Below are 51748 nucleotides of genomic sequence, written 5' to 3' on the forward strand. Positions count from 1 at the left end.
CGACCGCCGTCACCGGGTGGTCGCCGGTGATCATCCGCACGCTGATCCCGTTGTCCTGCAACGCCCGCACCAGCGGCACCGTCTGCGGCCGCGGCGTGTCGGCGAGCCCGACGAAGCCGAGCAGCGTGAGCTCGCCGATCGCCCCCTCCACGTCGTCCGGCCGGTCCGCCAGGTCGCGCCTGGCCACCACCAGCACCCGCAGCCCCCGCTCGGCGAGCTCGTGCACCGCGCGCTGCGCCCGCTCGCGCACCTCGTCGGTGAGCTCGGCGGCGCCGTCGGCGGTGCGCAGCTTCGCGCAGCGCGGCAGCACCACCTCGGGTGCGCCCTTCACCACCAGCCGCAGCCGGCGCGAGGTCTTGCCGAGCGCGGCGGCGTAGCCGCGGTTGGATTCGAAGGGGATCTCGTCGATCGGGTCCCAGCGGTGCGCCTCGTCGCCGAGCACTTCGGCGGCAGCGTCCAGCACCGCGCGGTCGGTGGCGTGCAGCACCGGGCCGTCGGCCGGGTCGGGGCAGGCCCGCGCGGCCGCGCGCAGCAGCCGCCGCGCGTCGTCGGTATCGGCGTCGGAGTCCCACCGCCCCTCCAGGTCGGCCAGCATGACCAGCCGAAGCCTGCCCTCGGTGAGCGTGCCGGTCTTGTCGAAGCAGAGCGTGTCCACCCGGCCGAGCGCCTCCACCGTCCGGCTGGCCCGGACGAGCACGCCGTAGCGGGAGAGCCGCCGCGCCGCCGCCAGCTGCGCCACCGTCGCGACCAGCGGCAGCCCCTCCGGCACCGCCGAGACCGCCACCGCGACCCCGTCCGAGACCGCCGCGCGCAGCGTGTTGCCGCGCACCCCGCCGAGCAGCGCGACCAGCCCGCCGCCCGCGAGGGTGAACGGCAGCGCCCGGTCGGTGAGCTTGCGCAGCTGCGCCTGCACCCCGGCCTTCTCCGGCGGCACCGCGCCCGCGGTGGCCCGGCCGGCCTGGGTGTCGTCGCCGGTCGCGACCACGACGGCCAGCGCGGAGCCGTTCACCACCGTTGTCCCCTCGAAGACCATGCAGGAGCGGTCGGCGGGGGCGGCGCCGGGCGTCGGCTCGACCCGCTTCTCCACCGTCACCGACTCCCCGGTCAGCCCGGACTCGTCGAGCTCGAGGTCGTCGGTCCACAGCAGCCTGGCGTCCGCTGGCACCACCTCGCCCGCGCGCACCAGGATCAGATCGCCGACGGTGAGCAGCTCGGCGCGCACCTCGTCGGTCGCCGGGTCACGTTCCGCGCGCTCCGCGCGCGCCACCAGGTAGCCGGTGAGCTGCTCGTTCTCCATCAGGTGGTGTAGCGCGCGCTCGGCCCGCTGCCGCTGCCGCGCGGAGATCACCGCGTTCACCCCGAGCACCGAGGAGAGCAGCACCGCGTCGCCGGGTGAGCCGAGGATGGCGGTGGCGATGGCGCCGACGCCGAGGATCGGGGTCAGTGGGTCGTCCAGTTCGCGGCGCAGGTGCCCGGCGAAGGCGAAGGCGGGCGCGAGCCGGGCCCGCACCGGGCTGTCGGACGGCGTCAGGGCGATGCGGTCGGCCACCGCGGGCGGCTCCGGGAGCCGGCGCAGCGCCTCGTCGGGTTGCAGCGCGTGCCAGGGCAGCAGCGGCGCGGGGGCGCTGCGCGGCTCGACCCGCACCGCCCGCCAGCCGGTGATCGCGCCGTTCAGCAGCCCCGCGCAGTGCGCGGCCAGCATCGGAGTCCCGTGCGCGCCGCGACCGGGGGAGACGGCGAGCACCAGCCCGCCGAGCGTGGCCGCCGACAGCGCGAGTGCGCGGCCGCGCTCGCTGACCTCGCGCGCGGGGGCCACCGTTGCCAGCACCCGCTGCACCTGGTCGAGATCCCGGCACACCAGGTCGGCGCCCCACGGCACCTGCGGCATGCCGACATCGGCGCCGAGCAGCCCGATGCCGACATCCGCCCAGGCCAGCGCCTTGTGCGCGCGCGGGCTCAGCACCGCGACGGTGCGGCCGTCCGCCTGCAGGTCGTGCACCAGCGTGCTGAAGGAGACCGTGCCCGGCACGAACTCGTCCACCAGCGACCGCAGCTCGGCGGCGTCCTGCCCCGCGGCGAGCACCACCCGCAGCCCGGCCGCGCGGGCCGCGGTGAGCACGCCGTGCGCCCGCCGGTCGATCTCCCGGCCGACCAGTACCCGGCCGATCACCCGCTCGCCCTCGCGCAGCTCGCGCCGCACCGGACGCATGGTCGGCCCGCGGTCGGCGGTGCCGGAGTCCGGGTGCACCAGCCGCGGCCGCCCCTTCGCCGCCCGGCGGCCGTGCTCGGCGGGGGCGTCCCAGAGCAGCCGCTGCGCCGCGCTCCACACCTGCTCGGCGGAGTCCGCGTCCCCCGCCTCGGCCGCCAGGACGACGCGGCGGTCGGTGAGCAACGCCTCGCCGTCGATCAGCAGGGTGTCGAGCCGGTCCAGCCTGCGCAGCGCGCCGGGGTGCAGGGTGAGCACCCCGGCCCTGGCCAGCAGGGTGGAGACGGTGGTGCTGAAGGCTTCGCGGCTGGTCCGCGCCGCCTTGGGTGCGCCGAGCGCGAGCGCGTCCGCGGTGTCACCGAACCGGCCGCCTGCCACGAGCGCGGCCGCACCGGCGAGTGAGCCGCCCGCCGTCTCGTCGGCCACCCGCTCGACCGGCCCGCGCGGCAGCGGCACCGGGCGGTCATGGCCGGGCAGCGGATCGGTGACGCCGTCGGACTCGTGGTGCAGCTCGGCCTCCCAGACCCGCCAGCGCTGGTGCCTGGCCACCGCCTCGGTCAGCACGAGGGCCCGCTGCGCGGTGTCGACCAGCAGGTTCGGCACCCCGTCGGCGCCGCTCTCGCCGAGCGCCGTTCCCAGCGCGTTGGCCAGCGTGAGCAGCAGATCCGCGCGCGGCCTGCCGAGCCGCTCCTCCAGCACCCGGCGCACCCGGGGCTGGGTGTCGGCCAGCGCGGCCAGCGAGCGCAGCGCGCGCACCGGCGCCTGCAGCGGCAGCAGCGCGGTGGTGCCGGAGGCGGCGAGCGCGGCCAGATCGCCGAGCACGCCGATGGCGGCCGCGAGCAGCGGCTCCCGGTCACCGGGGTGCTCGTCGCTGCGGCTCCAGTCCAGCTCGGCGACCTCGGTGAACTCCTCCACCCGCTCGATCGCCGCGATCAGCTCCGGCAGGTCGCCCGCGCCATCGGTGAGTGCGACGACCACCCGCCCGGTCACCGCGTTCACCCGGTACCAGTCGACCCCGTCGACCCGGCCCAGCTGCTTCTCCAGTGCGCGCAGCACCGCCGGGTGCTTGCCGCTGCCGAGCCCGCGCACCTCGACCGTCGCGCGGTCCCCGGTCACCGCCACCCGGCGCTGATGCCGGTCGGTGCGCGGGTCGACCAGCGCGGCGAGGTCGGCGCGCAGGGCGTGCTCCGGCCCGCCGTCCAGCAGCTCACCGGCCGCCCGCGCGCCGGTCTCCAGCGCGTTCATCGGCGCCTCCGCGATCCGGGTGCTCGCCGCCGCCGCGAGCAGGACTCCCGTCCGAGCGACTCCCACCAGCACCGAGGCCGGGGCCTCCACCCACCACGACGACAGCACTCCGCGCACAGACACAGCCATGGGAGGCGGCTACCCGAGGTGATTTGTCCGAAACGGCGCCCGATGCGCCCCAGACCGGGTGGTCTCCGTCACGAAATCGCAGTGGCGCCGGTCACACTTCCGTGTCGCGCGCGGCTCCGGTGTCACTCACTGCGGGCACGTCCGCGCCGGGCCGCCCGCGTCGCCGCCGGGTTCGGCGTTACCCCAGGGCGTCGGGGGTTTCCCGGGGCTCGCCGTTGAGGGTCGGACGGGGTCCGTCAGCCCCCTGAACGGCGGTGTCCGGCTCGCATACCTACTACCGAACTCAGTAGATGTGCGCTCGTCCCAGTGTTACGAACTGTTTACTGTCGAAGGGGGCCGGGTAACCGAACAGCAGCCGGGCGGACCGAAGCTCCCGCCACGGAGGTAATGCTCGAAGCGCGGGAGAGCGCCGGGGCCGGGGATGCGATTCTCCTCGTCACGGCGGTTCCGTGCCTGTCGGCAGAGGAATGGTAGTGAGCGCGAATCTGATGATCGTCGAGGACGACACCCGGGTGCGGGACGCACTGCGCCTGGCCATGGAGGACGAGGGCTACAGCGTCGCCGAGGCCGGGGAAGTGGGCCACGTGCTCGACCAACTGCGTACCAACGGCGTACCAGATCTCCTGATCGTCGACCTGATGGCGGACGAGACCGACGGCTTCGACTGCATCCGCGCGATCCGCAGGGACCACGACGTCCCGATCATCGTGGTCGGTGCCCGCGACGGCGCCAACGACGTGGTGGCCGCGCTCGAAGCCGGTGCGGACGACTTCCTGGCCAAGCCGTTCGAGATCAGGGAGATGACGGCCCGCATGCGCGCGCTGCGCCGCCGGGCCGGGTTCGCCGCCGAGCGCTCCGGTGCCGGGGAACTGGTGCTCGACGCCGACCCCGGGCAGCCGCTGGTGCTCGCGCCCGCCGCGGGCGCCGTGCGCAGGGGGAACGAGGAGCTGCACCTGACGCTCACCGAGTTCCGGTTGCTCTGCGAACTCGCCGAGACCCCGGGGCGGGTGCTGAGCAGACAGACGTTGCTGGAGAATGTCTGGGAGCGCGGATTCTTCGGTGACGAGCGGATCGTGGACGTTCACATGCGGAGACTGCGCACCAAGATCGAGCGCGATCCCTCCGTTCCCAGGATCGTTGTCACCGTGCGTGGCCTCGGCTACCGGCTGGATCTTCAGCACTGATCGGCACAGTTCGCCATCTGCGGCGGCACGCGACCGTCAACAACTCGACCGGTTCAGCTCGAAGTTTCTTCGCAAGCCTGGACGAGTACCCGAACCCGACGAGGGAGATGTATGTCAACGCCAACCCTGTCCCCGCCCACCGCGCGCGGCACCGAGCGCGGCGGAACCGTGCTGCGGTCGCCCCGCGTCGGCGACGCCGCGCAGATCTGGCGGATCGCCAAGGACTCCCAGGTGCTCGACGCCAACCCGAGCTACGCCTACCTGCTGTGGTGCCGTGATTTCCCGGCCACCTCGGTGGTCGCGGAGGTCGACGGCGAGGTGGTGGGGTTCGTGATCGGCTTCGTCCGCCCCAAGGCGCCGGACACCGTCTTCGTCTGGCAGGTGGCGGTCGACCCCTCGCAGCGCGGCCGTGGCACCGGGACCGCGCTGCTGCACAAACTGCTCGACGACACCGCCGCCGCGGGCGTCTCGATCCTGGAGACCACGGTCTCCCCGGACAACGAGGCGTCGATCGCGATGTTCGGCTCGGTCGCCCGCAAGCGCGGCGCCGACATGCTCAAGCGCCCGCTGTTCGATCCATCGGCCTTCCCCGACGACCACGAGGCCGAAGACCTGTACACCATCGCCCCTATCACCCCGGAGGAGCACCGATGATCACCGCCGAGACCACCGTGTTCGAGAGCCTCGAGTCCAACGTCCGGGGCTACTGCCGCTCCTGGCCGACGCTCTTCACCACCGCCAAGGGCGCCTGGCTGAAGGACGAGGAGGGCAGGGACTTCCTCGACTTCTTCGCCGGCGCGGGCGCGCTGAACTACGGCCACAACAACGACCTGCTCAAGAAGCCGCTGCTCGATTACATCGCGAGCGACGGAATCACGCACGGCCTCGACATGTCCACCGCGGCCAAGCGCGAGCTGCTCGTCACCATCCGGGACACCCTGCTGGCCCCGCGCGGACTGGACTACAAGGTGCAGTTCCCCGGCCCGACCGGCGCCAACGCCGTCGAGGCCGCGCTCAAGCTGGCCCGCAAGATCACCGGCCGCAAGACCATCCTGAGCTTCACCAACGCCTTCCACGGCATGACGCTCGGCGCGCTCTCGGTCACCGGCAACGCGGCCAAGCGGGCAGGTGCGGGCGTGCCGCTGGTGCACGCCACCCCGATGCCCTACGACGGCTACTTCGACAACACCACCGCCGATTTCCAGTGGATGGAGCGGGTGCTGGACGACACCTCGTCCGGCTTCGACCGCCCGGCCGCGGTGATCGTCGAGACCGTGCAGGGCGAGGGCGGCGTGAACCTGGCCCGCCCGGAGTGGCTGCGGCACCTGGCCGAGCTCTGCTCCGCGCGCGGCATCCTGCTGATCGTCGACGACGTGCAGATGGGCTGTGGCCGCACCGGCCCGTTCTTCTCCTTCGAGACCGCGGGCATCACCCCGGACATCGTGACGCTCTCCAAGTCGATCGGCGGCTACGGCCTGCCGATGGCGCTTGTGCTCTTCAAGCCCGAGCACGACCAGTGGAACCCGGGCGAGCACAACGGCACCTTCCGCGGCAACAACCCGGCCTTCGTCACCGCGACCGCCGCGCTGCGGCACTACTGGAGCGACGACGCGCTGGAGCGGTCGACGCTGGCCAACGGCGACGTGGTGGCCGCCGAGCTGGGCAAGCTCGCGGAGCGCTTCCCCGGGCTCTCCACCCGCGGCCGCGGTATGGTGCACGGCCTGGTCTTCGATGATCCGGGCCAGGCCGGGAAGGTCGGCCAGGCGGCGTTCGAGCGCGGCCTGCTGGTGGAGACCTCGGGCTCGATGGACGAGGTCGTCAAGCTGCTGCCGCCGCTGACCCTGACCGGCGACGAACTCACCGAGGGCCTCGCGCGGCTCGGCGCGGCCGTCGACAACGTCATGGGAGGATGAGCATGATCGTCAGAACCACCGAGGAGATCACCGGGACCGAGCGCGACGTGGCAGGCGAGGGCTGGCGCAGCAAGCGCATCGTGCTCGGCGGCGACGGCGTCGGGTTCAGTTTCCACGAGACCACCATCGAGGCGGGCTCGACGCACGTCTTCCACTACCTCAACCACATCGAGGCCGTCTGGCTGGTCGAGGGCGAGGGGACGCTGCACGACCTGGACAACGACGTCACCTACGAGCTCGGCCCCGGCTCGATGTACCTGCTCGACGGGCACGAGAAGCACCGGCTGGAGGCGCACACCCAGCTGCGCATGCTGTGCGTGTTCAACCCGCCCGTCACCGGGCAGGAGGTGCACGACGAGAACGGGGTGTACCCGCTCGTCGTCGTGAACACCTGAGTCCTTCTCGCCGGCTCGAGCCGCCACCCCGTGCGGGTGGCGGCTCGAGTTCGTTCACAGGGCTCGGAAGACGGTGAGCCACTGGGCGGGCGTGACCAGCCCCACCGGGGTGTCCGGATCGAGTTCCGCTGTCCCGCAGGCACTGCGAACCTTCACCCGGGGGTGCTCGCGGGCGAGGGAGGCGCCGAACGAGCCGCCCGTGCCCGCGAAGCCGAGGTGTACCAGGCGCCGGTAGCTCGCCAGGCTCGCCGCCGGAAGCAGCGGCTGCCCGCGGCGGCGCACGAGCAGTACCGCCGCGTCCACGGCGGGGACCGGGTGGAAGCTGTTCCTGCCCACCCGCGGCCCGAGCGCCAGCGCCGTCTGCGGCCAGTGCGTGATCGCCAGCCGGGACCAGCGGCCGTAGTCACCGCTGTGCTTGCGCGCGAACTCGCGCTGGGTGAGCAGGGTGGCCGAGGTCAGCGCGGGCGCTGTGAGGCACCAGCGCAGGATGTCGGTGCTCGCCGCGAACGGGATGTTCGCGACCACCGTGAACGGCTCGTCCGGCGGCTGCACTGCGCGAAAGTCACTGTGTTCGATGGTTATTCGAGGGTGATCGCGATAGCGGGCGCGGAGTTGCTCCGCGTGGTGCGGGTCCAGCTCGTAGGCGTGCACCCGGCCCGCCGCGCGCAGCAGCGCCCGGGTGAGCGCACCCGCGCCCGGACCGGGTTCGAGCACGAGATCGGCGGGCGTCAGCTCGGCGGCGCGCACGATCGCGCGCACCGCCGCCGGGTCGACGAGGAAATTCTGGGACAGCCGGGCGCGGACGCGCGCCGGCCGGGAATGGCGAGGCATGGGATCCTTCGGCAGAAGGCGAATCGGGAACCGGTGATGGCGCCTGACCCATGCCGGGCACGGCTTCGACGGCCTGCTTCGGGCCGTTCGGGAGAGGGGAGTGCGGTGCGCCGGCGGGCCTAGGCGGCGCGGCGCGGGCGGGCGGACGGCACCGAACGCGCGCTCACGACCGCGCTGAACTCACCGGGGCTGGCTCCCATGTCGGGGACGGTACTGCACCGGGCCCTCTTCGTGCCACGGGTTTTCGCCGCTGCTCCGGGGGGCTCCGCCGCTGGGGCAGGGCGCTGTCGCTGGCCGGGGCGCTGTCGCTGGAACGCTGTCGCTGGCCGGCCGATGCCGTCGGGGCGAAACGATGCCGTCGGGGCGAAACGGTGCCGTCGGGGCGAAACGGTGCCGTCGGGGCGAAACGGTGCCGTCGGGGCGAAACGGTGCCGTCGGCGGGGCTCCGTCGCCGTCCGGCTGCGGCTCCTGTCAGCCCTCGCGCAGTTCCTTCAGGCTCGCCGCCGCGCGCGGTTCACCGTGTGCGGCCGCCGCGCGCCACCACGCCTCCGCGCCGGTCCGGTCGCCCTCGTCGCGCAGGATCGAGCCCAGGTCGTAGGCGGCGGCAACGTGCCCCGCCTCGGCGGCCTGGGTCAGCAGCCCGCGCGCGGACTCGGTGTCGCCGCGGCGGTACATGGCGAGGCCGAGGTCGTACAGGGCGCCGCGGTATCCGGGGTCACCGATGATCCCGCCCTGGCCGCGCGGTACCGGCGGAGGGCCGTAGACGCTGCGGCGCGGGGGGAGGGTGTCCGGGTTGTGCTGGAGGGTTGCGGCGCTCCAGCCGCCGAAGCCGGTCGGCTCCTCGGCGAGCGTGCCGTCGGGTGGGCTCGGCTCAGCGGCCCGAGTTCCGCTCTGCCCGTCCGCCGGTGCGATGCTCCGGTCCACTCGCTGCGGCGCATTGCGGTCGGCTTGCTGGGCCGCGTTCTGGTCATTTCGGTGCGGCGCCGCACGATCGGCTCGCTGCGCCGCGTTCCGGCTCGCCGATTGCGGCCCATCGGCATCGGTTCGTCGCGGAGTGTTCGCGCCGACCGCTTGCGGTGCTGCCCCATCGGCCTGCCGCGGAACCTCCCGATCGGTTCGCGCCGCGTTCGGCTCGGCCGCCTGGCCCGCCTTCGGGTCGGCCGTTCGCGCCGCGTTCGGGTCGGCCGTCCGGCCTGTGCTCGGGTCAGCCGCTTGCGCCGCCCGCCGGTCGACTGACGCGCTCGCCTCCGGTCGCGCTCGCTGGCCCTGCCCAGCTGTTCCAGAGTCGCGCGCGGCCTGCTCCAGCCGCCCGCCGGCAGGCGACGTAGCTGTGGCCGCCTCCTGCGGCCGCGTACCGCCACCCGGCGGGGGAGCACCGCTCCCCGGCACGACTTCGTGCGCCCGCTGCTCGGTGCGCGGGGTAGCCACGTCGGCGCCGGCGGCGGCCGCCCCGGGCTGTCCTTCGCCGCGCGACGCGGCTGAACGGATGCTGGGCGCGGGATCCCGCGGCCGCTGCTCGGTGCGCGGGGTCGCGATATCGAGCCTGGGCGTGGCCGGCTCCGGCTGCTCTCCGCGCGGTGTCGGTACCTCCGCGCCGGGCGCGGATGGCTTCGGCTGCCCGCCGCTGAGGTCGAGCGTGCCGGCTGCGGAGCCGGCCGGATCCGGGCGCGTTCCGCCTTGCGGCGCGGTGGTGCCGCCGCCGGGGGCGGTCTCATCCGCCCGCCCGACGCGGCGTGGCGGCACCGGCTTGCGCAGTGCGACCTCGTGCGGCTGGGGGTCGACCTGTGGCCCGCTTGCGCCGGCCGGATCCTGTCGATCGCCGATGCGCGACGTCTCCGTGCGGTTCGGGGCCACCTCGTGCGGCCGCGGGGCAACCTGTGCCCCGGTCCGATCGGCGCCGGGATCGGCCTCTTCCAGGCTCCCGCTGCCGCGGGGCTCGGCCACGTCCGCAGGCCGCTGGTCCGCCCTGCGCCGACCGTCGTCCGACGCAGGACGGCCGGGCGCGTTCCGCCGGTTCTCGCCGCGACCATCGACGGCACCATCCGCCGGGGCGGGCCGACGCGGGCCGCCGAGCCGGTCGGCGGAGTTCGTCGGCTGCGCCCCCGGCTCGCGAGCATCGACAGCGGTGCTCCCCCCGCGCCGCGGCAAGCCACTCGGGACGCGCGGCTGCCCACCGACCGCCACGCCCGGCCCTGCCTCCGCGGGTCGCTCACTCGCGCCGTCTGCTCCCGTCTCGTGGGTTCGCGCAGCCGTTCCGCTAGTTCCCGCCTCCGAGGTCCGGCCGGTCGCGCCGCCGGCGCCCGCCTCCGGGGTTCGCGCAGCCGAACCGTTCGACCCCGCTTCCGCCGTTCGGGCCCGCGGCCCGCCGGACGGATCCGCACTCCCGGTGCGAGCCTCGCCGACCTGCTCCGGCGCGTCGTGCCGATGCGGCTGGGTCGGCGTCGACCGCTCCCCGCGCAGCGCCTGCAACCGCGCGGCGAAGCTCTCCCGCCGCTGATCCGACTCGTCACCGCGCATACCGTGCAGCCCGGCCGCCAGATTCGTCCCCGGCGCACTCGGCTGGGCGCCGGTGGTGGCAGGCCGACCCTGCTTCGCCTGCCCGTGCCGCCCGGTCAGCTTCTCGCCCGCCGCTGTCGGCCGCTGCCCGTACCGCGACTCGCGGATGTCCGGCCGCCGCCCCGTTCGCGTCGGCAGCACATGCTGGCCGCCGCTCCGCGCGGGCGGCTGCCCGTCGTTCCGCGGCTGATCCCGACCCGGCTCGCCGGCACGCCGCTCGAAGCCTGCCGGCCGTCCCGGCTCGTCTGCCTGTGGCCCGGATTCCGCCGGTCGGCCCGGCTGGTCGGCCAGCCGCCCGGACTCGGTCGCACGACTCCGCTCCGCGGCCTCCCGGCCGGATTCCACCGGCCGCCGGCCCCGGCCTCCGCCGAGCGCCGGCCCGTCCGCAGGCCGCGTCGGTCCCGGATGGTCATCCCCGAGCCCGGTACGCAACTCGTCGGCCTTCGCCTGCGCGCTCACGCCGCGCTGCCCGACGCCGGCGTCGGCCCGTCGCCGCTCCTCGGCCACCGAATCGCCCGGCTTCCGCTCCGCCTGCGCGCGGCCGAACCCAGCCGCTCCGGACTCTGCCCGCGCACCGGAGCCGGCTGCGGGAGCCGCTGCCGACCTACCGGAGGGCTGCCCGAACCCGGACGCACCGGCATTCGCCTGCTCGCCGGATCCCGTGCTGTCCGGATTTCCCCCCGAGGACCGCCGAGTCGACCCTTCCGCACCCGAATCCGGCCGCTCCTCGGCTCCCGATGGAACTCGACCGCTCGGTTCGGACCGCCGCGCCGCCTCTCCCGGAACGGGCTGACCCACGATCCGGCCGAACCCGGCTGCACCGCCGGCGACCTGCTCACCGTTCCCGCCCACGACCCCTTCCGAACCGACCCCCGGCCCGAACGGCGACTCCTCCCCGAGCCCCTCGGGAACCGGCGGCAACTCCCCGCTCGGCCGCCGGACGGCAGCATCCTCCGGTGCCTGCCGATCCCAGTGCCCCGCCGACCCGTCCGCGGGCGGCGCGTAGTCCCGCCTGCTCACCCACCCCCCGGCACGCCGCGCGACCTCACCCTTCACCTCGGGTGCGGCGCCGGTGTCGACGAGCACGACCCGCCCCCCGTCCGGCCGCTCGGCGCGGTAGCGAACGGGCAGCGTGACGTACTGGTCGTCGAGCAGCTGCGCCTCGTTCTCCTGCGGCGCGGCGGGCTCGGCGTCGAGCGCGGTGGTGGCGATCTCGACCACCAGGTTGGCGAAGTTCGGCGGCCCCTCGCCGACGCTGCACCAGAGCGTGATGCGTCCGTCGGGCAGGTGCTCGACGAGGATGCCGTAGTTCCCCTCCCATGACTTCTGCACGCCGCGGTCGTCCACCCAGACCGGGGTGAGGGTGAAGAGCGCCTCGGCGGAGTTGCCCGCGAGCTCGACGCTGAGCCCGGTCGCGAGCGCGTCACCCCAGACGTCGATGCCGCCGAGCCGTCTGCCGTCGAAGCGGACGTGCCCGCCGAGCACGGAGAGCCCGATGCCCCAGCCGCGCAGTCCGGCGGGCGGCGCGGCGGAAAGTGCTGTCATCGCGAGCCGCGCGCCGGGCGTCCCGAACTCCTCGGAGTACATGGGATAGACCAGGCTGCCGTTGTAGCGGATCGGCTCGGCACTGGTGTATTGCGTGGCGAGGATCTTCCCGGGCGGCGAATGGCGTTCGTACCACTGCGAATACGACTCGGTCATTTCGCCACCCTTTCCTGCTCTCGCGCCGGGCCCCGATCACGCGCGGTGGCCCGCTCCACCGTACTAGGCGCGGGCGCGGTGGTCGCGGTATCGCGGACCGGTCCGGACACCCGCCGGGCGTAGCGTGACGCCCATGAGCGAGCGATTGGTGGTGATCGGCGGGGACGCGACCGGAATGGCCGCGGCGTCGCAGGCACGGCGGTTGAAGGGCGCGGGCGAGCTGGAGATCGTGGTCTTCGAGCGCGGGCATTTCGCCTCGTATTCGGCCTGCGGCATCCCGTACTGGGTCGGCGGCGCGGTGCGGGAGCGGGACGACCTGATCGCCAGGACCCCCGAGGAGCACCGCGAGCGCGACATCGACCTGCGCTTCGGCCACCAGGTGCTGGAGCTGGACCCCGCGGGCCACCGGGTCCTGGTCCGCGACGACGGCGGCACGGAATCCTGGACCGGATACGACAAACTCGTGATCGCCACCGGCGCCCGGCCGGTGCGCCCGCCGCTGCCCGGCATCGACGCCCCCGGCGTGCACGGCGTGCAGACGCTGGACGACGGGCAGGAACTCATCGACACCCTGACCGGCCAGGAGTCCGGTGCCGCCGTGGTGATCGGCGCCGGGTACATCGGCGTCGAGATGGCGGAGGCGCTCATCCAGCGCGGCTACCGGGTGACCATGCTGCACCGCGGCGCCGAGCCCATGTCCACCCTCGACCCGGACATGGGCGCGCTGGTGCGCAAGGCGATGGACGGGATGGGCATCACCGTGGTCGGCGACGCCGAGGTGACCGCCATCCGCACCGGCGCGGACGGCCGGGTGCGCGCGGTCGGGACCGCCGACGGCGAGTACCCGGCCGATGTGGTCGTGCTCGGCCTCGGCGTGCGCCCGGCCACCGAGCTGGCGGCCGCGGCCGGGCTGCCGCTGGGGGAGGAGGGCGGGCTGCTCACCGACCTGGCCATGCGGGTGCGCGGCCACACCGACATCTGGGCGGGCGGCGACTGCGTCGAGGTGCTCGACCTGGTGTCCGGGCGGCTGCGGCACATCGCGCTCGGCACGCACGCCAACAAGCACGGGCAGATCATCGGCACCGGGGTCGGCGGTGGGTACGCGACCTTCCCCGGCGTGGTCGGCACCGCGGTGAGCAAGGTCTGCGCGCTCGAGGTCGCCAGGACCGGGCTGCGCGAGGCGGACGCCACCGCGGCCGGGTTGCAATTCGTGAGCGTCACCATCGAGTCGACCAGCCGGGCCGGGTACTACCCGGATGCCACCCCGATGACGGTGAAGATGCTGGCCGAGCGGCGCACCGGCCGGTTGCTCGGCACCCAGATCGTCGGGCAGGAGGGCGCGGGCAAGCGGGTCGACATCGCCGCCGTCGCGCTCACCGCCCGGATGACGGTCGAGCAGATGACCACCCTCGACCTCGGCTACGCCCCGCCCTACTCGCCGGTCTGGGATCCGGTGCTGGTCGCCGCCCGCAAGGCGGTGGCGGCGGTGCGCGCCGCCGGGTGGTGACGCGGGCCGGACCGCCGGTAACGACGCGGCCGGACTGCCGGTGGTGATGCGGCCGCGCCGCAGGCCGGGAGCGCTGGCCGCCGCCGGCTTCGCCCGCCCGGCCCCTCACCCGAAGAGCGCGAGCAGCTCGGCCCTGCCGAACATGTCCGCCGCCGCGCGGGCGGACGGGCTCCCGGCATCCGGGTCCGCACCGGCGGCGACCAGCGCGCGCACGATCTCGGTCTCACCCTTGAAGACCGCCCCCGCCAGCGGCGTCTGCCCGCGATCGTTCACCCGATCCGGGTCGGCGCTCCGCTCCAGCAGTACCCGGACCGCGTCCAGGTGCCCGTGGTAGGCGGCCAGCATGACGAGCGTGTCTCCGCGGTCGTTGGTGAGATCCACCGGCACCCCGGCGTCCAGGTACCCGGCGAGCGCCTCGGCGGCGCCGGTCCGAGCCAGGTCGAAGATCCGGCCGGCCAGCTCCACGACCTTCGGATCAGGTGTCTCGCTCATCGGCCCATCATGCCGAAGCACGCTGGTTACCCGGCGGCGCGGGCCGGAAACAGCGGCGCTCACCACCGGCGGAGCAGGAATGAGCGGGCGCTGCGAAGGTATCCGGAGGTATGCGGTTACGGCGGAGCGACCCCGGCGGGCCCGGCCTGCGACGGGTGCGTCGCGGCAGGGGCTTCTCGTACCACACCGCCGACGGCGGCCCGGCCGACCCGGAGGACATCGAGCGCATCCGCGCACTGGTGATCCCGCCCGCCTGGAAGAACGTGTGGATCAGCGCGCACCCGAACGGGCACATCCAGGCCGTCGGCACCGACGCGGCCGGGCGCAAGCAGTACCTCTACCACGAGCGCTGGCGCTCGGCGCGGGACGAGGAGAAGTTCGACCGGGTGCTCACGCTGGCCGCGAAGCTGCCGGTGGTGCGCGAGCGGGTGCACGCCGACCTCGCGCTGAGCGGGCTGCCCCGGCGCCGGGTCGAGGCGGTCGCCGTCGACCTGCTGGAGCGCGGGGTCTTCCGGGTCGGCGGCGAGGAGTACGCGGAGGAGAACGGCACCCGCGGCGTCGCCACCCTGCTGCGTGAACAGGCGACGGTGAGCGGCGACTCCATGCTCTTCGACTACATCGCCAAGAGCGGCCTGCACCGCCGGGTCCGGGTCACCGACGCGCGGCTGGCGCGGGCGGTGCGCGCACTGCGCCGCAGCCGCTCCGGCTCCGATCGGCTGCTCGTCTACCGGCAGGGCGACGCCTACCGCGAGCTGCACGCCGACGACATCAACGCCCGCTTCAAGGAGCTCGCCGACTGCGAGTGCAGCGCCAAGGACCTGCGCACCTGGCAGGGCACGGTACTGGCCGCGGTCACCTTCGCCGCGCTCGGCCGCCCCGACTCCGAGCGCGGCCGCAAGCGGGTGCGCAGGGAGGTCTTCGAGACGGTCTCCGAGGCACTCGGCAACACCCCGACCGTCGCCCGCGAGTCCTACGTCGACCCACGGGTGGTGCGCGCCTGGGAGAACGGCGACACCATCGCCGACGCGCTGCCGCGCGCGGAGAAGCAGAAGGACGAAGACGCCCGCCGCGACGTCGTCGAACGCGCGGTGATCCGCCTGCTGCGCGACCGCAACCGGGCCCGCCGCGCGGCCTGAGCGCTCAGAGCAGCCCCAGGTGCCGCGCCCGGTCCAGCGCGCCGGTGCGCGAGTGCGCGTGCAGCTTGGTGTAGATGCCGCGCAGATGCGTCTTCACCGTGTTCACCGAGATGCCCAGGTCGGCGGCGATCTCGCCCGCCGTCCGCCCGGACGGCAGCCGGGCGAGCACCTGCCGCTCGGTCTCGGTGAGGCCGTGGTCCGCTCGCCCGCGCCCGGCCGCCGCGTGCCCGCGCACCGCGGCGACGAAGGCGTCGCGGTGCCCGAAGCACCCCGCGGTCTCGTCCAGCATCCCGATCACCCCCGGCACCTCGAGGAACGGCCGGACCAGATGCTCCGGCTCGGCCAGCTCGACCGCCGACTCCAGGCAGCCGCGGGCCCGCGCGGGCATCCCGGTGGCCCGGTGCGCGGCGGCGAGCAGCAGCAGTGCCGTCACCCCGGTCACCCGCGGCACGGTCGTCTCGACGATCGGCTCCAGCAGCGACCGCACCGCCTTGGGCCGCCCGGCCGCGTTGGCCAGCGCGGCCGCCCCGACCGTCACGTCGGGCAGCTCCCCGAGCCGCTCGCGCGCGCGGTCGAGCAGGCCGCGCGCGGCGACCGGCTCGTGCACCGCGAGCAGCTCCCACACGGCATGCCGCACCAGCCCGCTCACCACGGCGGGGCGCGGGTGCCGGTCGAGCAGCGCGAGCAGCTGCTCACGCAGTGCGGTCACCGCCGCGTACCGGTCGTCGGCCTGCCCGCAGCGGACCAGCAACCCCAGCACCAGCGCGTGCCTGCCTGCCACCGGATCCGCCATCCCGGCCGCGTCCGGCCGCACCGCGAACACCCCGTCCAACGCCGCCCCGCCGTGCTCCTCCCCGCGCAGGTACCCGGAGAAGACCAGCATGGCCCGCGCCTGCGCGACGTCGGACACCTCGGGGACGCCGTGCCGTGCCGCGCAGTCCAGCGCGTACCCGGCCCGCCGTCGCATGCCGCCCAGATCGTCGGCGAGCCCGGCGGCCATGGCGAGCCGGGTGGCCGCGCGCACCACCAGCCGCGGCTGCCCGGTGCTCTCGGCCAGGGTGAGCGCGCGGCGCAGCAGCTCCGCACCGCGCTCCCGGCCGCCGTCGAGCACCGCCAGCGTCGCCCACTGCACCGCGGCGTAGCCGTCGATGTCCGGGTGCGCGGTGCTCGGCGGCTCCGCGCCCGGTGCCAGTTCGCCGGCGGTGACCAGCGCCGCCTCCAGCCCGGCGGCGCCTGCCAGCGCCGCGACCCAGCCGGGCGGCGCGAACGACGGGGTCCCGCTCCTGGTGCCGAGCACGTCGAGGTAGGCCACGGCGTTCGCGTTCTCCCCGCGCACCAGCGCGTCCACCGCGCGCAGCGCCCAGACGAACGGATCGTCGGCGAGCAGCGGCCGCTCCCTGGTGAGCGCCGTCAGCAGCCCGGGGCCGTCACCGGCGAGCACCACCGCGGGGCCGCTGGTGCACAGGTAGCCGCGGATCGGCTCGTCGTCCGGCTGGGCGAGCAGGTGCGGGAGCGCGGCCGAGCCGAGCCCGGCCGCCTGTAGCCACTGTGCGGTCACCAGGTGCAGTCCGGCCGCCCGCTCCCGGCCGAGCCGGTTCACCTCGGCCAGCAGGAAGGCGCGCAGCAGCGGGTGGTAGCGGTACCAGAGCGTGCCCGCCGCGCCGGTGCGGGTGAGCGGGAAGCCGAGCCGCTCCAGCCGGTCGAGCAGGTCGCCGGTGTCCGGCCCGGCCAGCAGCGCGGCCAGCGGCTCGGTGAACTCCTCCGGCACGCTGGTCAGCACCAGGAAGTCGCGCAGCCCGGCGGGCAGCGAGTCGAGCAGCTCGCCGATCAGGAAGTCGGAGACCGCGGTCGCGGGCCTGGCCAGCACCGCCAGCGCGGCGCTCCGATCGCCGGGGTAGGCGCCCAGATAGAGTGCGGCGATCCGGACCAGCGCGGGCCAGCCGCGGGTGAGCCGCATGATCGCCGCCAGCTCGGCGGGCTCCGGCGGGCAGCCCTGCGCCGCGCAGACCAGCGCCGCCTCGGCCTCGGTGAAGGCGAGCCGGTCGGCGCCGAAGCGCCGCATGCGCTGGTCCGGCATGGTGTGCCAGCGCAGCGGCGGGTCGAAGCGCCCGGAGAGCACGGTGACCAGGGTCGGCGGCGCCAGCCGGAGGAACTGCTCCAGCCCGGCCAGCACCAGCGGATCGTCGATCAGGTGCACGTCGTCGATGACGAGCACGGTGTGCGTGCCGTCGTCGGGCCTGGCGGCGAGCAGCGCGGTGAGCGCGCTCGCCGGGGTGCGGTGCCCGGTGGAGGGAACGGGCAGACCGAGCCGCACGGCCAGCACACCGGCGAAGGCGGTTGCCGCCGCGCGCTCCGGGGTGACGGTCAGCAGCGCGACCGCGAACCGGCTCTGCTCCGCCCACGCGGTGAGTACGGAGGTGCGGCCGCTGCCGGCGGGGGCGCTCAGCACCAGCACCCGGGCCGCGCCGGGCCGGATCGCCTCCTCGATCGCCGCGACCAGCGCGGGTCGCGCGATGGTGTGGGAACCCGCCGTGCCGATCCGAGTCGAGAGCACCATGCCGCCTCCTCGGACGGTCCATCGAGCTACTTTCAGGCAAATCGTTCCTCGGAAAGTGAAGATACCCCGTTTCCGCTGGTAGGAATAGAACTCACCCGAATCGGGTGATGCGCCCGGCGGGTCGGGAGAGGAGATTCGGCGACACCGAACACCCACCCGACGAGAGGGGTCTCCCATGACACACGCAGGCGAAACCGGACACCCCGTCCGCCAGGGCTTCGCGGCGGCGACATCGATCGCGGCATCGATACTGCTGCTCGCCGTCGCCGTGCTCTCGGTGCTGCAGGGAATCTCGGCGGTCGCGAATGATTCGCTGTTCGTGGTCGGCCCGGACTACGTGTACTCGCTCGACACCACTACCTGGGGCTGGATCCACATCGTGCTCGGCGTGCTGCTCGGCATCGCCGCTGTCGGGCTGATGACCGGGGCGACCTGGGCCAGGATCACCGCGATCGGGCTCGCGGCGCTCTCCATCGTGAGCAACTTCCTCTGGCTGCCGTACTACCCGGCGTGGTCGCTGCTGGTCATCGCGCTGGACGTGGTGGTCATCTGGGCCGTCGCCACCTGGCGCCCCGAAGCGGCCTGAGGTCGGGCGCAGCACCGGCGGGTATCGGGGCCTCGGCTCCGGTACCCGCTTCCCGTGTGCGGTGGCCGGCCGGACCGAATGAACGCCGGGGAACCGGGTAGCACCGAATTCGAGAACACGCTCCGGCGACGACGCCGCGCACTCGGTCACCACCACCGTCGGTGTCACCACGTCCGACACCGCATCGACCAGCAGGATCTCCCGCGCCAGGCGACGCTCGGGGTTGCTGCCCCGGCTCATCCGGCGGCCGGACGGCCGCTCCGCCGACCGGAACGGCAGCGCCCCGAACCCGGCCTGACCCAGCGCGAGGTCCGGAACAGGCAACCGCATGTCCCTGCGTCCGCACTTCCCCCGCGACCACCGCGGCACCCGCCCCGCCGCGCGGCCCCGCCCCCGCTCCCGCCCCGCCGCCACCCCGGCCCGGGTCGAGTTCCGAGTCGCGCCCGACCTCTCCCAGCTCATGACGCTGCGTGCGCTCGCCGAGGCGGCCGGGCTGCAGGCCGGGCTGCACACCGCCGAGACCATCGACCTCGGCCTCGCCATCGACGAGGCCGCCACCGCCCTGATGGCCGACCCTGCCCCCGGCTCCACCGTTCGCTGCGCGGTCACGGTCGACGCCAGACGGATCACGGTGCGGATCAGCGGTGTCACCCGTGCGGAGTCGCCGCTCGACCCCGACCACTTCGGCTGGCACATCCTGTGCTCGCTCACCGACCGGGCCGCCGTCGACCAGACGCCCTTCGACTCGCACCGCGGCGGCTACCCGACGGTCGTCGACTTCAGCCATCAGCGGCAGCGGCTGCTCCGCGCGGTCCGATAGCCGAGGTTTCATTTCGGGACTCGCGGGCATATCGCGACTACCACCGGGTGTCCGGTGGCGGATCGATGCAGAGGAGAACGCCGTCATGACCCGTCAGTCCGGCACGAATCGAATCGGTTCGGAGCGCACCGACAAGCCCGAGGACTCCGCCCCCGCGGTCGAGTGGCCGGACCCGAGCCCGCTCTCCTCGTGGTGGCAGCAGGTGATGCGCGGGTCCGGCGCCGACGCCGCCGCGGCGGGCGCGTAGATGGAACCCCGCTCCGAGTGGCGCACCGGCACCGTCGCCTGGTTCGACGCCGCCAAGGGCTTCGGCTTCATCCGTGCCGACGACCACGCCGAGGTGTTCGTCGAGTTCGGCAGTATCGATCAGCCCGGCTACCGCACCCTCGCCGAGGGCCAGCAGGTGCGGTTCACCAGCGTGCAGGGCCGCACCGGCGCCGAGGCGGCCGTGGTCCGCCCGCTCGCCGCCGAGCACGAGCTCGCCGCCTAGTTTCCGTGCAGCCCCGCCGCGAGCGTGGGCCAGGAGCGCTGCAGATCGTCCCGCCAGTACCCCCAGGAGTGCGTGCCCTCCGGCGCGATATCCACCGTTGCCGGGATGTCGAGCTCCGCCAGGCGGTTCGCCAGATTGCGGGTGCAGTAGGCGGTGCCCGCCTCGATGATGCCGCCGATCACGATCTGGTTCGCGAGCTGCTCCGGATTGTTCGGGTCGCCCATCATGAAGGGGTCGCCCAGCCGGTCGTAGCGGCCGGGCAGCCCGGAGCCGCTGGAGATGTAGAGCGTGGTGCCGCGCAGCTTCTCGGCGTGCACCAGCGGATCGTTGGCCGTCCAGCCCGGCGCCTCCGGCGGGCCCCACAGGTTCTCGACATTCCCGCCACCCCAGGTCTCCACCGACATCCGCACCAGCCGGTGTCCGATCGGATCGCTGGTCTGCGCGCAGCCGCTGTAGGCGCCGACGCTGCGGTACAGCCCCGGCTTGGTGATCGCGAGCAGCAGCACCGAGGTTCCCGCCATGGAGATCCCGGCGATCGAATTGTTGCCGTTGGTGCGCAGCGCCGCGTCGATGATCGGCGGCAGCTCCTCGGTGAAGAAGGTCTGCCACTTGTTCACGCCGAGCACCGAATCCGGGCGCTCCCAGTCCGCGTAGTAGCTCCAGCGGCCGCCGATGGCGGTGACCACGTTGACCTCCTTGTCGGCGAGGAAGCCGAGCGCGTCGGTCTTCCCGGCCCAGGTGGCGACGCCGTCCTCACCACCGCCGCCGCCGTTCAGCAGGTAGAGCACCGGGCGCGGCTGCGAGGTGTCGGCCGGGCGCTGCACCTCGACCGGCACCGTCTTGCCCATGGCGGCGGAGTGGATGTGCAGCACGAGATTCCGTGCGTCCACCGTCTCCACCTTCTCGATCCGCGACCCGTTCGGCGCCGTCGCGCTCGCCGCGACGGCGGCCGGCTCCGCCGATGCCGTCGGCCCCGCCCCGGTCGCCGCGATCAGCACCAGCGCCATCGCCGCCACAACCCTGCCCCGCATGTGTCCTCGCTCCTCCCGGGCCGTCCGATGACGCGCCCCCGCGCACACTCAACGCCGCGCGGCCGGCAACTGCCAGCCCCCAAAAGCCTCGTCCGGGAAACCGGGGACAGTGACAGCGCTCTCACTGCATGAGAACGTCATTTCCCTCGCTGTCCCGATGTGGTCTCATCGAACGGTGTTGAAGACCAGGTTCACCGAGCAATTCGGGATAGAGCACCCCGTCGTCTGCGGCGGGATGACCGCGATCGGCACCGCCGAGCTCATCGCCGCGGTCGCCGAAGCCGGTGCGCTCGGCTTCCTCACCGCGCTGACCCAGCCGACGCCGGAGGCGCTGCTGGCCGAGATCGGGCGGGTCAGGGAGCGCACCGACAAGCCCTTCGGCGTCAACCTGACCATCCTGCCCACCCGCAACCCGGTGCCCTACGACGAATACCGCGACGCCATCGTGGCCGGTGGCGTGAAGATCGTGGAGACCGCGGGCGCCAACCCCGAGCCGCACCTGCCGACCTTCAAGGCCAACGGCGTCAAGGTGGTGCACAAGGCGGTCGCCGTGCGGCACGCGCTCAAGGCCGAGCGGCTCGGCGTCGACGCCATCAGCATCGACGGCTTCGAATGTGCGGGCCACCCCGGCGAGGACGACGTCCCCGGCTTGGTGTTGATCAATGCCGCGGCCCGCAGACTGAGCATTCCGATCATCGCCTCCGGCGGCATCGCCGACGGCGCCGGACTGGTCGCCGCGCTCGCGCTCGGCGCCGACGCCGTCAACATGGGCACCCGCTTCGTGGCCACCACCGAGGCCCCGATCCACGAGAACGTCAAGCGGCAGATCGTCGCCAACGACGAGCGCGCCACCCAGGTGATCTTCCGCGAGTTCCGCAATACCGCGCGGGTGGCGCGCAATGCCGTCTCCGAGGAGATCGTCGAGCTCTCCCGGCGGCCGGGCGCCACCTTCGCCGATGTCGCGCACCTGGCCTCCGGAGAGCGCGGCAGGCGCGAGGTGCTGGGTGCGGGCGATATGGACGGCGGGCTGTGGTGGGCCGGTCAGGCGCAGGGGCTGATCGACGAGGTGCTCTCCTGCAAGGAGGTGGTCGAGGGGATCGTCGGCGACGCCGAGCGGATCATTGCCGGGCGACTGGCGGGGATGCGGGGATAGTCCGCCGGAACAGCCCGTCCCAGCGCCGGTCGAGCCGCGCCCGCGCCGCCGTCAGCGGCAGCACCCCGAGCCCGCCGCGCTCGTCGGAGGTGAGCAGCTCCAGCTCGCGCAGCCGGCGCAGCCCGTCCCGAATCCGGAAGTCGAACCGCGTGCCCCACTGCTGGCGGAACCACTCCTCGACCCGCGCGTCCAGCTCCGCTCCGGTGAGCGGGGCCTCCGCCGTGAGCAGGAAGTGGTAGGCCAGCACCGCCTCCTTCACCTCGGACTCCTCCGCCGCGCCGAGCAGGTGGTGGAAGACCCCCTGATCGTTGTCCAGGTTCCGGAAGTAGAGGTGCTCGGAGAGCGTCTGCATGAGCTGCAGCTTGCGGTTCTTGAACTTCGAGAACTGCCGAACCAGGTACCCGCCGAACGCGGCGAGCCCCGCCCCCAGCGTGATCAGCGCGGCCTGATCCAGCCGCACCGGATCCTCGCGCAGCCCCGCCCAGAACAGCAGGAGCAGCACCACCGGCCCCAGCGAGGCGATCAGCTTGGTCGCGACCACCACGATCCCCGACACCGCCGCGGGCACCCCGATGAGCAGCTTGTCCAGCGGCCGCATCCGCACCCGCACCGTCGGGTAGAGCATCTCCAGATCGTTCTTCGGCACATTCTGGAAGAGCTTCAGCAGCACCCCGCCGTTCGGCCGCCCTTCCCGCTCGGTGAACGCGATGTAGACGAGAACCTTGGCGTAGCTGGTGAATTCGAGCTCGCGGTGGCGCAGCCCGAAGAGCCACGGCACCCGCTCGGTGCGCTGCGACACCCCGCGCCGGAAGAACAGCGCCGTCTCGAACTCGCCCTCGTCCACCTCCAGCCGCACCTTCACCAGCGCGTGCTCGGTGAATGCCTGCCGCATCTCCGCCGCCGAGATCCGGGTGTAGTCGGCCGCCTCCGCCAGCGCCACCAGTTCACGCTCCACCGTCACCCGCGCCGCCGCCCGCTGCTCCGGCGTCGCGGGCTTGAGCACCCGCTCGTCCTCGGACGGATCCACCACCTGGTAGGCGTCGAGCGCGGCCTCTCCGCGCTCGTGGAACTCGTGGTGCACCAGCGCGGCGAGCAGCCGGGCGAAGTCGGTGAACGGCCCGCGCTCGGCGTCGGGCAGTTCCGCGGCGCACAGCGCGATCACGGTGTTCTTACGGAAGGGGAGGAAGTGTTCGGCGACATCCACGGCGGAAAGCCTAGGGCCGGGAGCCTTCGGCTACATCCTCGTAACCGGGGCCCGATCCGGACACAGACCCGTAACAGCGCGCCGCTGTCGAGGAAACATCAGGTCGCGAACGTATACAGCCATGAGTACAGAGCTGAATACGGCGCCACCCGCCGCAGCGCCGCTGCCGAGCGACGAGTACGAAAGCGTCCCGGTGCCCACCGCCGCGCGTCGCAGCCTGGTATCGGTGTCGGCCGTCTGGCTCGGCTTCCCGATGATCCTCACCTGCGCCGTCTTCGGCGGGCTCATCGTGTACTCGCTCGGCTTCTGGCGCGGGATGCTCGCCATCCTGCTCGGCAATCTGGTGCTCATGGGCTACGTCGGTGCGCTCAGCTACCTGGCGGGGAAGACCGGTAAGAGCTTCGCGCTCATCGCCATCGACACGTTCGGCCGCCGGGGCTATCGACTGGTATCAGGGTTCCTGGCCACGGTCGTCATCGGCTGGTTCGCCTTCCAGACCGGGCTCACCGGCTCCATCCTCGCCACCAGCCTCGGCTGGGACGAGCGCCTGACCTCGCTCGGTGCGGGGATCGGGTACGTCCTGGTCACCCTGCTCGGGATTCGCGCGCTCTCCGCCATCGGCGTCATCGCCGCACCGCTCTACCTGGCGCTCGGGATCACCGCCGTGGTGCTCGCGCTCGGCGAATCGAGCTGGAGTTCGGCGCTCGGGTACGCCGGGGCGGGTTCCGCCCTGAGCCTCGGCGCCGCCGTCACGCTGGTGATCGCCTGCTTCATCGACTCCGGGACCATGACCGCCGACTTCACCCGGTGGTCCAGGAATGGTCGCGAAGGATTCCTCGCCGCCTTCTCCGCGTTCCCCGTCGGCAACACCGTCGCCCTGGTGATCGGCGGCCTCATCGTCGCGCTCGGCGCCGCCGCGAACCCGGCTGCCGACGGCGGCAACTTCCTGTCGATCCTCATCGACCAGGGCGGCTGGCTCGTCCCGGTGGCGGTGATCTTCGTCTTCGTGAACCTGGGTTCCGTGTGCGCGCACTGCCTCTACAACGGTGCCGTCGGGTGGAGTCAGCTCACCGGGCAGCGCATGCGGGCGCTGAGCGTCGTGCTCGGGGTGATCGGCGTGCTGCTCGCGGTGGCCGGCGTGTGGTCGCACTTCGAGACCTGGTTGAACCTGCTCGGTGTCATCGTCCCGCCGATCGGCATCGTGCTGATCCTGGACCAGTTGGTGCTCCGTCATCGCGTCGCCCGCGAGACCGCCTGGCGCTGGGAAGCCTTCGCCGCCTGGGCGGTGGGCGCCGTCGCCGCCCTCGCCGCCCACGAATGGGCACCCGCGCTCTCCGACGCCATCGTCGGCATGGTCGTCGGCGCCGCCGTCTTCTCCGCCCTTTCCCTGCGCAACCGAGAGGCTGTCACCGCATGACCAAGCAAGTGGACGCCCGCCCCTACGCCTGGCCCTACGACGGGCCGCTGGATCCGGCCGTCACCGCCGTGGTCTGTATCGACTGGCAGGTCGATTTCTGCGGGCCGGGTGGGTACGTCGACGCCATGGGTTACGACCTCGCCCTCACCCGCGCCGGTCTGGCGCCCACCGCCCGGCTGCTCGCCGCCGCGCGCAGCTCCGGCCTGACGGTGATCCACACCCGCGAGGGACACCGGCCCGACCTCGCCGATCTCCCCGCGAACAAGCGGTGGCGTTCGGCGCAGATCGGTGCGGAGATCGGGAGCGAGGGCCCGCAGGGGCGGATCCTGGTGCAGGGGGAGCCGGGGTGGGAGATCGTGCCCGAGGTCGCGCCGCTGCCCGGCGAGCCGATCATCGACAAGCCGGGCAAGGGTGCCTTCTACGCGACCGATCTGGATCTGGTCCTCCGCACCAGGGGAATCCGCAATATCGTGCTCACCGGGATCACCACCGACGTCTGCGTGCACACGACCATGCGCGAGGCCAACGATCGCGGATACGAATGCTTGATCCTCTCCGACTGCACCGGCGCCACCGATCCCGGGAACCACGAGGCCGCCCTGCACATGGTGACCATGCAGGGCGGCGTCTTCGGGGCGGTGTCGGATTCCGCCGGGGTGATCGCGGCGTTGGCGGCCTGATCGACCTCCGGACGAGTGCTCAACCTCCCCCGAGGATCACCGCCCGGCCGTTGATCGCCTGGACAGGGCGGTTGGTGTGCGGGAATCGCGTCAGATAGCGCTGCACCTCGTCCCGGCCGACCGGGACCGGATGGCGGAGCACCGTCCAGGCGACCCCCTCGGTGCACGGCGGCGTGGTGAGCGAGCCGGTATAGCGGAACTGGGCGAGATCGCCGGGGAGCACCTCGCGCAGGTCGAGCGCCGCCGCGGCGCGTACCCCGCCCGCCGGGGGCAACTCCCCGAGCACCGGTCCGAACGCCGATCGCCGCTCGCTCACCTCCAGCAGCACGCCGAGCACGGCGACGGCCCCGCCCTCGGCGACGTGCACCAGATGCAACTCCATCGCGGCGCCCGCCCCTTCGATGGTGTGCTCGCTCGGCGCGTGGAAGTGGAACTGGGTCAGCGCGAATCGCCGTCCGTCGACGACGACGTGCTGCCCGGTGCCCGCAGGCACGTTCGCCTGGATGGTGTGCCCGGTATCGACCACCTCCAGCCCGCGCACCGGCCCGTACGCGACATCGATGTGGTCGGCGGGCGCCACCCGCGTCGGATGGCCGAGGTCGATGGGAGACTGCCCGGCCCCGGAGCCGCACACGCCGTAGCGGCCGTCGAGCTCCGCCCAGTGCCCCGGCCCCTCCGCGTCGTAATCCCAGTGCGGGGGAGGGGATTCCCCGGGCTCCGGCCGCGCTCCCGGAGCGCCGCACCCCGGGAGGATCAGCAGAGCGGCGGCAGCGGCGAGCGCCCGGCGGCGGCTGATCGCGGGATGGAAGGCGGCGGCATCGTCGAACCGTCGTGACATCGGGGACTCCTCACGGACGAGCTTCGCCGCCCCGTGCGGTGCGAGCGCACCGCCCCGAGCACCCGGACGGCGCTTCGCGGCAGGGATCGCGGCGGCGCCCGGACGTTCACCGCGCGTGAACCGTTCTGTGGAGCACCGTGATTCGCGATTCTGCCGCAGTCAGGGTAGCGCGGTCCCGGCCGTCTCCGACAGAGGGTAGTAGAGCGACCTGCGTCACTGGTCCCGGCAGTCCGGTGGCTCCGCGGAAGCCGCCTCCTGGCGGTCTTCCGGGCCGGTGCGGTCCGAGGCCGGGGTCAGGGGCGGGCGATCTGGTCGGTGACGGCCTCGCCGAGCGCGGTGGTGGTGGCGGTGCCACCGATGTCGGGGGTGAGCTCGTGGCTGGCACTGCGCGCCAGGACGGTTTCGACGGCGGTCATGATCGCGGCGGCGGCTTCGGGTTCGCCCAGGTGGTCGAGCATCATGGCCGCGCTCCAGATCTGCCCGACGGGGTTGGCGATGCCCTTGCCCGCGATGTCGGGGGCCGAGCCGTGGACGGGTTCGAAGAGGCTGGGGAAGCGGCGCTCGGGGTTGATGTTGCCGCTGGGGGCGATGCCGATGGTGCCGGTGCAGGCCGGGCCGAGGTCGGAGAGGATGTCGCCGAACAGGTTGCTGGCCACCACGACGTCGAACCAGTCGGGGTGCAGGACGAAGTTCGCGGTGAGGATGTCGATGTGGTACTTGTCGACCGCGACGTCGGGGAAGCGTTGCGCGGCCGCGAGCACTCGCTCGTCCCAGTAGGGCATCGTGATCGAGATGCCGTTGCTCTTGGTGGCCGAGGTCAGCTTCTTGCGCGGGCGGGCTCGAGCGAGGGTGAAGGCGTAGTCGAGGATGCGGTCGACGCCGACGCGGGTCATGACCGTCTCCTGGATGACGGTCTCGCGGTCGGTGCCCTCGAAGATCTTGCCGCCGACGCTGGAGTACTCGCCCTCGGTGTTCTCGCGCACGACGTAGAAGTCGACGTCACCGGGGAGCCGTCCGGCCAGGGGGCTGGTGATGCCGGGCAGCAGCTTGACCGGGCGCAGGCTGACGTATTGATCGAAGTGGCGGCGGAACTGCAGCAGGCTGCCCCACAGCGAGATGTGGTCGGGCACCACCTCCGGCCAGCCGACGGCACCGAAGAAGATGGCGTCGAATCGGTTGAGCTGATCGAACCAGCCATCGGGCAGCATGGCTCCGGTGCGGGTGTAGTAGTCGGCGCAGGCGTAGTCGAACTGCTCGTATTCCAGGGTGAAATCGAAAGCGGCAGCGGCGGCTTCGAGCACCCGCAGCCCTTCGGGCACGACTTCGGTGCCGATGCCGTCGCCGGGGATGACGGCGATGCGGTGCGTGGATCCCATGGTGGTTGCTCCTCGGTGCGGGCAGGCCGGATCGGGCCGCGCGGGAGACATCTCCCGGCGCGGCCGGCGGGCTGCGGTTGTGGTTGTCCGGCCCCGGGTCAGGCCGGCTCGGCAGCGGTGTCGGCGCTGTTCTCGCGGTCCTGCAGTGCGCGGATGGCGGCGGCGGTGAGGCTTTCGGTGATGTGGGAGCGCATGAGCGCCGCGGCGGCCGGGCCGTCGCCCGCGACCACGAGATCGAACAACCGGTGGTGCTCGTTGAGATCGCGGGTGCGGGGTTCGTCGCCGGGTGGCAGCTCCAGGCCCATGCGCCGGTAGCGGTCGGACTTGTCCCAGACGTCGTCGAGCAGCCGGATCAGCACGTCGTTGTGGGAGGCGAGATAGAGCGCGCGGTGGAAGTTGCGGTGCGCCAGCAGGCCCTCCTCACCCCACTGCCGGGTCACCGGCAGCAGGCGATCGAGTGCCTCGCGCATGACGAGGATGTCGCGGTCGGAGCGGCGCAGCGCGGCCAGCTCGGCGGCGGTGGGGTCCAGCGAGAGGCGTACCTCGAACAGTTGCCTGGCCTCCTCGGCGCTCATCGCGGCCACCCGGACGTCGCGGTGCGACTCCACGGTGACCAGTCCTTCGCTGCTGAGCCGGCGGATGGCCTCGCGCAGGGGAGTGATGCTCATCGAGAGCCGCTCGGCCAGCTCGTACTGGGGCACCCGCGACCCCGCGGTCAGCTCGCCGGTGAGGATCAGCCGTCTGACCTCGGCATAGGCGACGTCGCCCTTGCTGGAAAAGACGTTGGTCACGCCGGTCGGCGCCATCGCGCTCTCCTTCATCACTGTCGGGTGTGCTGTGCTGCCCGCCACAACTGGTGCTTGTGCTCGGCGCCACTCTCAGTCTAGCATCACTCTTGCATCTTATAAGACCTACATCTTATAAGAACTTCCTCGAAGCGGGACTCGCCGCTTCTCGTCCCGAACCCCGTGCGGGCAGTGCGCCGCAGGCCGTTCACAGGAGAATCAGATGAAGATCATTTCTGTTCACGAGGGCGTCGTCCCGATCAGCTCCTCGATCCGCAATGCCTGGATCGACTTCAGCAGCATGGACTGCTCGATCGTCGCGGTGGTCAGCGACGTGATGCGCGACGGGGAGCCGGTGATCGGCTACGGCTTCAACTCCAACGGCCGCTACAGCGCCGGCGAGATCCTGCGGCGCCGGATGATCCCGCGGGTGCTCGACGCCGATCCCGAGGCACTGCTCGACGAAGCCGGGGAGCTCGATCCGGCGCGGGCCTGGGAGCTGATGATGACCAACGAGAAGCCCGGCGGTCACGGGGAGCGGTCGGTCGCGGTCGGCGTCATGGACATGGCGCTGTTCGACCTGGCGGCCAAGATCGCCGACAAGCCCCTCTACCGGTACCTGTCGGACAAATACGGCGACGGCGCGCCCGACGACTCGGTGTTCGTCTACGCCGCGGGCGGCTACTACGCGCCGGGCAAGACGCTGCGCGACCTGCAGGACGAGATGCGCGGATTCCTCGACATGGGCTACACCGTGGTCAAGATGAAGATCGGCGGCGCGGATCTGGCCGAGGACCTGCGCCGCATCGAAGCCGTCCTCGAGGTCCTCGACGGCGACGGCTCGCGGCTCGCCGTCGATGTGAACGGCCGCTTCGACCTCGACACCGCCCTGAGCTACGGCAAGGCCATCGAGCCCTACGGCCTGTTCTGGTACGAGGAGGTCGGCGACCCGCTGGACTACCGGCTCAACGCCGTGCTCTCCGAGCACTACTCCGGGCGCATCGCCACCGGGGAGAACCTGTTCTCGCTGCAGGACGCGCGCAACCTGATCCGCTACGGCGGAATGCGCCCGGACCGCGACATCATCCAGGTCGACCCGGCCCTGAGCTACGGGCTCACCGAATACCTGCGCGTCCAGCAGATGCTCGCCCAGCACGGCTGGTCCGCGCGCCAGTGCATCCCGCACGGCGGGCACCAGTTCTCGCTGCACATCGCCGCGGCGCTCAAGCTCGGCGGCAACGAGTCCTACCCGGGCGAGTTCCAGCCCACCGGTGGTTTCGCCGACGGCGCGGTGGTCCGCGACAGCCGGGTCGGGCTCACCGAGATCCCCGGCATCGGCTTCGAGGCCAAGGCCGCCTTCTACGACGTGCTGCGCGCACTGCATCGCTGACCGGACCGGTTCCCGGTGCAAAGGAGCACACGATGACCACCACCACCAATACACCTGAAACAGTGCCCGAGCCCACCCGCCCGAGCCGCCCGCGCTGGGTCGGGCTGCTCTCCGAGCTGTGGGTCCAGGTCCTGCTCGGCGCGGTCCTCGGCGTCGCGGTCGGGCTGATCTGGCCGGGCCTCGGCGTCGCGCTGAGCCCGCTCAACGACTGGTTCATCGCCATCGTGAAGATGATCGTGATCCCGGTCGTGTTCTGCGTCGTCACCACCAGCATCGCCTCGATGGACAGCCTGCGAAAAGCGGGGCGGATCGGGGCGAAGGCCCTCGCCTACTTCATGGTCCTGTCGCTGATCTCGATGCTTATCGGGCTCGTCGTGGCCAACGTCTTCCGTCCCGGCGCGGGAATGAAGATCAATCTCGACGAGCTCGACGCCGAGGCCATCCCGGGGGCGGGCGAGCACGCCGACGGCGTGGTGGAGTTCGTCGACCGCATCATTCCGAGCTCGTTGTTCGGCGCGATCACCGGAAACGAGATCCTGGCCGCGTTGCTGGTCTCGATCGTGTTCGGCTGCGCGCTCAACGTCTCCGGCGAACGCGCCGCGCCCATCACCGAGGGCATCTCGGCACTGTCGAGCGTGGTGTTCAAGATCGTGAGCTGGGTGATGCGGCTGGCGCCGCTCGGCACCTTCGGCGCCTTGGCGATGGTCGTGGCGAAGTACGGCGCCGAGAGCCTGCAGCAGCTCGGCTACCTGATCCTGCTGTTCACCGGCACCTGCCTGCTCTACGTGCTGGTGATCCTGGGCGCGATCGCGCGGGCATGCGGGCTGGGGCTGTTCGCGGTGATGCGCTACCTGCGCGCCGAACTGCTCGTAGCGCTCAGCACGTGCTCGAGCGAGGCGGTGCTCCCGGCGCTGGTCCGCAAACTCGAGGAACTCGGCGTCGGCAAGTCCGTCGTGGGGATCGTGATCCCGTCCGGGTTCTCGTTCAACCTCGACGGCTCGGCGGTCTACCTCACCATGGCCTCGCTGTTCCTGGCCCAGGCGGTCGGCATCGACCTGTCCTGGCAGCAGCAGCTGGTCATGGTCGGGGTGATGATGCTGACCAGCAAGGGCACCGCGGGCATCGCCGGTGGCGCGTTCATCGTGCTCGCGAGCACCATCACCGCGGTCGGGCACATCCCGCTGGCCGCGCTGGCGCTGATCGTCGGCATCGACCGCATCCTCAACGAGGGCCGGGTCTTCATCAACGTGCTCGGCAATGCCTTCGCCGCGATCGTGATCGGCAAGTGGGAGAACGACTTCGACGCCGACCGGGCGCGCGCCGTCCTGGCGGGCAAGAACCCCGAGCCGGTCGGCTGACCCACCGCGATCACCCTCCCCCGGGGCCGGAGCGGCTGCTCCCGCCCCGGGGCGAACCCCTCCCGAAAGGAACCGCATGGCAGAGGTGCTGGTAACCACCGACTACCTCCGACCGGGCGACGAGGTCGACCGGCTGCTGACCGGCCACGGCCACACCGCCGTCTACTCCCCGGCCACCGGGCCCCGCGGCCGCACCGAAGCCCGTGCGCTGTTCGGGCGGGCCGAGGCCGCGATCATCGCCGGCGAACCGGTCACCGCCGAGATGCTCGACCACGCTCCCCGGCTGAAGGTCATCGCCCGCAGCGGCGTCGGCTACGAATCGATCGACCTGGCCGCCGCTGCCCGCCACGGTATCCGGGTCTGCAACACCCCCGGCGTCAACCACGACGCCGTCGCCGAGATGACCATCGCTCTGATCCTGGCGACCGCACGGCACCTGCCCGCCGTCTTCGACGGCGTGCGCGCCGGTGGCTGGCCCCGCCGGGCCGGGCGGGAGCTGCGCGGAGCCCGCCTCGGCATCATCGGCTACGGCCCCGGCGGCCGCGCCGTGGCCCGCCTCGGCCACGCCTTCGGCATGGACGTCGCCGTCGCCACCGCCCACCCCGACCCGCACCACACCCACGTCGACTTCGCCGACCTGGACGCCGTTGTCACCACCGCCGACTACCTGAGTCTGCACTGCCGCCCCCGCGCCGGCACCCACCACCTCATCGACCGTGCCCGCCTGGCCGCGATGAAATCCGGCGCCGTACTGATCAACACCGCCCGCGGCAGCCTCGTCGACCACCACGCGCTGCACGACGCCCTGAGCACCGGCCGCCTCGGCGCGGCCGCCCTCGACGTCCTCGACCACGAACCGCTGCCGGCCGACAGCCCCCTGCGCACCCTCGACAACCTCGTCATCACCTCCCACCTGGCCGGGCAGACCACCCAGGCCCGGCTGCGCGCCGGGCTGGCCGCCGCCGACGCCGTGCTCGCTGTCCTCGCCGGACGCGAGCCGGCCCACCCCGTCGGCACCACCGAACCGGTACGCCCATGACCACACCACCCGTCACCCGGTCCGTCCCTGCCACCGTCGCCCGCACCTGGCTGCTGGTCAGCGCCGCCTCCCCCGGCGCCCTCGACGAATCCGCGCACAGCGAAGCCGACCAGATCGTGCTCGACATCGAAGACGCCGTCGACCCCACCGGCAAACCCGCCGCCCGCAGCGCGGTCGCCCGCAGGCTCGAACACCACCGGGCCTGGGTGCGCATCAACGACCGCACCACCACCTTCTGGTCCGACGACATCGACCAGCTCCGCGACCTGCCCGGCCTGGCCGGAGTGATCCTCGCCAAAACCGAGGCCCCCGAACAGATCACCGAGACCTACGACCGCCTCGGGGCCCGCACCCCCGTGCTCGCCCTCGTCGAATCGGCGCTCGGCATCGAAGAAGCACCCCGGATCGCCCGCGCCCGCGGCGCGTTCCGCCTGGCCTTCGGCAGCGGCGACTACCGCCGCGACACCGGCACCGCCGCCACCGACCTCGCCCTGGCCTACCCACGCTCACGCCTGGTCACCGCCAGCCGCATCGGCAACCTGCCCGGACCCATCGACGGACCCACCGTCGACGACGACCCCGCGGTCCTGCACGAGAAATCCCGCCTCGCGGTCTCCCTCGGCCTCACCGGCAAACTCTGCCTGCCGCACAACCGGCTCGGCATCGTCAACGACGCCTTCAGCCCCACCCCCGACGAGACCGCCCGGGCCCGGGAATTCCTCGCCGACTTCGACGCCCGCGGCCGGGTCATCCGCGACGGCAGCGACCCGCCCCGCCTCGGCCACGCACGCCGCATCGCCCGCCTCGCCGACGCCTTCGGAATCGAAACCTGACCGAGCCGATCGCCCTCTTTTCACAAGCGCTTGTCACGCATCGCCCGCACCGCTGATGACGGCGTGACCCGGTGACCCCGGTCGGTCGGCTCCGGGCGGCTCGCCGCGAAGGAGGGCGGTGTCGCCGCCCCGTCGTCACGGTTCCGCCGGTGGGGCATGTCCCGGGACTCAATAGGCGCTCGCTCCGGCGTAATCCGCATGCCGGGCGGTGATTCGGCCCCACCGGGTGAGGATGTCCGCCAACTCGAGCAGGTCGCCTTCGATGAGGGCCTGCGGGCCGTCGCACAGCGCGGTCGCGGGGTCGGGGTGGACGTCGATGATCACGCCATCGGCGCCGATGGCTACGGCCGCCCTGGTCAGGGGCAGCACCAGATCGCGTCGGCCGCCCGAGTGGGATGGGTCGACGATGACCGGGAGATGGGAGAGCTGTTGCACGATGGTCACGGCCGAGATGTCGAGGGTGTTGCGGGTGGCGGTTTCGAACGTGCGGATTCCGCGCTCGCACAGCACGATGTCGAGGTTGCCGTGTTGGGCGATGTATTCGGCCGCCATCAGCCACTCGTCGATGGTCGCGCTCATGCCGCGCTTGAGCATGACGGGTGTGCCTGCTTCGCCGACAGCCCGCAGGAGCGCGAAGTTCTGGGCATTGCGGGTGCCGACCTGGAGCATGTCCGCGTACGAGGACACCAGGCCCACGTCGGCGGCATCCACCACCTCGGTCACGATCGGCAGACCGGTCGCCTCCCGGACATCGGCGAGGATCCGCAAACCCGCTTCACCGAGGCCCTGGAAGGCATACGGCGAGGTGCGCGGCTTGTAGGCGCCGCCCCGCAACATCGTCGCCCCTGCGACCGCGGCCATTTCGGCGGCGCGCAGGGTCTGGTCGTAGGACTCGACGGCGCACGGGCCCGCGACGAGCGTCACGTGTCCGGGGCCGATCGATGCGCCGGCCACCTGGACGGTGGAGCGGGCGAGGCAGTTCTCCCGGCTGACCAGCTTGTAGGCGGCCGAGGTGCGGATGACGGTGTCGACACCGGGCAGCGCACTCAGGTTCAGTGCGCTGAATCCATCCGGGTCACCGACCACGCAGACCAGGGTCCGGCCGGCTCCTCGGCTGACGAACGCCTGTCCGCCCGCCTTCTCGATCAGTGCCACCGCGGTGCCGACGTCGGAGCCGGCCGCGGCCGCGGACATGACGATCACCATGGCGCTACGCTCCTCTTCCCGCTGATCGAGGCACTCCGATGCCGCCGAAAGTCGAATGGATCGACCGGTATTCGCGCGTCGTGCCGGTCTCGGCACTGCTGCCGCACGGTGTCGTGGTACTCACTGCTTCTCCTGTCTAGCGGAGGAAGAACTCGCTGATGATCATCGCCGGGCGTCCATGCACGACCACTCGGTAGCGACGGGCGCAGATGGCTTCGGGAGGGCGGCCGTAGCAGAGCAGTTCACGGTGCGAGTCGGGAGCGACGACCCGCAGTGCCGCTCCGATTCCGGCGGGTTCGACCGCCAGCGCGCCGTGAAATGCCTGCGGCAGTCGATCGACGGCGATCAGTGACCGGGCACGGACGTAGCGGGTTCCGGACCAGGCGCCGATCAGTTCGACCCGCCGCACCAGCACCGGTTCGGAGGAGGTCACCTCCAGGTGAGCGTCGTGGTCCGCTCCATCGGTCGAGACGTACTGGTCGACGCACTGTGCCTCGATAGGTTCGAGCGCGTAGGCCTCGAGTGCTCTGGTTACCGTGCCATCGGTTACCAGAATATTTCGATGAAATGGACTCAAGGTATCGATCGGAAGATCGAACCAGTTTTCCGGTTGTGTGCCGTGAGCGCGAAAATGCCTCCGCAGCAGGATTGCTACTTCGTCACTGGTCGCTACATCCGTACGCATGGCGATCCGAACTCTAGAGTGGAGGTCTGTGCGAATGAATCGTTCATGTAAGTTCCCGGCGTTGAAAGCAGATGGGTCGGCTCCCGAAAGGCGTGGTGGGTTTCACCCTGGCCGCGTCGGGCGCGAGTGGTAACCCCTAGGCAAGCCCCCTATGCCGATGCCACTCGGTGCTCCGGCCGCGCGGTTGCGTTGGGCCATAGCATCTTCCGTCGATCCGGCGGTGCCCCCGGAATCAGTGGCATCGGCTCCGCTTCCGGCTGCGCGGCGGCGATTCGTGTGTTCTGGGTCATGTACGAGCCCGGCCACATTTCTCCGCGGGCTGATGAGGGCGCTGTCGTGAGGGAGCGATGCTATCGCCGCACCCCGGCTCGAGTTGACAGATTGCTCACACCATGGATATTTGAGGCGGGGCACTCCGGGGCGATTCGATTGCGACGGATTTCTTGCCTCGTCTGCAGAGCGATGCACAGCAGATTCAGGTCGAGAGGGGAGCCCTGAAATGACATCTGCACCCATCGCCCGCGCCGCTGCGGGCTTCGCCCATGACATCGATATCGAAACCCGAAACTTCCGGTCGACGACGCTGCCCGCCGTGGTGGGCACCGTCGCGCCGATCCATGACCGTACCGCCCGTCGGCGCGACGCCATCCCCGAGGAGTGGGCCCTGGTCGCCCTGGGGATCGCCGTATTGAAGGAGCACTCCACCAGCGCGTTGCTCGCCGAGGTGACCGCGCTCGACGAGATCACCGTCGAGCACGCGCGGCGACGGCTCACCGAGGCCGGCCTGGTCCACGACGGATACTGGCTGTCCGACAGTGCCGCCGCGCTGCTGCGCCGCTCATCGATCGGGCAGCGCAGGCTGCTGCACCACCGGGCGGCGGACGCGCTGTACCGCTCCGCCGCGGAGGCAACCGTCGTCGCGAGGCATCTGGTCGCGGCTCGGGACGTGCGCCATCCCTGGGCGCCGGCGGTGCTGCGTGCGGCCGCCGACGGTGCCCTCGCGCTCGACCAGCTCAAGCAGGCGGTGGTCTGTCTGGAGCTGGCCTACCGGCTCGCCGGCGACCCCGGCGAGCGGGCCGAGCTGGCGGCCTTGCTGGTGTCGATCGAGTGGCGGGTCAATCCCTCGTCGGCCACCCGCAACTTCGGCCGAGCCTCCGTCGCGCTGCGCACGGGACAGCTTCCGTCGCAGTTCATTCCGTGCCTGGTTCGCTACCTGCTGTGGCACGGACGCATCCCGGAGGCCTGTGCCGCTCTCGAGCAGGTCGTCGAGGACCCGGCCACAGCGGCCGACCTGGACTTCCAGCGCCGCTGGATCGACTACCTGTACCCGGAGCTGCGCCCGCGTCGACGCGACATCGCCTCCGGTTCCGCCGCGGACATCCCGGAGCACCGGGCAGGCCGGCTGCTGGTCGCGTTGCGGAGCATCGAGACCACGGTGGACACCATCGCGCTGGCGCGACAGGTGTTGCTGGGCAACCGCTTGAGCCCTGCCACAGCGGAATCGCTGGTCGTCGCCCTGGACGCGCTCATCTACGCGGGCGAGCTCGCCATGGCCGACGAGTGGTGCGAAACCCTGCTGGCCGAGGCCGCGGCACGGCACTCGCCGACCTGGCTGGCGATCTTCGCCGGAATTCAGGCCGACGTGGCGCTGCGCAGGGGAGACCGGATCCGCGCCGGTGAGAGCGCCACCGCGGCGCTGAACCACGTCCCGGCCGTCAATCTCGGTGCGACCGTGGCACGGCCGATGGCGGCCTATATCGGTGCGTGCACCGAAGCGGGGCGGTACGACGAGGCGCGCAGCCAGCTCGACCGTGATGTCCCGCTGACGCTCTTCGACTCCACCCTCGTGCTGCCGTATCTGCGCGCACGGGGCCATCTTCGGCTCGCCACCGGAGAAACGGACGAAGCGATGATGGATTTCCAGCTCTGCGGCTCGCTGATGCTGCGGTGGGATATCGACCTGCCGGGACTCGTGCCCTGGCGCAACGACATCGCGCTGGCCTACCTCGCCGCGGGCGATCGGGGGCGGGCCAGGATCTACGCGGCCATGCATCTCGACCGGGTGAACCGTCCGGCACGGCACCCCAGTGCGGCCACCTCCCTGCGGATACTGGCGACCACCACCGACGATGCGAGCACCCGAGCCGTGTTGCTACGGCGCGCGGACACCATCGCGGCGGCCGGTGCGGACCGGCTCGAATTGGCGAGGGTGCGCGCCGACCTGGCGCACGCCCATGAACATCTCGGGGAGTTCGGCCCGGCCAACACGATCCGGGCCTCGGCGCTGCGGCTGGCCACCGAATGCGGCGCGGAACCGTTGCGCCGCAGCATTATCGACAGCATCCCGCCCGGCGGGGCGGTACCCGGGCCGACGCCGGCCCGGGTACCCGGCGACGCCGGTCCGGCCGCGGCGGGCGAGCGGGCAGGCGGGGTCGGATTGCTGAGCGTCGCCGAGCGACGGGTGGCGGAGATGGCGGGCGGCGGATCGCGCAACCGGGAGATCGCGGAACATCTGGGGATCACGGTCAGCACCGTCGAACAGCACCTCACCAGGGTCTACCGCAAGTTGAAGGTGCACCACCGCACCGAACTGCGTTTTCTGCTGGAGGTGCGATGCTGAGCACCACTCCGTGGCTGCGGACCTTGAAGGCGGACCCGGACCCGGTGCTGCGGCTCGTCTGCTTCCACCACGCCGGTGGCTCGGCCGGTTCGTTCCAGTCCCTGGCCAAGGCGTTCGGCGATGGCATCGAGATCACGGCGATGCAGAGCCCCGGCAGGCAGGAGCGCCGCCGGGAGCCGTGCCTCACCGGTCTGGGAGACATCGTCGAGGGTGTGCTTCCCGCCGTGGTCGATCTGGGGGATCGGCCGATCGCCCTGTTCGGCCACAGCTTCGGCGCCGTGGTCGCCTTCGAGGTGGCCCGCGAGCTGCCGGCCGCTGGCATCCGGCCGCAGCACCTGTTCGTCTCGGGCCGCCGCGCTCCCTCGCGCCGACGACTCGAGAATGTGCATCGACGCACGGACGCGGAGATCAGAACGGAGCTGCGACTGCTGGGGGGACCGGGGGTCGCGCTGCTCGACGACGACGAGGTGGCCAGGGAATTCCTCCCCGCGATCCGCAGCGACTACCGGGCGGTGGAGACCCATGTGGTCGCGCCGGACGCGCGCGTGGACTGCGCGCTGACGGCGCTGGTCGGCGACCACGACCCGCGGGCGACCGTGGACGAGGCACGCGCCTGGCGCGTCCACACGACGGCGTCGTTCGAGCTGAAGGTCTTCGGTGGCGGACATTTCTATCTGGTCGATCACAGCGATCGGGTCGCGGCGGTCGTGGAACGTCGACTCGGCACGGGGATGATCGGGCGCAGTGACTGATCCGGCCGGCGCCGGCGGGCGCACAGTCGCCGTCGTCGGGGGCGGAATCTCCGGAATGGCAGCCGCATTCGCACTGTACCGGGCGGGCTGGCAGGTCGATCTCCTCGAGCGGGAGAATGTGCTCGGCGGCCGTTTCGGCATCGACTCCCTGCGCGGGCGGCCGATGCTGACCGGCGCGCGACATATCGGTCTGCAGTTCACCGAGTTCCGGCAGTTCGTGACCGCGCTGGCCGACGTGCGGTTCGAGCCGTCGCCGCTGAACATGACGAAGGTCGTCGACGGCCGCCTGGCCACCGTCGCGGCCGAGGACAGCCGCGGGGTGCTGCGGTACCTCGCCGAATTCGGCTCCGCACAGGACGTGGCCAAACTGACCTATCTCGTGCACCGCATCGCTACCGAGGAGAATCGCTTCCTGGGGTCGAACTTCTTCGCCAAGCTCGGGGCCGCCGGCGACGACAGACCATTGAGCGAGCATTTCGGCTCCGGATTGGCGGATGCGCTGCTGCGCCCGATCGTCACCTGGGTGCACGGTGCCGAACTCGACGAGATGTACCTCGGCACCCTCGGCGCCACGCTCGGCGCCGCGCTGGACTCGTTCGAACAGATCGTCGGCGGCGTCGAGCCGGTCCTCACCGCGCTGTCGAAGCTGGTCACGGTGAAGAAGAACGCCCGGGTCGAGAGTGTGGCGATCCGGCGGGGCCGAGTGCGCGGGCTGTCCGTTGCCGAGGACGGCGGACCGGCACGGGAACACCCCTACGACGCCGTGGTGCTGGCCACCCCCGCGGCGGTCACCGCGGACCTGGTTGCCGTCACCGTGCCCGCGCTGTCGGCGCTGCTGGCGACGGTTCGGTACTTTCCCGCATCGGTGACGACGGTGGAGTACGACCGCGACGTCTTTCCCCCCGGCGTGTCCACGCTGTCGATGAACGAGGGGCCGTACAGCACCGCGGCGCTCTATCGCGCGCCCGAGCGCAATATCGTGCGCTACGTCATCGCCGGTCGAGCCGCGCGGCCGCTCCCACCCGAGGACCGGTCCGCAGCCGCGCTCGACGCCGCCGAGAAGCGGGTGCAGGCGACCTTCGGGTCGGTCGAACCCGTTCGTCTGGCCGTTGTGGAACGTCGCTGGGAGCGGGCCTTCTCCGGTCTGCGGGCATTTCACGGGGAATTCCTCGCCAGGCTGCGAAAGGAAACGGGCAACATCGGCGGCCTCGCATTGGCCGGGGACTATCTGCGCGGTGTGTCGCTGGAGGCTTGCTATCGATCCGGGGTCGAAGCGGCGCACCGATTGACGGCCTAGCCGGAAAATTCTGCCGACAACGCTGTGCTCTGCGGCGATTACCGAGGGATGGGCGGGCGAATACCGATACCTCCATACGCTGGAGAAGGTTTCACCCGCATGGAGACATCCCCCAACTAGGAGCCGAGATGCCAGAAGTGAAGGAATTCGACGGCGCATGGCGGGACCTGGCCGACCGGTCGGTGGCAGAGCAGCGCCGGATGCTCTCCGATTTCGTCTGCCGCATCGTCGCGGATGTCATCGGCGAAACCGGACCGGAGTCGATAGATCCGTCGGATTCGTTCCAGGACCTGGGATTCGACTCGCGGATGGCGATCGGGCTGCGCGATGTGCTGACCGCCGAGACCGGTGTGGCGCTCACCGGCGCGGTGGCGTTCGACTACCCGACGATAAATCGGCTCGCCGAATATCTGCGAACACGTCTGAGTGGCGAGGGCGGCGCCGCCGAACCCCTGTTCCCGATATCCGACGGTGCCGTCGACAACGAGCCGATCGCCATCGTCGGAATGTCGTGCCGGCTTCCGGGCGGAGTGTCCTCGCCGGAGCAGTTGTGGGACATCGTCGCCGACGGGCGCGACGTCATCGCCGAATTTCCGACCGATCGCGGCTGGCCCGATGACCTCTACGATCCGGAGCCGGGTTTGCCCGGCAAGACCTACGCCCGCACCGGCGGATTCGTCTACGACGCTCCGGAATTCGATGCCGCATTCTTCGGAATCGGGCCGAAGGAAGCGACCGCGATGGACCCGCAGCAGCGCCTGATGCTGGAAGGCTGCTGGGAAGCACTGGAACACGCGGGTATCGATCCGACATCCCTGCGCGGCAGCCGCACCGGCGTCTACACCGGGCTGTTCCATCACGATTACCACGAGGACGGCACCCCGCCGGAGCTGGCCGGCTACCTGATGACCGGCATCACCGGCAGCGTGGCATCCGGGCGGGTGTCGTATGTGCTCGGTTTGACCGGCCCCGCGCTGACCGTCGATACCGCGTGCTCCTCGTCGCTGGTGACCGTCCATCTGGCGGTACAGGCGCTGCGGGGCGGCGAGTGCGACATGGCGCTCGCGGGCGGGGTGACGGTGATGGCCAAAACCAATGCCTTCACCTCGTTCAGTATGCAACGCGGCCTCTCCGATACCGGCCGGTGCAGCTCCTACGCGACCGGCGCGAACGGCACGGTGTGGGCGGAGGGCATCGCCATGCTGGTGCTGGAGCCGTTGTCGCTGGCCCGCCGTAACGGCCATCGGGTGCTGGCGCTGGTGCGCGGGTCCGCGGTCAACCAGGACGGCGCGTCCAACGGACTGGCCGCCCCGAACGGTCCGGCCCAGCAGCAGGTGATCCGGGACGCGCTGGGCGATGCCGGATTGACGGTGTCCGACATCGACGCCGTCGAGGGACACGGCACCGGCACCGTGCTCGGCGACCCGATCGAGGTCCAGGCCCTGCTGTCGACCTACGGTCGCAACCGGCCCGCGGAGGCTCCGCTCTGGCTGGGGTCGATCAAATCCAACATGGGCCACACCCAGGGCGCCGCCGGGGCGGCGGGCCTGATCAAGCTGGTCGAGGCGATGCGGCACGAGACGCTGCCGCGCACGCTGCACGTGGACGGCCCGACCGAGCATGTGGACTGGTCGGAGGGGAACGTCCGGCTGCTGACCGAGCCCGTCCCGTGGCCGCGCGGCGAGCGCCCGCGGCGAGCGGCCGTGTCGGCGTTCGGCATCAGCGGCACCAACGCCCACGTGATCGTGCAGGAGCCGCCCCTCGACGAGCAACCGGCCGCCGAGCGCACCGCACCGCCGCAGACCCCGTGGATTCTCTCCGGGAAGACCGAAGCGGCGCTCTCGGACGCCGCGGCGCGGCTGGCGCGGCATCTGCGCGACAACCCCGAGGCCGACGCGACCGACGTGGGCTTCACCCTGGCCACCGCGCGCGCCGAATTCGATTCTCGCGCGGTGGTGTTCGGGCCGGACCTGACCGCGCTGACATCGGCGTTGGACGCGCTGGCGACCGGGGACGAGACACCGTCGGCCGTGCGCGGCGTCGCCGTGCGCGGCGTGCGGACCGCGCTGCTGTTCCCCGGTCAGGGCGCCCAGAAGGTGGGGATGGCGGCCCAGCTCTACCGGTCCTATGCCGTCTTCGCCACCACCGTCGACGAGTTGTGCTGGCAGTTCGACAAGCACCTCGACACCCCGTTGCGCAGCGTGATCTTCGCCGAGCCGGGGACGGACACCGCGGCCCTGCTGGACCAGACCGCCTACACCCAGGCCGCGCTGTTCGTGGTGGAGGTCGCACTGTATCGCCTGCTCCGTTCGTGGGGGGTGACAACGGACTTCCTGATCGGACACTCCATCGGCGAGCTGGCGGCCGCCTACTCGGCCGGAGTCTGGTCGACGGCCGACGCCTGCACCCTGGTGGCCGCGCGGGGCCGGTTGATGCAGGCGCTCCCGGCGGGTGGCGCGATGGTGTCGGTGGCGGCCGCGGAAACGACTGTGCGGGAACTGATCGCGGGGCGCGAGGACCGGGTCGGCATCGCGGCCGTCAACGGCCCGCGCTCGGTCGTGGTCTCCGGTGACGCGGACGGCGTCGACGAGATCGTCGCGGTCCTGACCGAACGAGGAGTGAAGACCAAGCGGCTCACCGTCAGTCACGCCTTCCACTCGCCCCGGATGGAGCCGATGCTCGCGGAGTTCGGCGCGATCTGCGCCGGGCTGACCTATCACCGGCCCACGGTGACCATCGTGTCCACGCTCACCGGCAAGCCGGTGGACGGCGACGAGCTCGGCACCCCGGAGTACTGGGTACGGCAGGTGCGGCAACCGGTGCGATTCATGGCCGGGGCCCAGTGGCTGCTCCAGCAGGAGCATGTCACCACATTCCTGGAGGCGGGTCCGGGGGCGACGCTGACGGCACTGGTCCGCGAGAGTTGCACCGACGCCGACCCGGACGCGCTGACGGCGGTCGCCGCCCTGCGTGCGCGGGACGGGAACGAGCTCGGCGCGCTCTTCGGCGCGCTGGGGAGCTGGTACTGCGCGGGCGGTGTCGTCGACTGGACCACGCAGTTCCTCGGGACGGGCGCGTGCCGGACCGACCTTCCCACCTACCCGTTCCAGCGCGAACGCTACTGGATCGACGGTTTCGGCGGCACGAACGTGCGCGAGTCGGGCCTCGACAGCGCCGAACACCCCCTGCTGGGCGCGGTGGTCTGGATGCCGGACTCCGAGGACGTGGTGTGCACCGGCAGGCTCTCACTGCGCACCGACCCGTGGCTGGCCGACCACGAGATCGGCGGTGTCGTGCTGTTTCCCGGCACCGCCTACCTCGAACTGGCGCTGCATCTGGGCACCCTGCTGGACTGCCCGGCGCTGAGCGAACTGGTGCTGCGGGCGCCCCTGACGGTGCCCGCCGTCGGCGGTGTCGAGCTGCGGGTGCTGGCGGGGACCCCGGACGAGGGCGGTGCTCGCGCGTTCTCGGTGTACTCCCGGTTGCAGGCCGACGCCTCCGCCGAGTCCGAACCGGCGGCCTGGGCCTGCCACGCCACCGGGGTGATCGCCCCGCACGGCACCGGCTCGCCCGCACCCGCGAGCGATCTCACCGACTGGCCGCCCGCGGGCGCGACCGCCGTGAACGTGGCCGACGCCTACGACGACCTGGCCGAACTCGGCTACGGCTACGGGCCGATCTTCCGCGGCCTGACCGCGCTGTGGCGGCGTGGCGCGGAAGCCTTCGCCGAGGTGGAGCTGCCCGATCGGGCACAGCCCGCGGCGCACGAGTTCGGCATCCACCCGGCATTGCTGGACGCCGCGCTGCACACCATCGGGCTGAGCGGACTCTCCCCCGCCACCAGCCCCGGCGCGGTGACGGTGCCCTTCTCCTGGGAGGGCGTGGCGCTGCACACCGTCGGTGCGAGTTCGCTGCGCGTGCGGCTGACACCGGCTCCGGACGACGAGCCGGGGAGCGGCCGGTTCGCCCTGACCCTCGCCGACGGGAACGGCACGCCGGTCGGCGAGGTCGCCGCGCTGACGCTGCGGGAGATCTCGGCGGCCTCCCTCGGTGGCGCTCGCCCCGCCGCGGGCAGCCCCCTCTACGGACTCACCTGGACGCCGGTCGTCCCCGTCGAGTCCGTCCCCCTCGACGACCCGTGGACGGCCGACGGGGACATCGAGCACGTCACCGTGGCGGCACGGTCGGTCGCGGTGCTCCGTTTCGAGGTCGGCCCGCCGGCGGAGGACGTCCTGCCGACGGCCCTGCGCGAGCGCGTCACCGGACTGCTGACCCGGCTGCAGAAGCTGCTGGCCGAGGACGGGACCATCGTGGTGGTGACCAGGCACGGCGTCGCGGTGCACGCGGGTGAAGAGCTCGATCTGGTCGCCGCGGCGGCCTGGGGCCTGCTGCGCACCGCGCAGAACGAGAACCGCGACCGGGTCGTCATCGTCGACGTCGACAGCTGGGACGACTACCGCGCGCCGGTCGAACAGGCCGTGGCCATCGGCTCCGAACCGCAGCTCGCGGCCCGCCGCGGCGCGCTGTTCGGCGGCAGGCTGACCCGCAGCTCCGCCGACAACGTCGGGGCGATCGAGTTGCTGGACGCACCGACATGGCGCTTGACGCCGCTCGGCAAGGGCACACTGACCAGCGACAACCTCGCGCTGGTCGAGGATCCGGATGCGGCAGCGCCGCTGCGATCCGGTGAGGTGCGGGTCGCGCTGCGGGCCACGGGTGTCAACTTCCGCGATGTGCTCATCGTGCTCGGCATGTACCCGGACCCCGACGCCGCGATCGGCGGCGAGGGGGCGGGTGTCGTGCTCGAAGTCGCTCCGGACGTGACCGAGTTCGTCCCCGGCGACCGGGTCTTCGGCTTCGTCACCGGCGTCGGCTCGGCCTCGGTCACCGACCAGCGGTACCTCGCCCGCATGCCGCGCGGCTGGTCGTTCGCGCAAGCGGCGGCGGTGCCGGTTGTCTTCGGCACCGCGTACTTCGGCTTGGTCGACCTGGCCGGTGTGCAGCCGGGGGAGACGCTGCTGCTGCACGCCGCGACCGGTGGCGTCGGCATGGCGGCCGTGCAGCTGGCCCGGCACCTGCGGTTGCAGCTGCTCGTCACGGCGAGCCGGCCGAAGTGGGACGTGCTGCGGGAGATGGGCTTCGACGACAGCCGGATCGGCGACTCGCGCTCGCTGGATTTCGAGCAGAAGTTCATGGCGGTCACCGACGGTCGCGGTGTCGACGTCGTGCTCGACTCCCTCGCCGGGGAATTCGTCGACGCCTCGCTGCGGCTGCTGCCCCGCGGCGGCCGGTTCATCGAGATGGGCATGACCGACCGCCGTGATCCGGCCGAGGTGGCCGCCGACCACGCCGGCGTGATGTATCGGGCCTTCCACCTGATGGAGGCCGGACCGGACCGGCTGCACGAGATCATGACCACCCTGGTCGAGCTGTTCGATTCCGGTGTCCTGCGACCACTGCCGATCACCGGCTGGGACATGCGGCAGGTGCCGGAGGCGTTCCGGTTCCTCGGTCAGGCGCGGCACATCGGCAAGAACGTGCTGACCGTGCCGACACCGTTGAACACCGCGGGAACCGTCCTGGTGACCGGCGGCACCGGAGGCCTCGGCGCGTTGGCGGCACGGCACCTGGCCCGCACCCACGGGGTGCGCAACCTGGTGCTGGCCAGTCGCCGCGGCCCGGCCGCCGACGGTGCGCGGGAACTGCGGGCGGAACTGCAGGCGCTCGGGGCCGAGGTCGACATCGTCGCCTGCGACGTGGCCGACCGGGCCGCGCTGGACGATCTGCTGGCGGCGATCCCGGCGGACCATCCGCTGACCGGCGTGGTGCACACCGCGGGCGTGCTGGCCGACGGCCTGCTGACATCGATGACGCCCGGCCAGCTCGCGACCGTGCTGCGGCCCAAGGTCGACGCGGCCTGGAACCTGCACGCGGCGACGAAGCACCTGGATCTGTCCGCGTTCGTCCTGTACTCGTCGATCGCGGGCGTGACGGGCGGGCCGGGGCAGGCGAACTACGCCGCGGCCAATGTCTTCCTGGACGCACTCGCCCAGCACCGGCATCTGGCCGGGTTGCCCGCGACCTCCGTCGCGTGGGGAGCGTGGCGCCAGAGCAGCGGCATGACCAGCACCCTGACCGAGGCCGACTTCGCCCGGATGCGCCGGGAAGGCTTCAGCCCGCTCGGCGACGACGAAGGCATGGCGCTGTTCGACGCGGCGCTGGCCGCGGGCACCGCGGGCGCGGTGGCGGCGCGCATCGACACCGCCGTGATCTCCACCCTCGATCCCGAGGGGCTGCCGTCGGTCATGCGCGGCCTGCTGCGCTCCTCGCGGCAATCCGCCGACAGCCGGGCGGGGGAGTCGTCCAAGCTGGTGGCGCAGTTGACGGGCCGGAGCGCCGCCGAGCAGAACCAGCTCATCGTCGAGGTGATCCGCGGCCATGCGGCGACCGTGCTCGGACACGAGTCCTCGTCCGCCGTGGATCCCGAGAAGCCCTTCAGCGATATCGGTTTCGACTCGCTCGGAGTGATGGAGTTCCGGAACCGGCTCAGGTCGGCCGTCGGAGTCAAGCTGTCGACGACGGTGGTCTTCGACTATCCGACCCCCATCGCCCTGGCTGACTTCATCCGTTCCGAGATCGCGCCGGCGGACAACCCGGCGGTGCGGATCATGGCCGAGGTCGAGTCGTTGGCGCGCAGCTTCAGCGGGGTCGAGCTGGATTCGGAGGATCGCGCCGATATCGCGGCGCGCCTCGCCGCGGTGCTGCGTGAGCTGACCGCGAGCGCGGCATCGGGCGGTGAATCGGCCGATGCCGCGGGCAGTCTCGACAGCGCCGACGACAGTGCGCTGTTCGAGTTCATCGACCAGCTGTAGCCGACGCACGATCGGAAGGGCGAAACGATGGCAGACGACGGGGAACTGCGCCGCTATCTCAAGAAGACCGCGAGGGAGCTCTACGAGGCGAAGCAACGGGTCCGGGAGCTGACCGAGCGGGCCGCTGAACCCATCGCCATCGTCGGGATGGCATGCCGGTTCCCCGGTGGCGTCCGATCACCCGATGATCTGTGGGAGCTGGTGGCGCAGGGGCGCAACGTGGTCTCGGAGTTTCCGGACGACCGGGGCTGGCCGGCGCCGGAGTCGCTGGACACCGACCCGTCGGCGCCCACCGTCGCCCTCGGCGGCTTCCTCGACGGCGCGGGCGAGTTCGACGCGGAGTTCTTCGGCATCTCGGCCCGCGAAGCCCGCGCCATGGATCCGGAGCAGCGGCAGCTGCTGGAGGTGTCCCTGGAGGCGATCGAGCGCGCCCGGATCGATCCGGCGTCGCTGCGCGGCAGCGACACCGGAACCTTCATGGGAGTGAGCAACAACGGCTACGGCTTCATCTCGCCCGACTGGCTCGGGCCGGGGAACATCGGCGCGGAGAACTACCTCGTGCTCGGCAACTCCTCGAGTATCGCCAGCGGCCGGATCAACTACCTGTTCGGGCTGGAGGGGCCCGCGGTGTCGGTGGACACCGCCTGCTCGTCCGCTCTGGTCGCGGTGCACCAGGCGGTCGCCGCGCTCCGCGCGGGCGAATGCTCGCTCGCGCTGGCGGGCGGGGTGTCGGTGCTGGCCACCATCACCCCGTTCGTGGTCTTCTCCCGGCAGCGCGCCCTCGCGCTCGACGGCCGGTGCAAGCCGTTCGCGACGGCGGCCGACGGGACGGCGTGGTCCGAGGGTGTCGGGGTGGTGGTACTGGAACGGCTGTCCGAGGCGCGCCGCCGTGGCCACGAAGTCCTGGCGGTGATCCGGGGCTCGGCGATGAACTCCGACGGCGCGTCCAACGGCATGACCGCACCGAACGGGCGGGCACAACAGCGGGTCATCCGGCACGCGCTCGCCGCCGCCGGATTGACCGCGGCCGACGTGGACGTCGTCGAGGGCCACGGCACCGGCACCGTGCTCGGTGATCCGATCGAGGCGCAGGCGGTACTGGCCACCTACGGGAAACGATCGGCCGAGCATCCGCTCTGGCTCGGATCGATCAAGTCGAATATCGGGCACAGCCAGGCGGCCGCGGGCATCGCGGGCATGATGAAGATGGTCATGGCGATGCGGCACGCGGCCGTGCCCGCCACGTTGTCCGTCGATGAGCCGACGGCCCACGCGGACTGGTCGGCCGGAACGGTCCGGCTGCCGAGCGAGATGCAGCCGTGGCCGGAGACCGGCCGACCGCGCCGATCGGCCGTGTCCGCGTTCGGGTTCAGCGGGACCAATACCCATGTCGTGCTGGAGTACGACCCGTCGGCCGAGCCGGTGCGGGCGACGGGGGAGCGGGTCCGCGCGGGCCTCCACCCCGTCGTGGTCTCCGGCAAGTCCGGCCGGGCGCTGCGGGGGCAGGCCGAGCGGCTGCTGGCCGTGTGCCGGACCGATCCCGCGATCGATCTCGCCGACCTCGGGCTGTCGCTGGCGACCACCAGGACCGCCTTCGACCACCGCGCGGTCGTGCTGGCCGACTCCGTGGCCACGCTGAGCTCCGGTCTGGAAACCCTGGCCGACGGCGCGCTCGCCCCGGCCGTGATCACCGGTTCGGCCACCGGCAGCGGCAAACTCGCCATGCTGCTCCCCGGCCAGGGCAGTCAGCGCACCGGCATGGGACGTCGGCTCTACGAGGCGGGCGGCATCTTCACCCGGACGATCGACGAACTGAACGCGGCGTTCGCCCCCCATCTCGGCGTCGATCTGCGCCCGGTGATCTTCGGCGACGGAGCCGAGATCCACCGCACCGAATACACCCAGCCCGCCCTGTTCAGCATCGAGGTCGCCACCTATCGCGTCCTCGAATCCTGGGGAGTGACCGCCAATTACCTGATCGGGCACTCGATCGGCGAACTGGCCGCGGCCTACCTCGGCGGGGTGTTCTCGCTGCCCGGCGCGGCCGAGGTGGTCGCGGTGCGTGGCCGGCTCATGCAACGGCTGGGTCCCGGCGCGATGGTGTCGCTGCGCGCGTCGCTGGCCGAGACGGTGGAGTCGCTGGCGGGCTTCGAATCCCGCGTGTCGGTAGCGGCGAGCAACGGCCCGAACTCCACCGTCGTCTCCGGCGACGTGGACGCGGTCACGGCGATCGCCAAGGCGTGGCGCGAGCGCGGCAGGCGAACCAAGAAGCTCCGGGTCGACCGGGCATTCCATTCACCGCACCTCGACGAGCTGCTCGCCGAGTTCCGTGCGGTGCTCGCCCGGGTCGAGCTGAAGCCGTCCTCGATTCCGTTGATCTCCACCGTCACCGGTGAGCTCGCCACCACGCGCGAACTCACCGCGCCCGACTACTGGGTCACGCAGGCCAGGCATACGGTGCGCTTCTCCGACAGTGTGCGGTTCGCCGTGGACGCGGGCGTCACCACCCTGCTCGAGGTCGGCCCCGGCGATGTGCTGGCGGGAATGAGCTACGAGTGTCTCACCGATGCCCGATGCGTGGCGGTCGCCTCGCAGCTCTCGCCCGAGCACGCGGCGGGCGACCTGCTGCGCGCGGCGGCCAGAGCGTGGGTACGCGGGGTCGCGGTGGACTGGGGCGCGGTGTACGCCGACTCCGGTGCGCGCCCGATCGATCTGCCCACCTATGCCTTCGCGCACCGGCACTACTGGCTCGGATCGCAGCATCCGCAGACCGGGACTGCGGCCGCAGCGGCCGAACACCCGGGTCCGGGACCGTTCGCCGCGGCAGCCGAGCAGTTCCGCGACGAGTGGGTGGCAACGGAGCCATCCGCTCGTCTGCACCGCGTCCGCACCCTGGTCCAGCGGCAACTGCAGGAGATTCTGCACGCCGAGACGCCGGAGCGGATCGGTGTCGACACCGCGCTCACCGAGATCGGCCTGACGTCCCTGTCGATCCTGGAGCTGCGCAACCGGCTCGCCGTCGTCTCCGGGACGGCGATCGCGGTCGATGTCTTCCTGTCCGATCCGACCCCACGGGCACTGGCCGAGCGGCTGCACGACGATCTCGTCGCCGCCACCATCGCAGTCCGACAGCAGGAGGGGTAATGACGACGCTCAGTACACCGGAGCGGCGCGCAGGTCTGAGCTTCGAGCAGACCGTGCCGTGCTCCCAGGCCCATCGGCGGTGTCTCGGCGAGGTTTTCGTCGCCGATACCGCCGCGCTCGGCGGCACCGAGTTCCTGGCCGCGATCCAGATTCCGCGAGCGCACTCGCTGTGGTCGGATCGCGTCGCCCCCTACCACGATCCGCTGGCGGTCATCGAGGCGATTCGGCAGGCGATGACCGTGATCGGGCACCGCTACCTCCAGGTGCCGTCCGGATCGCCGCTGAGCCTGCAGCGCATGCAGGCCGACGTCGAAGACCTCAGCGCGCTGTACGAGCAGCCGGGTACCCCGCTCGAGGGCATCGTCCGCATCCACACCGACCGGCAGTCCGGTGGCAGCGGCTACTTCACCGACAGCTCCTTCACCGCCACGCTGACCGTCGGCGCCGCCACCGCACTGTCGGTGCGGGGCGGCGGAGTCGCCTTCCCGCCGGAGGCCTATCGGGAATTCCGCACCCATCAGCAGCAGGGCCGGCCGCCGGAAGGGGAGCCTGCCGCACCGGTCGAGCCCGCGCCGCCGGGCCGGGTCGGCCGCCGCGACCCGCGCAACGTCGTCATCGGGGACCTGCCGGTCGATCCGGGTGACAGCGCGACGATGCCCCTGATCGTCGACCAGCTCCACCCGTCCTTCTTCGACCACCCCTACGATCACGTCCCCGGGCCGCTCATGCTCGAGGGCTTTCGGCAGGCCGCTCTCGCCATCGCGGGGCCACAGGCGGTGGTCGCGCTGAACGCGCGGTTCAGCGGATTCGCCGAGTTGCACGGCCGCCTCGACTATCTGGCCCGCTACGACGGCGACGCCGAGGTCGACATCGCCCTGTCGCAGTTCGGCACGACCATCGCCGAATGCCTGGTCGAGCTGTCCCCCCATCCCATCGACGCCCAGCCTCGAGGAGCTCTCCGATGAATACCCGATCAGCGCAGGCAGACAAGCGATTCGCCGTGGTGGGCGCGGGAATCTCCGGCATCGCCGCGGCCTGGGAGCTGCACAACGCCGGCTACCAGGTCGATCTGCTCGAGCAGGACGACGTCGCGGGCGGCCGGTTCGGCATCGCCCGACTCGGGGACCGGCCGGTCATGATGGGCGGCAAGAACCTGGGCAAGAAGTACAGCGCACTGCGTAAATTTCTGGCGCAGACGGGCGACCCGAAGCTGGAGCCGTTCGGCATCAACACCTCTCGCGTCGTCGACGGCGAGCTGCTGACCATCGACAGCAAACAGAGTCCGCTGCAGCGGCTGGCCGGGCTGCGCCGGATGGCTCCCCTGACCGACCTCGCGAAACTCTTCAACCTCGCCCGCCAGGTCCGGAGCAGGGAGGAGAACCGGTTCCTCGGATCCCAGGCGTTCACCAAGATCGCCGCGGCGAGCGATCACAAGCCCCTGAGCGACCATTTCGGCTCGCGCATCGTGCACAACATGTTCCGGGCCATGACGGTGCGGATGAACGGCGCCGAACCCGACGAGGTGTACCTGGGTACCTTCGGCACCAACCTCACCATGATCATGGATACCTACGACCAGCTGACCGACAGCATCGACCCGGTGATCGCGGCCCTGTCGAAGCAGATCACGATCAAGACGGGGAGCCGGGTGCAGCGGCTGGTCGTCCGCGACGGCTCCGTCACCGGCCTGGAGATCTCCGAACGTGGCGGCCCGGTCACCGAACATCCCTACGATGGTGTCGTCATCGCGGCCCCCGCCTATGCCGCGGCGGAGATCGTGAAGGCCGATCTGCCCGCGCTCGCCGGCCTGCTGCTCGAGGTCCGCTACTTTCCCGCCGCGGTGGTCCTGGTCGAGTACGACCGCCCGGTCTTCGGAATGGACGTGCGCGCGGTGGTGATGGACGACGGGCCGTGCAGCAATGCGGGCGTCTACGGCATCCACGACCTGCACATCGTCCGCTACACCTTCAGCGGACGGCACGCTCGGCCCACCCCGTCGCCCGAGCAGCTCGAAGCGTGGATCGACCGGGCCGAGGAGCAACTGCTGTCGCTGCTCGCCGCCCGCGGCGTGCGCCGAGTCCGGTCGGTCGCCAAGGTCTGGGAGGCGGCGTACTGCGCCTACGTGCCGTTCCACGGCAGCTTCCTCGACGATGTGCGCGCCAGGGTGGGCACGGTCGGCGGGCTCGCGTTGGCGGGGGACTACCTGCGCGGCGCCCCCATCGAGAGCTGCTTCCGCTCCGGCACCGAGGCTGCCGAGGCCCTGCTGCGGTGAGCCCGGCCAGACCCGCGAGTGCGGCGGCACACCCCCCGGGTGTGCCGC

36 protein-coding genes (1 of these 36 running past the window's edge) are annotated in these 51748 nt (G+C 71.9%); 24 read left to right on the forward strand and 12 right to left on the reverse strand.

The genetic code is table 11. The features are described 5' to 3' along the window. On the reverse strand, nt 1–3580 hold the 5' portion of the coding sequence (locus ACFO0B_RS05460) for an HAD-IC family P-type ATPase (RefSeq protein WP_378611187.1). Its footprint begins 977 nt before the window's first position; 3580 of the gene's 4557 nt are visible here — the first part of the coding sequence; it begins with the start codon at nt 3578–3580; its stop codon lies off the left edge, out of view. 473 nt (nt 3581–4053) lie between these two features. On the opposite strand from ACFO0B_RS05460, the gene ACFO0B_RS05465 reads away from it, so the two are divergent. The 4 genes from ACFO0B_RS05465 (at nt 4054) to ACFO0B_RS05480 (ending at nt 7072) form a co-directional block, all read left to right on the forward strand. Then, a complete protein-coding gene (locus tag ACFO0B_RS05465; RefSeq protein WP_378611188.1) occupies nt 4054–4764 on the forward strand; it encodes a response regulator transcription factor in 711 nt (236 codons plus the stop codon). 111 nt (nt 4765–4875) lie between these two features. Further along, on the forward strand, nt 4876–5418 hold the full coding sequence (gene ectA / locus ACFO0B_RS05470; protein WP_378611189.1) for a diaminobutyrate acetyltransferase: 543 nt from the start codon (nt 4876–4878) through the stop codon (nt 5416–5418). Beyond that, nucleotides 5415–6677, forward strand: coding sequence for a diaminobutyrate--2-oxoglutarate transaminase (gene ectB, locus ACFO0B_RS05475; protein WP_378611190.1), 1263 nt, complete (start codon nt 5415–5417; stop codon nt 6675–6677). Before ectA ends, ectB begins: the two co-directional genes overlap by 4 nt. Before the next feature lie 2 nt (nt 6678–6679). Beyond that, nucleotides 6680–7072 carry an ectoine synthase gene (locus ACFO0B_RS05480; protein WP_378611191.1) on the forward strand — a complete coding sequence of 131 codons (393 nt, stop codon included), beginning with the start codon at nt 6680–6682 and terminating at the stop codon, nt 7070–7072. A 54-nt stretch (nt 7073–7126) separates the two neighbouring features. Here the strand turns inward: ACFO0B_RS05480 and erm are convergent, their stop codons facing one another. Then, nucleotides 7127–7903, reverse strand: a complete 777-nt coding sequence (erm, locus tag ACFO0B_RS05485; protein ID WP_378611192.1) for a 23S ribosomal RNA methyltransferase Erm — start codon at nt 7901–7903, stop codon at nt 7127–7129. 471 nt (nt 7904–8374) lie between these two features. Further along, nucleotides 8375–12160, reverse strand: a complete 3786-nt coding sequence (locus ACFO0B_RS05490; RefSeq protein ID WP_378611193.1) for a hypothetical protein — start codon at nt 12158–12160, stop codon at nt 8375–8377. Between the two features lie 133 nt (nt 12161–12293). Between ACFO0B_RS05490 and ACFO0B_RS05495 the strand changes: the two genes are divergently transcribed. Then, nucleotides 12294–13667: an FAD-dependent oxidoreductase gene (locus ACFO0B_RS05495; protein WP_378611194.1), complete on the forward strand. Its 1374-nt coding sequence runs from the start codon at nt 12294–12296 to the stop codon at nt 13665–13667. 105 nt (nt 13668–13772) lie between these two features. Here the strand turns inward: ACFO0B_RS05495 and ACFO0B_RS05500 are convergent, their stop codons facing one another. After that, nucleotides 13773–14159: an ankyrin repeat domain-containing protein gene (locus tag ACFO0B_RS05500; RefSeq protein WP_378611195.1), complete on the reverse strand. Its 387-nt coding sequence runs from the start codon at nt 14157–14159 to the stop codon at nt 13773–13775. 110 nt (nt 14160–14269) lie between these two features. Here ACFO0B_RS05500 and ACFO0B_RS05505 point away from each other — a divergent pair, with 110 nt between their 5' ends. Beyond that, nucleotides 14270–15295 carry a DNA topoisomerase IB gene (locus ACFO0B_RS05505; RefSeq protein WP_378611196.1) on the forward strand — a complete coding sequence of 342 codons (1026 nt, stop codon included), beginning with the start codon at nt 14270–14272 and terminating at the stop codon, nt 15293–15295. Between the two features lie 4 nt (nt 15296–15299). Here ACFO0B_RS05505 and ACFO0B_RS05510 read toward each other — a convergent pair whose 3' ends face one another. Beyond that, nucleotides 15300–17852 carry a LuxR C-terminal-related transcriptional regulator gene (locus tag ACFO0B_RS05510; RefSeq protein ID WP_378611197.1) on the reverse strand — a complete coding sequence of 851 codons (2553 nt, stop codon included), beginning with the start codon at nt 17850–17852 and terminating at the stop codon, nt 15300–15302. A 175-nt stretch (nt 17853–18027) separates the two neighbouring features. Here ACFO0B_RS05510 and ACFO0B_RS05515 point away from each other — a divergent pair, with 175 nt between their 5' ends. From ACFO0B_RS05515 to ACFO0B_RS05530, 4 genes are all read left to right on the forward strand, one after another. After that, nucleotides 18028–18438, forward strand: coding sequence for a DUF7144 family membrane protein (locus ACFO0B_RS05515; protein ID WP_378611198.1), 411 nt, complete (start codon nt 18028–18030; stop codon nt 18436–18438). Nucleotides 18439–18766: 328 nt separating this feature from the next. Then, a complete protein-coding gene (locus ACFO0B_RS05520) occupies nt 18767–19258 on the forward strand; it encodes an ATP-binding protein (protein WP_378611199.1) in 492 nt (163 codons plus the stop codon). A gap of 85 nt (nt 19259–19343) precedes the next feature. After that, a complete protein-coding gene (locus tag ACFO0B_RS05525; protein ID WP_378611200.1) occupies nt 19344–19505 on the forward strand; it encodes a hypothetical protein in 162 nt (53 codons plus the stop codon). Next, nucleotides 19506–19748: a cold-shock protein gene (locus tag ACFO0B_RS05530; protein WP_378611201.1), complete on the forward strand. Its 243-nt coding sequence runs from the start codon at nt 19506–19508 to the stop codon at nt 19746–19748. It abuts the gene before it with no gap. On the opposite strand, the gene ACFO0B_RS05535 is transcribed toward ACFO0B_RS05530, so the two are convergent. After that, the gene (locus ACFO0B_RS05535) at nt 19745–20779 is read right to left on the reverse strand and encodes an alpha/beta hydrolase (RefSeq protein WP_378611202.1); all 1035 of its coding nucleotides are present in this window, start codon (nt 20777–20779) and stop codon (nt 19745–19747) included. The two genes, ACFO0B_RS05530 and ACFO0B_RS05535, sit on opposite strands and share 4 nt — an antisense overlap. Before the next feature lie 175 nt (nt 20780–20954). On the opposite strand from ACFO0B_RS05535, the gene ACFO0B_RS05540 reads away from it, so the two are divergent. Then, nucleotides 20955–21932, forward strand: coding sequence for an NAD(P)H-dependent flavin oxidoreductase (locus ACFO0B_RS05540; protein WP_378611203.1), 978 nt, complete (start codon nt 20955–20957; stop codon nt 21930–21932). Here the strand turns inward: ACFO0B_RS05540 and ACFO0B_RS05545 are convergent. Next, complete coding sequence (locus tag ACFO0B_RS05545; RefSeq protein ID WP_378611204.1) at nt 21898–23136, reverse strand: TMEM143 family protein; 1239 nt, start codon at nt 23134–23136, stop codon at nt 21898–21900. The genes ACFO0B_RS05540 and ACFO0B_RS05545 overlap by 35 nt on opposite strands. A 121-nt stretch (nt 23137–23257) precedes the next feature. Here ACFO0B_RS05545 and ACFO0B_RS05550 point away from each other — a divergent pair, with 121 nt between their 5' ends. Then, nucleotides 23258–24553, forward strand: a complete 1296-nt coding sequence (locus ACFO0B_RS05550; protein WP_378611205.1) for a cytosine permease — start codon at nt 23258–23260, stop codon at nt 24551–24553. Further along, a complete protein-coding gene (gene biuH, locus ACFO0B_RS05555; protein WP_378611206.1) occupies nt 24550–25233 on the forward strand; it encodes a biuret amidohydrolase in 684 nt (227 codons plus the stop codon). Before ACFO0B_RS05550 ends, biuH begins: the two co-directional genes overlap by 4 nt. Before the next feature lie 19 nt (nt 25234–25252). Here biuH and ACFO0B_RS05560 read toward each other — a convergent pair whose 3' ends face one another. The 3 genes from ACFO0B_RS05560 to ACFO0B_RS05570 form a co-directional block, all read right to left on the reverse strand. Then, on the reverse strand, nt 25253–26071 hold the full coding sequence (locus ACFO0B_RS05560; RefSeq protein WP_378611207.1) for a carbonic anhydrase: 819 nt from the start codon (nt 26069–26071) through the stop codon (nt 25253–25255). A gap of 293 nt (nt 26072–26364) precedes the next feature. Next, on the reverse strand, nt 26365–27447 hold the full coding sequence (locus ACFO0B_RS05565) for a tartrate dehydrogenase (RefSeq protein ID WP_378611208.1): 1083 nt from the start codon (nt 27445–27447) through the stop codon (nt 26365–26367). A gap of 98 nt (nt 27448–27545) precedes the next feature. Next, nucleotides 27546–28253, reverse strand: coding sequence for a GntR family transcriptional regulator (locus tag ACFO0B_RS05570; protein WP_378611209.1), 708 nt, complete (start codon nt 28251–28253; stop codon nt 27546–27548). Nucleotides 28254–28455: 202 nt separating this feature from the next. Here ACFO0B_RS05570 and ACFO0B_RS05575 point away from each other — a divergent pair, with 202 nt between their 5' ends. From ACFO0B_RS05575 to ACFO0B_RS05590, 4 genes are all read left to right on the forward strand, one after another. Continuing rightward, complete coding sequence (locus ACFO0B_RS05575) at nt 28456–29622, forward strand: mandelate racemase/muconate lactonizing enzyme family protein (protein WP_378611210.1); 1167 nt, start codon at nt 28456–28458, stop codon at nt 29620–29622. A 32-nt stretch (nt 29623–29654) separates the two neighbouring features. Further along, nucleotides 29655–30980, forward strand: coding sequence for a cation:dicarboxylate symporter family transporter (locus ACFO0B_RS05580; RefSeq protein WP_378611211.1), 1326 nt, complete (start codon nt 29655–29657; stop codon nt 30978–30980). Between the two features lie 76 nt (nt 30981–31056). After that, nucleotides 31057–32019: a phosphoglycerate dehydrogenase gene (locus ACFO0B_RS05585; RefSeq protein WP_378611212.1), complete on the forward strand. Its 963-nt coding sequence runs from the start codon at nt 31057–31059 to the stop codon at nt 32017–32019. Beyond that, nucleotides 32016–32852: an HpcH/HpaI aldolase/citrate lyase family protein gene (locus ACFO0B_RS05590; protein ID WP_378611213.1), complete on the forward strand. Its 837-nt coding sequence runs from the start codon at nt 32016–32018 to the stop codon at nt 32850–32852. Before ACFO0B_RS05585 ends, ACFO0B_RS05590 begins: the two co-directional genes overlap by 4 nt. A 168-nt stretch (nt 32853–33020) precedes the next feature. On the opposite strand, the gene aroF is transcribed toward ACFO0B_RS05590, so the two are convergent. Both aroF and ACFO0B_RS05600 read right to left on the reverse strand, forming a co-directional pair. Further along, nucleotides 33021–34058, reverse strand: coding sequence for a 3-deoxy-7-phosphoheptulonate synthase (aroF, locus tag ACFO0B_RS05595; protein ID WP_378611214.1), 1038 nt, complete (start codon nt 34056–34058; stop codon nt 33021–33023). A 136-nt stretch (nt 34059–34194) separates the two neighbouring features. Beyond that, complete coding sequence (locus tag ACFO0B_RS05600) at nt 34195–34743, reverse strand: chorismate--pyruvate lyase family protein (protein ID WP_378611215.1); 549 nt, start codon at nt 34741–34743, stop codon at nt 34195–34197. Nucleotides 34744–35143: 400 nt separating this feature from the next. Between ACFO0B_RS05600 and ACFO0B_RS05605 the strand changes: the two genes are divergently transcribed. From ACFO0B_RS05605 to ACFO0B_RS05635, 7 genes are all read left to right on the forward strand, one after another. Next, nucleotides 35144–37363: a LuxR C-terminal-related transcriptional regulator gene (locus tag ACFO0B_RS05605; RefSeq protein WP_378611216.1), complete on the forward strand. Its 2220-nt coding sequence runs from the start codon at nt 35144–35146 to the stop codon at nt 37361–37363. After that, nucleotides 37357–38115 (forward strand): thioesterase II family protein, encoded by a 759-nt coding sequence (locus ACFO0B_RS05610; RefSeq protein ID WP_378611217.1) that lies wholly within the window; start codon nt 37357–37359, stop codon nt 38113–38115. Before ACFO0B_RS05605 ends, ACFO0B_RS05610 begins: the two co-directional genes overlap by 7 nt. After that, nucleotides 38108–39412, forward strand: a complete 1305-nt coding sequence (locus tag ACFO0B_RS05615) for a protoporphyrinogen/coproporphyrinogen oxidase (RefSeq protein WP_378611218.1) — start codon at nt 38108–38110, stop codon at nt 39410–39412. Before ACFO0B_RS05610 ends, ACFO0B_RS05615 begins: the two co-directional genes overlap by 8 nt. A gap of 128 nt (nt 39413–39540) precedes the next feature. Further along, nucleotides 39541–46284 (forward strand): SDR family NAD(P)-dependent oxidoreductase, encoded by a 6744-nt coding sequence (locus ACFO0B_RS05620; RefSeq protein WP_378611219.1) that lies wholly within the window; start codon nt 39541–39543, stop codon nt 46282–46284. 27 nt (nt 46285–46311) lie between these two features. Further along, complete coding sequence (locus tag ACFO0B_RS05625; protein ID WP_378611220.1) at nt 46312–49428, forward strand: type I polyketide synthase; 3117 nt, start codon at nt 46312–46314, stop codon at nt 49426–49428. Next, the gene (locus ACFO0B_RS05630; protein ID WP_378611221.1) at nt 49428–50393 is read left to right on the forward strand and encodes an AfsA-related hotdog domain-containing protein; all 966 of its coding nucleotides are present in this window, start codon (nt 49428–49430) and stop codon (nt 50391–50393) included. Before ACFO0B_RS05625 ends, ACFO0B_RS05630 begins: the two co-directional genes overlap by 1 nt. Further along, complete coding sequence (locus tag ACFO0B_RS05635; RefSeq protein WP_378611222.1) at nt 50390–51700, forward strand: FAD-dependent oxidoreductase; 1311 nt, start codon at nt 50390–50392, stop codon at nt 51698–51700. Before ACFO0B_RS05630 ends, ACFO0B_RS05635 begins: the two co-directional genes overlap by 4 nt. Nucleotides 51701–51748: the final 48 nt, after the last annotated feature.

The organism is Nocardia jiangsuensis, from assembly GCF_042650385.1.
GTDB lineage: Bacteria > Actinomycetota > Actinomycetes > Mycobacteriales > Mycobacteriaceae > Nocardia > Nocardia jiangsuensis.

Bases quoted from the DNA above. Each gene is read 5' to 3' on its own strand.
- ectA (WP_378611189.1), top strand. From the start codon at position 4,876: ATGTCAACGCCAACCCTGTCCCCGCCCACCGCGCGCGGCACCGAGCGC.
- ectB (WP_378611190.1), top strand. From the start codon at position 5,415: ATGATCACCGCCGAGACCACCGTGTTCGAGAGCCTCGAGTCCAACGTC.
- ACFO0B_RS05480 (WP_378611191.1), top strand. From the start codon at position 6,680: ATGATCGTCAGAACCACCGAGGAGATCACCGGGACCGAGCGCGACGTG.
- erm (WP_378611192.1), bottom strand. From the start codon at position 7,903: ATGCCTCGCCATTCCCGGCCGGCGCGCGTCCGCGCCCGGCTGTCCCAG.
- ACFO0B_RS05490 (WP_378611193.1), bottom strand. From the start codon at position 12,160: ATGACCGAGTCGTATTCGCAGTGGTACGAACGCCATTCGCCGCCCGGG.
- ACFO0B_RS05495 (WP_378611194.1), top strand. From the start codon at position 12,294: ATGAGCGAGCGATTGGTGGTGATCGGCGGGGACGCGACCGGAATGGCC.
- ACFO0B_RS05500 (WP_378611195.1), bottom strand. From the start codon at position 14,159: ATGAGCGAGACACCTGATCCGAAGGTCGTGGAGCTGGCCGGCCGGATC.
- ACFO0B_RS05505 (WP_378611196.1), top strand. From the start codon at position 14,270: ATGCGGTTACGGCGGAGCGACCCCGGCGGGCCCGGCCTGCGACGGGTG.
- ACFO0B_RS05510 (WP_378611197.1), bottom strand. From the start codon at position 17,852: ATGGTGCTCTCGACTCGGATCGGCACGGCGGGTTCCCACACCATCGCG.
- ACFO0B_RS05515 (WP_378611198.1), top strand. From the start codon at position 18,028: ATGACACACGCAGGCGAAACCGGACACCCCGTCCGCCAGGGCTTCGCG.
- ACFO0B_RS05520 (WP_378611199.1), top strand. From the start codon at position 18,767: ATGTCCCTGCGTCCGCACTTCCCCCGCGACCACCGCGGCACCCGCCCC.
- ACFO0B_RS05525 (WP_378611200.1), top strand. From the start codon at position 19,344: ATGACCCGTCAGTCCGGCACGAATCGAATCGGTTCGGAGCGCACCGAC.
- ACFO0B_RS05530 (WP_378611201.1), top strand. From the start codon at position 19,506: ATGGAACCCCGCTCCGAGTGGCGCACCGGCACCGTCGCCTGGTTCGAC.
- ACFO0B_RS05535 (WP_378611202.1), bottom strand. From the start codon at position 20,779: ATGCGGGGCAGGGTTGTGGCGGCGATGGCGCTGGTGCTGATCGCGGCG.
- ACFO0B_RS05550 (WP_378611205.1), top strand. From the start codon at position 23,258: ATGAGTACAGAGCTGAATACGGCGCCACCCGCCGCAGCGCCGCTGCCG.
- biuH (WP_378611206.1), top strand. From the start codon at position 24,550: ATGACCAAGCAAGTGGACGCCCGCCCCTACGCCTGGCCCTACGACGGG.
- ACFO0B_RS05560 (WP_378611207.1), bottom strand. From the start codon at position 26,071: ATGTCACGACGGTTCGACGATGCCGCCGCCTTCCATCCCGCGATCAGC.
- ACFO0B_RS05565 (WP_378611208.1), bottom strand. From the start codon at position 27,447: ATGGGATCCACGCACCGCATCGCCGTCATCCCCGGCGACGGCATCGGC.
- ACFO0B_RS05570 (WP_378611209.1), bottom strand. From the start codon at position 28,253: ATGGCGCCGACCGGCGTGACCAACGTCTTTTCCAGCAAGGGCGACGTC.
- ACFO0B_RS05575 (WP_378611210.1), top strand. From the start codon at position 28,456: ATGAAGATCATTTCTGTTCACGAGGGCGTCGTCCCGATCAGCTCCTCG.
- ACFO0B_RS05580 (WP_378611211.1), top strand. From the start codon at position 29,655: ATGACCACCACCACCAATACACCTGAAACAGTGCCCGAGCCCACCCGC.
- ACFO0B_RS05585 (WP_378611212.1), top strand. From the start codon at position 31,057: ATGGCAGAGGTGCTGGTAACCACCGACTACCTCCGACCGGGCGACGAG.
- ACFO0B_RS05590 (WP_378611213.1), top strand. From the start codon at position 32,016: ATGACCACACCACCCGTCACCCGGTCCGTCCCTGCCACCGTCGCCCGC.
- aroF (WP_378611214.1), bottom strand. From the start codon at position 34,058: ATGGTGATCGTCATGTCCGCGGCCGCGGCCGGCTCCGACGTCGGCACC.
- ACFO0B_RS05600 (WP_378611215.1), bottom strand. From the start codon at position 34,743: ATGCGTACGGATGTAGCGACCAGTGACGAAGTAGCAATCCTGCTGCGG.
- ACFO0B_RS05610 (WP_378611217.1), top strand. From the start codon at position 37,357: ATGCTGAGCACCACTCCGTGGCTGCGGACCTTGAAGGCGGACCCGGAC.
- ACFO0B_RS05620 (WP_378611219.1), top strand. From the start codon at position 39,541: ATGCCAGAAGTGAAGGAATTCGACGGCGCATGGCGGGACCTGGCCGAC.
- ACFO0B_RS05625 (WP_378611220.1), top strand. From the start codon at position 46,312: ATGGCAGACGACGGGGAACTGCGCCGCTATCTCAAGAAGACCGCGAGG.
- ACFO0B_RS05630 (WP_378611221.1), top strand. From the start codon at position 49,428: ATGACGACGCTCAGTACACCGGAGCGGCGCGCAGGTCTGAGCTTCGAG.
- ACFO0B_RS05635 (WP_378611222.1), top strand. From the start codon at position 50,390: ATGAATACCCGATCAGCGCAGGCAGACAAGCGATTCGCCGTGGTGGGC.